The organism is Sphingomonas sp. CFBP 8760 (assembly GCF_014841615.1).
GTDB lineage: Bacteria > Pseudomonadota > Alphaproteobacteria > Sphingomonadales > Sphingomonadaceae > Sphingomonas.
In genome coordinates, this window is record NZ_JACYUG010000006.1 from 110463 (window position 1) to 168133 (window position 57671).

Sequence of the window (57671 nt, forward strand, 5' to 3'; positions counted from 1 at the left end):
TGACTTTCCACCGTGACTTTCCGGGCAGGGCTCCGGGCAAAGTCGTTGCGGCCACGAAACACCGGCCACGGTTGAAAAACCGTAAATGGGTGTAAAAAAACCAACCGATTTAAGTGTCGATTAACCTTTTGCGTTCACTGCTTGTGTGGTTAATATTCGGGTCTGCCGCTTCGACGACGAGCGGTCCCGCGGCTGGGGAATACCTGTATGCGCGTGCTGCTGATCGAAGACGAGCCGACGACCGCCAAGGCGATCGAACTGATGCTGAATACCGAGGGGTTCAACGTCTACACCACCGATCTCGGTGAGGAGGGCCTGGATCTCGGCAAGCTGTATGATTACGACATCATCCTGCTCGACCTGAACCTGCCCGACATGCACGGCTACGACGTGCTGAAGAAACTGCGCGTCGCCCGCGTGACGACGCCGGTGCTGATCCTGTCGGGCGTCAACGAGATGGACTCCAAGGTCCGCTCGTTCGGGTTCGGCGCGGACGATTACGTGACCAAGCCGTTCCACCGCGAGGAACTGATCGCGCGCATCCATGCCGTGGTCCGCCGGTCCAAGGGCCATTCGCAGTCGGTGATCCGCACCGGCAAGCTGGCGGTCAATCTGGATGCCAAGACCGTCGAGGTCGATGGCGCCCGCGTCCACCTGACCGGCAAGGAATATGCGATGCTGGAGCTGCTGTCGCTCCGCAAGGGCACCACGCTGACCAAGGAGATGTTCCTGAACCATCTCTATGGCGGCATGGACGAACCCGAACTCAAGATCATCGACGTCTTCATCTGCAAGCTGCGCAAGAAGCTGAGCATGGCGTGCGACGGCGACAACTACATCGAAACCGTCTGGGGCCGCGGCTACGTGCTGCGCGAAGCCGAAGAGGTCGCCGCGACGCAGGTGGCGTGAGGGGACCGGGCCGGCGCGAGATGATGCCGCCGCCCCTGCCCGTCCCGTCACCAAGCCCCGGTCGGTCACCAAGCCCGGTTCGTCACCAAGCCCCGCTCCGTCATTGCGAGCGTAGCGAAGCAATCCAGAGCCCCGCGCAGGGCGGCCTGGATTGCTTCGCTACGCTCGCAATGACGGCGGGGCTGCGCTGGCAACGACGACGGGATAGTGTTCGGTAAACGACAGCGGGAACCCTACCCCCGCGCCGCCACCGCATAGAGCGCGATCGCCGCCGCGTTGGACACGTTCAGGCTCTCCACCTTGGGCGAGATCGGCAGCTTCGCCAGCAGGTCGCAATGCGCCTCGGTGTTCTGGCGCATCCCCTCGCCCTCGGCGCCCAGCACGATGCAGATGCGCTGCGTGCCCATCGCCTCCGACAGCGTCTGGGTGGCGTGGCCGGTCAGGCCGATCCGCCAGAACCCGGCCTCCGCGATCTCCTCCAGCGCGCGCGCCAGATTGACGACGCGGATCCACGGCACCGTCTCCAGCGCGCCCGATGCGGCGCGCGCCACCGTGCCCGATTCGGGCGGCGCGTGCCGGTCCTGCGTCACGATGCCCAGCGCGTCGAACGCCGCCGCGGAGCGCAGGATCGCGCCGACATTGTGCGGGTCGGTCACCTGATCCAGCACCACCAGCGGCCGGCGATCGTCCTGCCCCAGATGCAGCAGGTCGCCCAGCCACATGTCCTCCAGCGGATCGACCTCCGCCACCACGCCCTGATGCGGCGCATCGGCGGGGACGAGGCGGCCGAGATCGGCGACATCGGCATAGGTCACCGGGATCACCGGCGGCACCTCCAGCAACGCCGCCGCCTCGCGCGTCAGCCACAGCTTGCGCACGGTGCGGTCGGGATTGGCGAGCGCCGCCGTCACCGCATGGCGACCCCACAGGCGGGGGCGGTTGGCGGTGCCGGTGGAAGGGCGGTGTCCGCGGCGGGCCATCAGTCGTTATCCTCAGGGTAGGCGAAGGGATCGGTGACCGCGGGCTGCGTGGGCAGCGGCGGCCGGGGTAGCGCCTTGTCGGCATCGGCGGCGGCGAGCAGCACGCCCGCCAGCACCGTCGATCCCTGTCGCATGTCCTGCGCCTTCAGGTGATCGAAGGTGTCGATCGCGCTATGATGGATACGGCTGCCATAGTCGAGCGGGTCCTGCACGAACTGGAACGCGGGCACGCCGATCGCCTGCATGAACACATGGTCGGTCCCGTCGGTCCGGCCCGCCACCACCGCATCCGCGCCCATCGACGCGAACGGCGCGAGCCACGACCGCAACGTCGATACCGTCGCCGGTCCGCCATTCTCGGCATACAGGCCGCGCAGCTTGCCCGATCCGTTGTCGATGTTGAAATAGGCGGTCAGGTCCCGGTACCCGGCCCGCGGCACGATCGGCCAGCGCTGACCATAGGTGTAATAGGCGGACAGCCCGGTCGGCATCGACTCGCCCGGCTTGCCGCGCGCGGCGAGGTGACGGTCGACATAGGCGATCGAGCCGAGCAGCCCCTGCTCCTCCCCCGCCCACAGCACGAAGCGGATCGTGCGACGCGGGCGCACCCCCGTCGCGGCCAGGATGCGCGCCGCCTCCATCACCATCGCGCTGCCCGCGCCATTGTCGGCGGCGCCATCGGCCGCCACCCAGCTGTCGAGATGCGCGCCAGCCATCACATAGCCCGCCTTGGGGTCGGTGCCCGGAATCTCGGCGATGACGTTGTACGCCTGCGCGTCGCCATCGTCGAAGCGCACGTCGCTGACGATCTCCAGCACGGGTGCGGGCCCCGTCTTGGCGAGGCGCGTCAGCCGGCGATAATCCTCGGCGGCGATCTGGACGGCGGGCAGTTTCGGCGTTTCGCCGGTGCCGAACAGATATCCCTCGCCGCTGACGAGCTTGCCGTCGCGATAGCTCATCGTCGCCTGCGCCACCGCGCCCTCGGCGGCGAGGAACGCGTCGCGCTTCGCCTCGAATTGCGCGTCGCGCAGTTCCTTCGCCTCGGCGGCGGGATCGTTGACGGGCTGTTCGTACCGGTCGAGCTTGGCGATGTCCTCCCCGCCCAGCCGGCGGAACGCGGGCGTCTCCGGATCGCGCGGCGGGGTCGGCTGGCTGACGAGCACGATCTTGCCGCGCAGCTTGCCGCGCCATGTCGCGAAGTCGCGCTCGGTCCGCAGGGGCGCGACGACGATCGGCGCGGTCAGTGGCGTCGGCCCGGTCGCGGGGGTCCAGGCGACCGGGATCGCGGTCAGCTGGATCGGGCGGGGCGACACCATCCGCACGCTCGACCGCTCGATCGACCAGCCGCGCCCGAACGGAAAGCCTTCCTTGTGGACGTTCTTCAGGCCCCAGGCGGCGAACCGGTCGCCGGTCCACGCCTCTGCCCGGCGCATGGCGGGTGAGTTGGTCAGGCGCGGGCCGATCTGGTCGGTCAGCACCTGCACGGTCGCCATGACCTCGCTGTGGTTCATCCCCTGGTCCACGATCCGCGCGATCGCGGCGTCGTGGCCGGCGGCGGCCTGCGCGGCGAGCGGCAGGGGAGCGAGCGGCCCGGCGACCATGACGGTCGCGGCAAACAGCGGATGACGACGCACTACCGGCTCCCTTTTGACGAATTTCCTGACTGGCCCGCCTGCTATGCGCCGCAAACCGTGCGTGCAAGCGTTGACACGGCCGATCAGCTTCGTCATGGAGCCGCCTCGCCGTTGGCGGCTCATCTGGACAGGTGGCCGAGTGGTTAAAGGCAGCAGACTGTAAATCTGCCCGTGCAAGCGTACGCTGGTTCGAATCCAGCCCTGTCCACCACCGCCCCGACCGGCGGTCATTTTCCAGGCACATCACCCGGCATCGGCGTTTCCCCGCGGGGCAAGACGCTGTATCGACAGCGATCGTCCTTCTCGATCGCAGGTGTCTTCCTATGTCCGTCCATTCCCGTGGAACCGCCTTCGACTGGGCCGACCCGCTTCGTCTCGATGCGCAACTGAGCGACGAGGAACGGATGATCCGCGATACCGCCGCCGCCTTCGCGCAAGACAAACTGCGCCCGCGCGTCGATCGCGCCTATCTCGACGAGCATACCGATCCGGCGATCTTCCGCGAGATGGGCGAGGCCGGGTTGCTCGGCGTCACGCTGCCCGCCGATTATGGCTGCGCGGATGCGGGCTATGTCGCCTACGGCCTCGTCGCGCGGGAGATCGAGCGGGTCGATTCCGGCTATCGTTCGATGATGTCGGTGCAGTCGAGCCTCGTAATGTTCCCGATCCACGCCTACGGCTCGGATGCGCAGCGCGACAAGTACCTGCCCGGTCTGGCGCGGGGCGAGCTGATCGGCTGTTTCGGCCTGACCGAGCCCGATGCCGGCTCCGACCCCGGCGGCATGCGGACGAAGGCGGTGAAGACCGCCGACGGCTATCGCCTGTCGGGCGCGAAGACGTGGATCTCCAACGCGCCGATCGCCGACGTGTTCGTCGTCTGGGCGAAGTCGGAGGCGCATGGCGGCAAGGTGCGCGGCTTCGTGCTGGAAAAGGGCATGGCGGGTCTGTCCGCGCCCAAGATCGACGGCAAACTGTCGCTGCGCGCCTCGGTGACGGGCGGGATCGTGATGGAGGATGTCGAGGTCGGCGAGGATGCGCTGCTGCCCGGCGTCGAGGGGATGAGCGGGCCGTTCGGCTGCCTCAACCGCGCGCGCTACGGCATCTCGTGGGGCGTGATGGGCGCGGCGGAGGATTGTTTCCACCGCGCGCGCCAATATGGCCTCGACCGGCATCAGTTCGGCCGGCCGCTGGCGGCGACGCAGCTGTTCCAGAAGAAGCTGGCGGATATGGAGACGGAGATCGCGCTGGGGTTGCAGGCGTCGCTGCGCGTCGGCCGGATGCTGGACGACGGCAGCTTCTCGCCCGACATGATCTCGCTCATCAAGCGCAACAATTGCGGCAAGGCGCTGGATATCGCCCGCACCTCGCGCGACATGCACGGCGGCAACGGCATCCAGATCGAATATGGCGTGATGCGGCATCTGGTGAATCTGGAGACGGTGAACACCTATGAAGGCACGCACGACGTTCATGCGCTGATCCTGGGTCGCGCGATCACGGGCCTGTCGGCCTTCGCATGACCGCGCCGCTTCGCGGGCTGCGGGTGATCGAGCTGGCCCGCATCCTCGCCGGCCCGTGGATCGGCCAGACGCTCGCCGATCTGGGCGCGGAGGTCATCAAGGTCGAGGCGCCGGAGGGTGACGATACGCGGCGATGGGGGCCGCCGTTCGTGACGCGCGATGCCCCCGGTCATGACGGCGATCACGATGGCGATGGCGGGCGGGAAACCGTCGCCGCCTATTTCCACGCCGCCAACCGGGGCAAGACATCGGTGACCTGCGACTTCGCCGATCCCGGCCAGCGCGACCGGTTGCTGGCGCTGATCGACACCGCCGACGTGCTGGTCGAAAATTTCCGGGTCGGCGCGCTGGCCCGGTTCGGGCTGGATTACGAAACGCTGGCGCGGCGCCACCCCCGCCTCGTCTATGCCTCGGTCACCGGCTTCGGGCAGACCGGGCCGCGCGCGCACCAGCCGGGCTATGATTTCCTGATCCAGGGCATGAGCGGGATCATGGACCTGACCGGCGATCCCGACGGCGAGCCGCAGAAAGTGGGGGTCGCGTGGATCGACATCATGACCGGGCTGTACGGCGTGATCGGCATCCAGGCGGCGCTGGCCGAGCGCGACCGGTCCGGGCGGGGGCAGCAGGTCGATCTGTCGCTGCTCGACACCGGGATCGGCGTGCTCGCCAATCAGGCGATGAACCATCTGGTCGGCGGCGCGACCCCGACCCGGCTGGGCAACGCGCACCCCAATATCGTGCCCTATCAGGTGTTCGCGGTGGCGGACGGCCATGTCATCATCGCCTGCGGCAACGACCGGCAGTTCATGGCGCTGTGCGCAGTGCTGGGGATGCCGTCGCTGGGGACCGATCCCGCCTATGCCGACAATGCCGGGCGCGTCGCGCATCGCGACACGCTGTGCGCCCGCCTCGGCACGGCCCTGCGTGGCTGGACGAAGGCGACGCTGATCGATGCGCTCGACCGGGCGGGGATACCCGGCGGCCCGATCAACTCGGTGGCGGAGGCGCTGGCCGATCCGCAGGTGGCAGCGCGGGCGATGATGATCGCGCCGGGCGGTGTTCCCGGCCTGCGCACCCCGATCGCCTTTTCGCGCAGCCGGCTCGATCTGGGTGATGGCGCACCCGATCTNCGCAGGCGGCGACGCGTCGCCGCGGTGGCGCCGACCCCGGCCGCACCGGCCCCGATCAGCAAGGCCAGCACCAGGACGAACGAGGTACCGGCCGCGGCACCGGCCGCCTTGTCGGTGGCGGACTTCGCGGTCGCGACCGTCTCGTTCTTGGTCTGGACGAAACGCTGCTTGGCGCGCGTCACCTGGGCCTGTGCCTCGGGACGGCTGATCTTGCGCTGGGCGGCGACGATGTCGACGATGCGGGCCTCGGCCTGCTGGCCATCGGTGCCGCCACGGGCGAGCGCGGGCAGTTCGGTCGCGATTTCCTTCTGCGCCTGTTCAGGCGTCATCTGCGCAGGATCGTTCGGCGCATCCGACAGATAGGCCGCGGCCTCGCTGCGCACGTCGGTTTCGTCGATCCCGGCGAGCGATGCCGCCTTGGGCGCCGCCGCGCCCACCGTGGTACCGGCCGCGCCGGCCACCGCGCCCACCGTGCGGAACGCGCCGCCGATGATACCGCCGACCGCCGAGGTCAGCAGGTACAGCGTCAGGATCAGCGTGACGCCCCACACGACCAGACCATGGACGAGCGCGTCGAACCGCTCATGCACCCCGGCGACGCGCGCGGCGGCATAACCGCCCGCCCCCAGCGCCACCACCGTGGTGATGAGCCAGTAGATGCCGGCGCCGATGCCGAACCCGGTGGCGCCGGGCGTCGTGCCCTCGACCGGATCGACCATGGTCAGGCCGATGCCGGCCCCCAGGATGCCCAGCACCAGCTGGACCGCGACGGCGATGACGACGCCGGCGAAGATCGCACCCCATGAGATGCGGGTCGCCGTCTTGCCGGGGTAAGCGGCATCGGCCGACGCAAGGCCGGTAGTAACGTGGGTCGTCATAATCACTCCTGTTGAAATCTGATGGTCGCCGCGGTCAGCGCCGCGGGGATTTCCCGGTCGTCGGGGCGTCATCCGCCCCGGACCCGTTCGATGGGGATTTCTGAACTCCGGCCCCCTCGACTCCAGCCTTGCGTTCGGCCGTGCCGCGATCGCGCGCGGCGTCGTCGCCGATCAGCTTGCCGATCGCCTCGTGGACCGAGCCTTTGGTCGCGCGGGTCGCCGCCGCCTTCGCCGCGGCATCGTCGCCTGTCCGTCGCGCCGTCATGCCACCGTCTCCTGAACCGGCTTCTCGATCGCGACGCCTTCGCCGTCGAAGCCGCGGGCGCGCGCCCACGCCACTGCGGCGATCCGGCGGTTGACGCCGATCTTGGCGTAGATGCGCGCGACGTGGTTGCGCACGGTATTGCCCGCGACATCCAGGGTGCGCGCGATCGTCTTGTCATCGCAGCCGCGGCAGATCAGCGCCAGCACGTCGCGTTCGCGCGCGGTCAGGTCGTCCAGCCCGGGGCCGTCGGGCGCCATCTGCGGCGCCCGCAGCCGGGCCAGCTTGTCCATGACGGTGCGGCTGAACCAGCTCGTATCCTTCATCACCGCCTCGATCGCCTCGACCAGCTCGACCTCGGTCGCCTTGCGCTGGGTGATGTCCTGAAACGCCCACAGCACGCAGGCATCGTCGCCCAGCCGGATCGCCTCGGTCGAGACGATGCAGTCGATCGCGGCGCCGTCCTTGCCGTGGATGCGCGCTTCGCGGCCGCGCAGATCGTGGCCGCCATCGATCGCCGCCTCGATCTGGCGACGCATCGCGTCGCTTTCCCACAACTCCACCTCGCCCAGCGGCCGGCCGATGATCTCGGTCGCGCTGTAGCCGGTCATCTGGGTGAAGCTGGCATTGACCTCGCACAGCAGGTGCCCGTCGCGCGCCCCGATCGCCATCGGCACCGGCGCCAGCTGGAACGTGCGGGTGAAGCGCTCCTCGCTATGGCGCAGCGCGCCCTCGGCCTTCCGGCGGGGTTCCAGATCGGCGAAGGTGAACAGCATGCAGGGCTGATCGTCCATGTCGATCGGCTGACCCGCGACGATCACCAGTCGGGTACCGCCGCCGGGCAGTTCCAGTTCCGCCTCCATCTGCGGGATCGTCCTGCCCTCGGCCAGGCGTGCCTTGGCCAGATCGCGGCGGTCCGCATCGCGCAGCACGTCGATGTCGTAGACGGTCTTGCACAACACCTGATCGCGCTGCCGCTCGGTCATGTCGAGGAAACCCTGATTGACCTTCACGAACCGGAGGTCGCTCAACCGGCAGATCACCGCGGGCGCGGGATTGGCGTTGAACGACTGTTCGAACCGGTCCTCCGCCTCGAACCGGGCGGACACGTCCTGAATGATCAGGACGAGGCACGCCGGCTCGCCATTGTCGGCATCGTTGAGGACGAGGCTGCGCACCTGATGGACCCAGCGTGGCGCATCCTCGCCCGCGACGGTCACCTCGACCACCACCTCGGAGAAGGAGTCCCCCGCGACGACGCGTTCGATCGGGTATTCGTCCGCCTCGACCCGGTGGTTGTTGCGGTAGCGCAACTGGAAGCGCGCCCGGTATTCGTCCACGGTCGCGCCCAGATCGGCGATGTCGCCGACGCCGTGCATGGCGAGCGCGGCATCGTTCGCCCAGAGCAAACTCTGGTCGGGATCGATCAGGATCACGCCCTCGTCCAGACCGGCGATGATCTGGCGCAGATGGCGCAGATCGGCGGTCTCGCGCAGGGATTTGAACAATGCCTCGGCCATGACGGATCAGTCGCGACGCCCGTGGACCAGCCAGGCGAGGCCGTATCCGACCAGCGCGGCGGCGGCGGCCCACAGCAGCGGCGTATCCTCCACGGTGCGCACGGCGGCCGTGCCACCCTTGCGGGCCGCATCGACGACCTTTTCGCCCGCCGCCGTCAGCCGCTCGCGCGCATCCTCGGCCAGGTACGGCGCGGTATCGATCGCGTCGTTCACGACCGAGCGGGCGCGGCCATAGCCATGTTGCGCGGCCCCGGCGACCTGATCGACGATGCCGTCGACCTTCCAGTCACGGCTGTCGACGGCGTCGCCGATCGACTTCTCGACCTTGCCGCCGACATAGCGGGCACCGCCCTGCAATTCGTCCTTGTTCATCGCTCTGTCCTTCATGTTGGGAATGGGAATGGGCCGCCGTTACGGCATGACACCGCAACCGGCCGCGGCCTTGCCGACCGCCAGCGGGATCGCCGGGTCCCTGAGTTCGCCGGCGACCCGCAGCAGATCGCCGACCGTCAGGACGCCGGGGCTGGTATCGTTCTTGCCGTAAGCCGCCGCGGCGCGCCCGAGCTGCCGGAGCTGGCCGAGCGAGAGATCGCCCTGCAAACGGGTGCCGACGCAATCGGCGCGCTGTTCGTCGAGGCCATAGCGCTGGAGACCGGTCGAAATCCGCGTCGCCGGTGCGGCACAGGCGACCAGCGTCAAGGCGCCGGCGATGGTGACGATGATGGTCTTCACGGCAATTCCTCTCGCGACCGCGTCCGCTGGTCGCGGCCGGTTCGGGCGTATCAACCACCCGGGAAGTTGCCCGTTCCTGGTATTTTAGCCGATCCGGCTAGTCTTGATGTACCACATCGATACGATCGGCCTGTGTCAGATAGAGTTTGCGCAGGCGCAGATGGATCGCACGGGCATCGGCATCCCGCGTCTGTCCGGCGAGCCGTTCGTGATCCCCCGCACGCTTGAGCAGATATTCATGCTCGTCCGGCCCGGTGCGGGGGGCGGGATCGGGATCATACTGGTCGGCCATGGCCGATCGCTACCATGCGGGCATGGCCAGCCATATCGTCCAGATGCACCAACGCCGTGGTACAAGCGCACCAGTGGCGGGGCAGCCATGTCGTGCCGCCGCGCCGGGGGCATCCACGCTCGACCGGGACGCGATTTTAGCAGACATTTAACCGTTCTTTGGCAGAGGCCGACGATAAAGGAGTGCCCAAGGTGCTGGTGGTGGAAACGGGGTTCGAGACGGTCGCGCTGCGCGATCTGGAGACGATGACCGTCGAGGAACGCGACGCCCTGCCGTTCGGGGTGGTCGGATTCGGCGCGGACACGATCGTCCAGACCTATAACGCGACGGAGGCACGGATGTCCGGGCTCGATCCGACGACGGTGGTCGGCGTCCCCTTCTTCGATGCCGTCGCGCAGTGCATGAACAACTTTCTGGTCGCGCAGCGGTTCGAGGACGAGGCGGATCTGGACGAGATCGTCCCCTATGTCCTGACCTTGCGGATGCGCCCGACCAAGGTGCGGCTGCGGCTGCTGGCGATCGCCGGCATGCCGCGCCGCTATATCCTGATCGAACGATGAGGCGGTCATGACCGACAAGTCGAGCGAGGAACAGCTACTCGAATTCCTCTATGCCTGTCCCGTCGGGCTGATCGAATGCGATGCCGCCGGCGATATCGGGATGATGAACCCCCATGCGATGCAGCACCTGCTGCCGCTGGCGGGGCCGCGCGATGCCGGCAACCTGTTCGCGGCGATGGAACGCCACGCCCCCGAACTGCGCAGCATCGTGGCCGCCCATGCCCCCGCCACCGGGCGCGTCTGCGATGGTCACCGCATCTTCGTCGACCTCGGCCCCGGTCGCAAGGCGGGGGCGCCCAAGGTGCTGGCGTGTACGATCGTGAAGCTGGGCGTCGATCGCCTGATGGTGACGCTGACGGATATCAGCCAGCAGGTGGTGCAGGAGGAACGGCTGCGTCAGGCGGATGCGTGGTTCGCGACCCTGCTCGACGGGATCAACGACTATGCCGCGCTGACGATCAGGACCGATGGCCGGATCGCCTCGGTCGATCCCTGCTTCACCCGGCAGACCGGCCACGACCATGCGGCGGTGATCGGTCGCGACCTCGCCGACATCCTGACCGCCGACACCGCCGGCGGCGACCTGCGGCTGGGCGAACAGCTGGAGATCGCCGCGCGCGACGGCTGGCACCTGCAGGAGGGGTGGCAGAGCCGCGCCGATGGCGGGCGCTACTGGTGCCAGCGGCTCGTCGTCGCGCGGTCGGAGGGGGACGATCCCGCCCCGTCCGGCTTCTCGGTGGTGCTGCGCGACGTTCCACGCCACGAAACCGCGGCGGCCGACCTGCGCCGCCTGCTGACCTGCGACCATCTGACCGGCGCGGCCAACCGTCGTCACTTCGCGCAGACGATGGAGCGCGAACAGGCGAACTGGCAGGAACTGCGGCAGTCGCTGTCGCTGATCGTCCTCGATCTCGATCACTTCAAGGCGGTGAACGACGTCCATGGCCACCCGGTCGGCGACGTGCTGCTCCGTCAGGTCGCCGAGACCTGTACCGCGCTGCTGCCGCCACGGGGCATCTTCGCCCGGCTGGGCGGCGAGGAATTCGGCGCGCTGCTGCCGCGCCACGACCATGCGCAGGCGATCGCGCTGGCCGAACAGATGCGCCAGGGGATCGCCGCGCTGGAGATCGCGACCCCGCACGGGCCGCTCAACGCCACCGCGAGCCTGGGCTGGGCCACGCTGGACGAGGCGGGCGGATCGATCGACGCACTGATCGCGCTGGCCGACAAGCGGCTCTACGCCGCCAAACATGCCGGCCGGAACCAGGTCTACCAGCCCGAGGCCCGCGCGGCGTGACGACTGCTGCCCCTTCCCGTACAGCGGTGCGCCGCATCGCCTGTGCCGTCGTCGCCGCCGAACTGCGCCGTCTGCGCGAGGATGGCGTCCTGCCGACACTGCCGGCGGACGGCTGGCCCGATGCGACACCGATCGGCGACGACGGGCTCGGCCTCGATTCGATGGAGCAACTGGGCGCGCTGGGGGCACTGGCGGAGGCGTTCGATCTCGACGACAGCCTGCTGGGTGGCGATCCGCCATGCCTGGTCGGCGGCTGGATCGACTGGATCATGCTGGGTCATGCCGCGGGCGACGGCCGGATGACGGTCCGCACGTCGGGATCGACCGGCAACCCGGCACCCTGCAACCACGCGATGGCCGACCTGCTGGACGAGGCGGCGTTCCTGGCGACGTGTTTCCCCGGCCGGCGACGCGTGGTGGCGCTGGTGCCCGCGCATCACCTGTACGGCATCATCTGGACGGCGCTGCTGCCGGCGGCGCTGGACGTGCCGGTCGTCGTGCGCACGGCCGGCACCTCGCGGGGCCTGACCGCCGGCGATCTGGTCGTCGCGGTGCCCGACCAGTGGCAGGCGATCCTGCGCCTGACCCGCCGGTTCCCGGACGATGTCGTCGGCGTCAGTTCGGCGGGGCCGCTTGGCGACGGACTGGCGGCGGCGTTGCCGGCGGCGGGGCTGGCCCGACTGCTCGACATCTACGGATCGTCGGAAACCAGCGGGATCGCACTGCGCGAACTGCCGACGACCGCCTATGATCTGCTGCCCCGCTGGCGGTTGCTGCCGCATGGCGACGAGGACTGGCGGCTCGGTGACCGTGACGGCGGGGTCCACGCCCTGCCCGACCAGATAGAACGCGTCGGCGACCGTGCCATCCGGCCGGTTCGCCGACGCGACGGCGCGGTGCAGGTCGCCGGTCACAATGTATGGCCCGACCGGGTCGCCGCGGTGCTGCGCGAGGTTGACGGCGTCGCCGACGCGGCGGTGCGACTGCACGGCAACGGCCGGTTGAAGGCGTTCGTCGTGCCGCACGACGATCACGATCCCGCCGGCCTGTCGTCGCGGATCGACCACGCCGTCGCCACCCGGCTGACCGAACCCGAACACCCCAAGAGCCTGCGCTTCGGCCCGGCCCTGCCGCGCAACGAGATGGGCAAGCTGAGAGACTGGGCATGATGCATTCCCCGATCACCGCGGCCGATGTCGCGCTCGCCAAACCCGTCACGATCGCGCCCGTCGGCATGGCGCCTTCCGGCATGGCGGAGGCGTGCCGGGGATGCCGCAGCGGTGCCCCGCTCAACATCGCGATCACGATGGCGTTCCAGCCGATCGTCGATATCGAAACCGGTGACGTCTTCGCCTACGAGGCGCTGGTGCGCGGGCTGGACGGTCGTTCCGCCGGCGAGGTGCTGGCCGGGGTCGCCCCGGACATGATCTACAAGTTCGATCAGGCGTGTCGGGTGAAGGCGATCGAGCTGGCCGGCGGCCTGTTCGATCCGGCGGGCGATACGAAGCTGTCGATCAACTTCATGCCGAATGCGGTGTACGAACCCAATGCCTGCATCCGCGCATCTCTGGCGGCGGCGCGGCGCGTGGGCTTCGATCCCGGCCGGCTGATGTTCGAATTCACCGAGAACGAACGGATGCGCGACGTGGCGCATGTCCAACGCATCCTGGCCGCCTATCGCACGCGCGGCTTCACCACCGCGATCGACGATGTCGGGGCGGGCTATGCCGGACTGGGGCTGCTCGCCGACCTGCAACCCGATATGCTGAAGCTCGACATGGCGCTGATCCGGGGGATCGATGCCTCCGCCGCGCGTCGCACCATCGTGTCCGGCATGGTCCGGATCGCGGAGGGACTGGGCATCCGGTGCATCGCCGAGGGGATCGAGACGGCGGCGGAATTGCGCACCCTGACGGCGATCGGCATCCGCCTGTGCCAGGGATATGCGCTGGCCCGCCCCGCGACCGCAGCGCTGCCGCCGATCACCCTGCCCCTGTCCGATGATCGCTGACGCGCGGGCTCAGCCGATCGCGGCGGCCAGCGTCGCGATCCACTGCGCGGTGAACGACCGCGAGGCGGGGGCCTGCGGCGCGACGCCATCGAACGCATGGAAGGCGGCGGGCACGACCCGCAGGTCCACCGCCACGCCCGCCGCCGTCAGCGCGGCGGCATAGGCAAGGTCCTCGTCCAGGAACAGGTCGAGCGTGCCGACGCCGATGAACGCGGGCGGCAGCCCCGCCAGATCGCGTCGACGCGCCGGCACCGCTGCGACCGGGACCCGCGCCCCACCCGCCGGCATCCCGAGCAGCGACGACCAGCCGAACCGGTTGGACGCGGCGGTCCAGATGAATTGCCCCGTGCCCGGCCGCGCCGATCGGCTGCTGCCCGTCCGGTCGTCCAGCATGGGATAGATCAGTATCTGGCACGCGGGCCTCACGGCGCTGCGGTCGCGCGCAGCGAAGGCCAGCATCGCGGCATGCCCGCCCCCCGCGCTCGCCCCGCCGATCGCGATCCGGGCGGGATCGACGCCCAGCGTGTCGGCATGGTCGTGGACCCAGCACAGCGCCGCCAGATTGTCGTCGAGCGCGGCCGGGAACACCGCCTCCGGTGCCAGCCGGTAATCGACCGACACGACCAGCCAGCCATGCTCGCGCGCGGCGACGCGCAGATCGACGGGAATGCCCGCCGCCCCTGCGATGTAGCCGCCGCCATGCATCCACACCACCGCCCCGCGCCCCTGCCGCCGCCGGCCGGGGTCGCCATCGAACTGGACGGTGCGCACCGCCGGCCGGCCGGGCAGGCCGGGGATCGTGCGCGGCACCGGCGCGGCGACGGGCACCGCCGGCGGCGCGGCGGGATGCGCATGACGCGCGGCGGGGCGATGGCGGAACCGGTCGAGATTGGCGGCGGATACCGTCATGTCGTCGACCAGCAACAGGTCGTCGATCATCGCCGGGTCGACACCCGCCAGGTCGACGCGCGACCATCCGCCCGCGCCCCATGCCGGCCCGGCCACCATGCCGATGGCGGCCCCCGCCAGAAAGACGCGGCGATCCAGCGCCGTACGGCCGCCGGGTCGATCATTGTCGGGCATGTCCATCCTCCGTCACGGCCGTCACCAAACCACACGCATCGCCCGCGCCGTCCGGCCTGTCCACCATCGCCGAACGACGATCGCGGTTGACGTTCGCGGCCGCAGCAATGATCGTATGCCCGCAGGGGGCCGGGGCCATTGCGAATCGTGATCATCGACGACAGCGGACTGCGCGCGACGGTGCTTGAAGAGGGACTGCGTGAGGCGGGGTATGACGATATCCAGATCGTCGCGCCGCAGGGGGCGTTCGTCGCCCGGCTGGAACGGATGGCGCCCGACGTGGTGCTGATGGACCTGGGCAATCCCAGCCGCGACACGCTGGAGGAGATGCTGGTGGTCAGCCGCGCGCTCGCCAAGCCGATCGCGATGTTCGTCGACCGGTCCGACGACGTGATGATCGGCGCGGCGATCGATGCCGGGGTGTCCGCCTATGTCGTCGACGGGCTGCGCAAGGAACGCGTGAAGCCGATCCTCGATCTTGCGATCCGGCGTTTCAACGCCTTCGCGCGGATGCAGGCGGAACTGGACGAGGCGAAGACCGCGCTGGCCGACCGGCGCACCATCGACAAGGCGAAGACGATCCTGATGAGCAGCCGCAACCTGTCGGAACCCGACGCCTATTCGCTGCTGCGCACGACCGCGATGAATCAGGGCCGCCGTATCGTCGACGTGGCGGAGGCGCTCATCACCGCCAGCAGCCTGCTGGGGCCGTCGTCGTGACGCCATTGTCGATCGCCTTCCTGCCGCTGACCGACAGCGCGGTGCTGGTCGCCGCGCGTGAAAAGGGCTTCGCAGCCGACCATGATATCGCGCTGGCGTTGGTGCGTGCGGAAAGCTGGGCCACGGTGCGGGACCGGCTGGTGTTCGGGCAGGTGCAGGCCGCGCAGATGCTGGCGCCGCTGGCGCTGGCGGTCACGCTGGGGCTGAGCCAGCATCCCGCCGCGATCGCCGCGCCGTTCAAGCTCAACGTCAACGGCAACGCGCTGGTCATGTCACCGACCTTCGCCGCCGCGCTCGACCCCGATGTCATGGCGCGGGCCGGCGATCCGGTGGCGACGGCGCATGATTTCGCGACCGCGATCGGGCTGTACCGGCGCAAACCGGTGATCGGCGTGGTCCACCGCTTCTCCAGCCATGCGCTGATGCTGCGCTACTGGCTCGACTTCGCCGGGGTCGATCCGGATCGCGACGTGACGCTGCGCGTCCTGTCGCCGTCGCTGATGGTCGCGGCGATGCGATCGGGCGAGATCGACGGCTTCATCGCGGGCGAACCATGGGGCAGCGCGGCGATCGCGGCGGGGCTGGCTGAACTGGTCACGCTCGGCTCGCGCATCTGGCAGCGCGGCGTGGAAAAGGTACTGGCCTTCCGCGAGGACTGGCTGGCGGCGAATCCCGACACCGTCGATCGCCTGATCCTCGCGCTGTCGCGGGCGGCGGCCTGGTGCGACGATCCCGCCCATCATGCCGAACTGGCCGATCTGCTGGCGCGCGACACGTATCTCGGCCAGCCGGCCGAGCTGATCCTGCCCGCGCTGGCCGGGCAGATGGTGCCGCGACAGGGTGATCCGGCGCTGCATGCGCCGGATGCGATGATCTTCCACCGCGAGGCGGCCGGTTTCCCGTGGCGCAGCCAGGCGCTGTGGATCTACTCGCAGTTCGTCCGGTGGGGCTGGATCGAGGCCGGCCCGGACACCGAACGCCGCGCCGCCGATGTCTTCCGCTCCGATATCTATCGGCGCGCGCTGGCGGGAACGGGCGAGCCGATGCCCGGCGCCAGCATGAAGGTGGAGGGATCGATCGGCGTATCGCTGCCGGTCGGCTCCTCGAAGGGCAGCCTGACGCTTGGCCCCGATCGTTTCTTCGATGGCGCGGTGTTCGATCCATCTGACATCGCGGGATATCTTGCCGCGACCGGCGAAAACTCCCCCGGACTCTGATTTTTCGCACTTGCGAAGAACGCCGAACTAGGTCAGCTTCGGTCCAACGCGCGAGGATGCGCGTCCAGCGGGGAACGCGCCAGCGTCGGCGTCGCACCCCTCCACACAGATCAGCAAAGCCGCTGTCCGCTCGCCCGCACCCGCTGGCGATGGACGGCGGCTTTTTGCTTGGGCTCACCCATATTTCATGGAGGATTCCGATGGCGACTGCCTATTGGAAAGACACGGACGACGCGGACAAGACGGTTGCCGCCGGCTTCTGGAACAGCGGCCACAAGCCGACCCTGATCGCCGCCTTCCTGTATTTCGATCTCGCCTTCATGGTGTGGGTCGTGCTCGGCCCGCTCGCGCCCGCGATCGCGACGTCGCTGGCGCTGACCCCGGCCGAAAAGGGCTTCATGGTCGCGACGCCCACCCTGGCGGGGGCGATCCTGCGCGTCGTCAACGGCCTGCTGGTTGACCGGATCGGGCCGAAGCGGTCGGGCGCGATCAGCCAGATCATCGTGATCGCCGGACTGCTGTCTGCCTATCTCCTGGGCGTCGACAGCTTCGGCGCCACGATCGCACTCGGCGTCATCCTGGGCTTCGCGGGCGCCAGTTTCGCGATCGCGTTGCCGCTGGCCAGCCGGTGGTATCCGCCCGAACATCAGGGCAAGGCGATGGGCGTCGCCGGCATGGGCAATTCCGGCACGGTGTTCGCCGCGCTGTTCGCGCCGGTGCTCGCCAAGATGTTCGGCTGGAACGCGGTGCTGGGCCTCGCCGGTATCCCGCTGTCGATCGTCTTCGTCCTCTACATGGTGATGGCGAAGGACGCACCCGGCCAGCCCGCGCCCAAGTCGTTCGGCGCCTATCTGGAACCGCTGCGCACCGCCGATGCGTGGTGGCTGATGGCCTTTTACAGCGTGACGTTCGGCGGGTTCGTCGGCCTCGCCGCCAGCCTGCCGATCTATTTCACCGACCGGTTCGGGCTGTCGCCGATCACCGCCGGCTATTGCACGGCGGCGTGCGTGTTCGCCGGGTCGCTGGTGCGGCCGATGGGCGGCGCGCTGGCGGATGCGATCGGCGGGTGCAAGGCGCTGGGCTTCGTGTTCGTCGCGGCGGCGGTGGCGCTGGCGGGCGTCAGCATGGCGACGACGGTGGCCGCCGCGCTGGCGCTGTTCGTGGCGGCGATGCTGGCCCTGGGCGTCGGCAACGGCGCGGTCTTCCAGCTGGTGCCGCAGCGTTTCGCGAAGGAGATCGGGGTGATGACCGGGCTGGTCGGGTTCGCGGGCGGCATCGGCGGCTTCTACCTCGCCTCGTCGCTGGGCATCGCCAAGCAGATGACCGGCAGCTTCTCGTCCGGGTTCCTGATCTTCGCCGCGCTGTCGGCGCTGGCCTTTGTCGGGCTGACGATGGTCAAGGGCAAATGGCGCGCTTCCTGGGGCGCGGCCGAGGGTGTGCGGATCTAGTTTTCGATCCCTCGCCGCAAGGCATCGCGAAGCCATCCGGAATGCCGCCCCTGCGGCATCCGGATGGCTTCGCCTCGCTGGTCGTGACCGATCGGGCGACGCGCGACCGCATTTGCCGCACCCGCGAAAAACATCTTGCCGGCCACCGGCACATCACGCATATTCATCGGGCTCGGGCGACGCTGCTCCGGGCTCTACAGCCGGACCCGCTCGATGATGAGGGGGAACGGCGCATCGCCCGATCGGGGATCATCCCGGATCGTTCACGATGATGGCAAGGCCGCCATGCAGGCGCTGGGTTTCCCCAGCGTCCGCATGGCGGCCTTTTTCGTTTCGGAGCGCGAAGAATGGACTTTCATGATCTCGGCAATATGGCGACCCCGGAGGCGGCCCCCGTCCCGTCCGCCGTGCGGAGCGACCGCCGGCTGGTGGTGATCGGCAACGGCATGGCCGGGTGCCGCGCGGTGGAGGAACTGCTGGCGCGCGAACCCGGCCGCTACCGGGTGACGATCTTCGGTGCCGAACCGCATGTGAACTACAACCGCATCATGCTGTCGCCGGTGCTGGCGGGCGAGAAGACGTTCGACGAGATCGTCATCAACGACGCCGCCTGGTACGCCGATCACGATATCGAACTGATCGCCGGCGACCCGGTCGACCATATCGATCGCGCCGCCCGCACCGTCACCGCGCGGTCGGGCCGCACGGTCGGCTACGACAAGCTGCTGATCGCCACCGGTTCCGATCCCGTCATCATCCCCGTGCCCGGCCACGACCTGCCCGGCGTCATCACCTTCCGCGACATGAAGGATGTCGATCACATGCTGGTCGCCGCCGGGCGTGGCGGCGATGCGGTGGTGATCGGCGGCGGCCTGCTGGGGCTGGAGGCGGCACACGGCCTCACCCTGCGCGGCATGAAGGTGACGGTGATCCACCTCGCCGCCACGCTGATGGAGCGCCAGCTGGACGAGGCCGCGGGCTGGCTGCTGAAATCCGCGCTGGAGGCACGCGGGCAGACGGTGCTGACCGGCGCGAACACCGCCGAGATCGTCGGCACCGACCGGGTCGAGGCGGTCAGGCTGGCCGACGGCACCGTGATCCCCGCCAGCCTGGTCGTCATGGCGGTCGGCATCCGCCCCGCGGTCGCCCTCGCCCGCGCGGCGGGACTGGCGGTCGGCCGGGGTATCCAGGTCGACGATCACATGGTCACCTCCGACGCGGACGTGCTGGCGGTGGGCGAATGCGTCGAGCATGACGGCATGGTCTACGGCCTCGTCGCACCGCTGTGGGACATGTGCCGCGCGCTGGCGGACGGGCTGGTGGAACGGCACACCGGCTATCGCGGCTCCGTCACTTCCACCAAGCTGAAGGTCGCCGGGCTGGACGTGTTCTCGGCGGGCGACTTCAGCGGCGGCGAGGGTGCGGAGGATATCGTGCTGCGCGATGCGGCGCGCGGCATCTACAAGCGCCTCGTCGTCCGCGACGACCGCATCGTCGGCGCGGTGCTGTACGGCGACACCGCCGATGGCGGCTGGTATTTCGACCTGCTGAAGAAGCGGGAGGACATCGCCGACATCCGCGAGATGCTGATCTTCGGTCAGGCCTATGCCTCCGGAGGGGGGCAGACGGACCCTAAGGCGGCCGTTGCGGCGCTCTCGGACGATGCCGAGATCTGCGGCTGCAACGGCGTGACCAAGGGCAAGGTCGTCTGCTCGATCGTGGACGGCGCGACCAGCCTCGATGCGGTGCGCTCCACCTGCAAGGCGTCGGCGTCATGCGGATCGTGCACCGGTCTGGTTGAACAGCTGCTGTCGCTCACGCTCGGCGCCGATTACGGCGGCGAGCGTACGGTGAAGACGATGTGCACATGCACCAGCTTCGGCCATGACGACGTCCGCCGCGAGATCGTGGCACAGGACATGCGCTCGATCCCGGAGGTGATGCAGAAACTCCACTGGTCGACCCCGGACGGCTGCTCGTCCTGCCGCCCCGCGCTCAACTATTACCTGCTGTGCGCGCTGCCCGGCGTCTATGTCGACGACCAGCAGAGCCGGTTCGTCAACGAACGGATGCACGCCAACATCCAGAAGGACGGCACCTATTCGGTGGTGCCGCGGATGTGGGGCGGGCTGACCAACCCGCGCGAGTTGCGCGCGATCGCCGATGTGGTCGACAAGTTCAACGCGCCGATGGTCAAGGTCACCGGCGGCCAGCGGCTCGACATCTTCGGCATCAAGAAGGAGGATCTGCCCGCCGTCTGGGCCGATCTGAACGCGGCCGGCATGGTTTCCGGCCACGCCTATGGCAAATCGCTGCGCACCGTGAAGACCTGTGTCGGATCGGACTGGTGCCGGTTCGGCACGCAGGATTCGACCGGCCTCGGCGTCCAGATCGAACAGATGACCTGGGGATCGTGGATGCCGCACAAGTTCAAGATCGCGGTATCGGGCTGCCCCCGCAACTGTGCGGAGGCGACGATCAAGGATTTCGGCGTGGTCTGCGTCGATTCGGGCTACGAACTGCATGTCGGCGGCAATGGCGGCATCAAGGTCCGCGCCACCGATTTCCTGTGCAAGGTCGCCACCGAGCAGGAGGCGAAGGATTACTGCGCCGCCTTCACCCAGCTTTATCGTGAGGAGGCACGCTATCTGGAACGCACCGCGCCGTGGGTCGAGCGGATCGGCCTCGATTACATCAAGTCACGGATCGTCGACGATCCCGCGGGCCGGCAGGCGCTGACCGAACGGTTCCTGTTCTCGCAGCAGTTCATGCAGGACGATCCCTGGGCGGCGCGGGCGGCGGGGGCCGACCGCGAACAGCATGCCCCCCTCGCCGCCTTCGGCCCCGCACCCGGTGCCGCCCCCGGTCCTGCCATGATGGAGAACGCATGATGCCCGCCGACTGGATCGATATCGGCGCGGTCGCCGACATTCCCCTGCGCGGCGCGCGCACCGTGACGATCGCGGGGGGCGACGACATCGGCGTCTTCCGCACCGGCGACGACCGGGTGTTCGCGCTGGTCAACCGCTGCCCGCACAAGCACGGCCCGCTCAGCCAGGGCATCGTCCACGGCCATGCGGTGTCCTGCCCCCTGCACAACTGGCGCATCTCGCTGGCGACGGGCGAGGCGCTGGGCGAGGACAAGGGCTGCGTGCCGACCGTGCCGGTCGAGGTGCGGGACGGCCGCGTGCTGATCCCGCGCGCCGCGACCGTCCCCGCCACCGCCACCGCCCCCGTGGCGCGGGCGGCCTGAGATGACGGGCATACGCACCACCTGCGCCTATTGCGGGGTCGGCTGCGGGATCGTCGCCACCCGGCAGGGCGAGCGGGGGGTGACGATCCGGGGCGATGCCGATCACCCCGCCAATGCCGGCCGGCTGTGTTCCAAGGGCACGCATCTGGGCGAGACGACGGGGCTGGAGGGCCGGTTGCTCCACCCGATGATCGGCGACCGGCGCGCGGGGTGGGACAAGGCGCTCGACCTCGTCGCCCGGCGCTTCCGCGAGACGATCGCGGCGCACGGGCCGAACAGCGTCGCCTTCTACGTCTCGGGCCAGTTGCTGACCGAGGATTACTACGTCGCCAACAAGCTGATGAAGGGCTTCATCGGCTCCGGCAACATCGACACCAATTCGCGCCTGTGCATGTCGAGCGCGGTGGCCGGGCATCTGCGCGCGTTCGGCGAGGACGTGGTGCCCGCCAGCTACGACGATCTCGACGCGGCGGACCTGATCGTGCTGGTCGGGTCGAACACGGCGTGGTGCCATCCCGTCGTCTATCAGCGCATCCAGGCGGCGCGCGCGGCGCGCGGCACGAAGCTGGTGGTGATCGACCCGCGCCGCACCGAGACGGCGGAGGAAGCGGACCTCCACCTCGCGATCCGGCCGGGCAGCGACGTGGCGCTGATGAACGGCCTGCTGGCCCACTGCCGGCGCGAGGGGCTGACCGACGACGCCACGCTGGACGTGCCCGACGGGTTCTGGACGGCGCTGGATGCGGACGGCGATCTGTGGACCACCGCGCGCACCTGCGACGTGGCGCCGGCCGACCTCCACCGCTTTTTCGAGCTGTTCGCCGCGACGCCGCGCACGGTCACGTTGTTCAGCCAGGGCATCAACCAGTCGATCCGCGGCACCGATCAGGTCAACGCGATCCTGAACCTGCACCTCGCGACCGGGCGGATCGGCAGGCCCGGCGCCGCGCCCTTCTCGATCACCGGCCAGCCCAATGCGATGGGCGGGCGCGAGGTCGGTGGCCTCGCCTCCACCCTTGCCGCGCACATGGATTTCGCGCCCGACAACGTGGCGCGCGTCGGCCGTTTCTGGGCCGCCCCCCGGATGGCGACGAAGCCGGGGCTGAAGGCGGTCGACCTGTTCCGCGGGGTCGAACAGGGCCGGATCAAGGCGCTGTGGATCATGGCGACCAACCCGGCGGTGTCGATGCCCGATGCCGGCCGCGTGCGCGCGGCGCTGGCCGATTGCCCGTTCGTGGTCGTGTCCGACGTGATGGAGACGACCGATACCGGCCTCCACGCCGATGTCCGCCTGCCCGCCGCCGCCTGGGGCGAGAAGGACGGCACCGTCACCAATTCCGATCGCACCATCTCCCGCCAGCGCGCCGTCCTGCCGCTGCCGGGGGAGGTGAAGCCGGACTGGTGGATCGTGGCGCAGGTCGCCGCCCGGATGGGCTGGGCGGATGCCTTCGCCTATCGCCACGCCGCCGATATCTGGCGCGAACATGCCCGCCTGACCGCCTACCAGAACGACGGTGCGCGCGTGCTGAACCTGAAGGCGCACGCCGCGATCGGCAACGAGGCCTATGACGCGTTGGCGCCGTTCCGCTGGGGGGGCCACCCCTTCGCCGATGGCAAGTTCTCGACGCCGGACGGCCGGGCACGACTGGTGCCGGTGCGCCAGATCGCGCTGGCCGAGCCGCTGCGCGGGTGGCCGATGACGCTCAACACCGGCCGCTACCGCGACCAGTGGCACACGATGACGCGCACCGGCCTCAGCCCCAAACTGGCCCGCCACCGCGAGGAACCGCTGGTCGAGGTCCATCCGGACGATGCCGCGACGCTGGGCCTGACCGATGGCGGCCTCGCCCGCGTCGCCACGCCGCAGGGGGACAGCCTGTTCCGCGTGGCGATCGCCACCGGGCAGCGGCCGGGCGAACTGTTCGTGCCGATCCACTGGACCGACCGGCAATCGACCGGCGGTCGCGCCGGCCTGCTGCCCCGCCCCCTCGCCGATCCGCATTCCGGCCAGCCCGGTTTCAAGAACACGCCCGCCCGGATCGAGCCGGTCGCGCCCGCCTGGCGCGGTTTCCTCGTCACCCGCGATGCGGCGGCGGCGCTGCCCGACTGCCTGTGGGCCACCCGCGTCACCGTACCGGGCGGCGCGCTGTTCGAACTGGCGGGGGACGGCGACCCGGCGACGCTGGAACGCACCCTGCCCAGGGGCGACCGGATCGAGGCGCAGGACCCCGCGAAGGGCACGCGCCGGGTCGCGATCCTGCGCGATGGGCGGGTGGCGGCGGTGCTGTTCGTCACCCGGTCCGGCCTGCTTCCCGCGCGCGACTGGCTGATCGCGCAACTGGATCACGCCACCCCCGGTCCGGCGCTGCTCGCCGGTCGCGCGCCGGGGGCGGTCGTCGACCATGGGCCGATCGTCTGCGCCTGTTTCGATGTCGGGCTGAAGACCATCGTCACCGCGATCGCCGGCCAGCGGCTCGTCAGCGTCGCCGCGATCGGCGAGGCGCTGGGCGCGGGCACCAATTGCGGATCGTGCCGTCCGGCGCTCGCCCGGCTGATCGCCACCACCACCCTGACGGAGACCGCCGATGCCGCATCGCGATAGGATCATGCCGGATATCGATCCCGGCACCGTCTGGCTGGTCGGCGCCGGCCCCGGCGATCCCGACCTGCTCACCCGCAAGGCGGAACGCCTGATCGGCGCGGCGGACATCGTGTTCCACGACGCGCTGGTCGGCCCCGGCATCCTCGATCTGGTGCCCGACCATGTCGAGCGCGTCAGCGTCGGCAAGCGATCGGGCCGGCATTCGAAGGATCAGGGATCGATCAATGACCTGCTGCTCGCCGCCGCGCTCGCCGGGCGGCGGGTGGTGCGGTTGAAGGGGGGCGACCCGTCGGTGTTCGGCCGCTCGACCGAGGAGATGGATCACCTCGCCGCGCACGGCGTGCCGGTCCGCGTCTGCCCCGGCATCACCGCCGCCAGCGCCGCCGCCGCCAGTGCCGCCGTATCGCTGACGCTGCGCGGTCTGGCCCGCAAGCTGACGCTGGTCACCGCCCATGCCCGCGCCGGCGCGCCGCTCGATCTGGACTGGGCGGGACTGGCCAACCCGGATGCCACGCTGGCGGTCTATATGGGCCGCGCCGCCGCGCCGGAGGTGGCACGGGAACTGATCGCGGCGGGCCGCTCACCCGACACGCCGGTGCTGATCGCGGTCAACGTATCGCTGCCGCAGGAACGGATGATCCGGGGCCGGCTGGCTTCGCTCGCCTTCCTCGTCCGCACGATCAGCGACGACGATCCGACCCTGCTGGTGATCGGCGAGGCGGTGGGCCGCGGCGACCGGGCGGAGGATCAGCGCGCGGGCACGGATGCCGCTGCCGGCGCGGACCAGCCGAGCCCCAGCGCCTTGTTGACCGCGATATAGCTCTGCGCCAGCTGCGCCCGCGCCTGCTCGACCGCGATCGCCGCCGACAGTTGCTGGCGCTCGATATCGAGCTGGTCGATCAACGAGGTGGTGCCCGCCCGTACCCGTTGGGCATTCAGCGCCGTCGATCGCCGCGCCGTCGCTTCCACCCGGATCAGCTGGCCCAGTTGCGCGCGCGTGTTGCCGAACCGCGACAACGCGGTTTCCGCATCCTGCAATGCCGCCAGCACCGTGCGGCGATAGGCGGCATCCGATGCGTCGCGATCCGCTTCCGACCCCCGCGTCACCGCGCGGTTGCGCCCGAAATCGAGCAGCGACCAGTTGAGCGACGGCGCCAGCAGCGTCGTCAGGTTGCCGGGATCGAATACGTCGCCGGGGCTGGTACCGCCCAGCCCCAATATGCCCAGGAAACGGATGCCGGGCAGTTCCTTCGCCTTGTTCACGCCCACCGCCGCGGTGTTCGCCGCCAGCGCACGCTCGGCCGCGCGGATGTCGGGCCGGTTGGCGATGATCGCCGCCGGATCGCCGATCGCGACCCGCGCCGGGGGCAACGGCACGGGCACGATCGTACCCAGCGTCGTGTCGAGCGCGCCGGGCACCCGCCCGGTCAGCACCGCCAGCTGGTTCAGATACTCGTCCGCCTGCGCGCCCAGCGGGATCGCATCCGCCTGCGTGCTTTCCAGCTGGTTACGCAGCCGCTCCACATCCAGCAGCGACGCGGTGCCGGCGGCATGACGCTGTCGCGCCAGCGCGACCTGCCGCTCCTGCAACGCCGTTGACGCGCGGTTCAGGCGGATACGCGCCTGCACGTCGCGCAACGCGACATAGGCCTGCGCCACCTGCGCCGACAGCGACACCTGCGCATCCGCCAGATCGGCGACGCGCGCCCCGATCGTGGCGCGCGACCGCTCCACCCCGCGCCGGCCGCCGCCGAACAGGTCGAGTTCCCACGACGCGTTGAAACCGAGATTGTAGAAGTCGAGGCCGCTCGCGCTACCCGAACCGCTTGTGCCACCCGCCCCGCCGTCAGCCGTTCCACCCTCCGCCGCCCCGCTGTCGCCGATGCCGACCCCGGGCAGCGTGGCATGGAGATAGGTGGCGTTGGCGCTGACGGCGGGCAGTTGTGCGGTACGCTGCTGCCTCAGTTGCGCCTGTGCGGCACGGATGCGCGCGGTCGCCTCGTCGATCGTCGGGCTGTGCGCCAGCGCATCGTCGACCAGCGCGGTCAGCGTCGGATCGGCCAGCGCTTCCCACCAGCGGGCAAGACCCGGCGTCGGCGCCAACGCGGCGTCGCGCGCGCGCACGAAAGTGCCGCGCGCCACCGCCTCGCTCGCGATCGCCGGCGGCGCCTTGTAATCGGGGCCGACCGTGCAACCGGCCAGCGCGGCGCAGCAGAGGAGCGGCAGCGCCCGCATCAATGCACCATCGCCGGCGCCGCGTCCTGCGGCAGCGGCCTCAGGAACAGCACCAGCGGCAGCACCGCCAGCGTGCCGGCGCCCATGATCCAGAAGATATCGTTGTACGTCATCACCAGCGCCTGCCCCTGTATCTGCTGGCCGACGACGCGCAGCGCGGTCGGCATCCCGCCGAACTGCTGCGATAGGCCGCCGACGAAGTCCTGCACCGCGACGCCGTTGGCGTTCAGCGACTCCTCGATCCGGCGCGAATGCAGCCACTGCCGCTGGTCCTGCAGGATCGAGATGCCCGCCAGCGCGAAGCTGCCGCCCAGATTGCGCATCGCGTTGAACAGCCCGGATGCGTCGCCGGCATCCTCGGGCGGCACCGATCGCACCACCGCCTGGCTGAGGAACAACATGCCCAGGATCTGCCCGACGCCGCGCATCAGCTGGCTGGCAGTGAAATCGCCGCCGGTCGACGCCATCGTCAGGTTCGCATCCATCATCGCCGACAGGCCCATGATGCCAAGCCCGACGGCGACCGCGATCCGGATGTCCACGCGCCGCAGCAGGAACGGCACGATCGCCATCATGAACAGGCTCGGCAATCCCGACAACAGCACCACCTTGCCCGACTGGAGCGCATTGTACCCCGCGATCGACGACAGGAATTGCGGGATGGCATAGGCGGTGCCGTATAGCACCACGCCCAGCACCACGCCCATCAGCGCCACCGATCCGAACTGGCGGTCGAGCAGCAGCTTCAGCTTGATGATCGGCCGCCGCGCGGTCGCCTGCCCCCAGAACAGCAGGACGAACCCGACCAGCATCACCCCGAACATCGTCCGGATCAGACTGGAATCGAACCATTGTTCGCGCTGGCCATCCTCCAGGAACACGGTCAGCCCGCCCAGCCCCAGCGCCAGCCCGGCAATCCCCTTCCAGTCCGCCTGGCCGAACAGGTGCAGCTTGGCCTTTTCATGTGGCAGGCCGAGCAGCAGCAGCGTGACGAGGATCCCGCAGATCGGCACGTTGATGAAGAAGGCATAATGCCAGCTGACATTCTCGGTCAGCCAGCCGCCGATCAGCGGCCCCAGCACCGGCCCCAGGATCGCGGTCGCGCCGAACGCGGCGATGCCGATCGGCTGTTGCGCGCGCGGCAGCCGCTGCGCGATGATAACCTGCGCGGTCGGGATCATCGCGCCGCCGGTGAAACCCTGTCCCACCCGCCCGAACACCATCATGCCCAGGCTGGTCGACAGGCCGCACATCACCGAAAAGGCGGTAAACAGCCCCGCCGCGATCAGCAGGAAGGTGCGCAGCCCCAGCATCCGCTCCAGCCACGCGGCCATCGGGATGATGATGATCTCCGACACCAGATAGGCGGTGGCGATCCACGTCCCCTCGGTACCGCTGGCGCCGATCTCGCCCTGGATCGTCGGCAGCGACGAATTGACGATCGAGATGTCGAGCGTCGCCATGAACGCGCCCAGCGTCCCGGCCGCCACCGCCAGCCATGCGGAGGCATCGGCACGCTCGGCCCCCTTTCGCGGCGGGGTAGCGGCGGCGGCGGTCGCCACCTCAGCGTTCCCCGCGATCGGCCTGCCGCTGCTGGTCGCGGATGCGGTCCAGTTCGCCCTTCGCCCCGATCGTGTCGACCGTGACCACCACCGACAGCCCCGGCACCAGCAGCCGCCGCGCCGCCGGCGTCGCCTCGATCGAGATGCGGACCGGTACGCGCTGCGTGATCTTGGTGAAGTTGCCGGTGGCGTTCTGCGGCGGCAGCAACGAGAATTGCGCCCCCGTGCCCGGCGACACGCTTTCCACCCGGCCCTTCAGCTCCACGCCGTCCAGCGCATCGACATCGATCGTCACCGGCTGGCCGGGACGCATCAGCGCCAGCTGCGTCTCCTTGAAATTGGCGGTGATGTAGAGCCGGTCGAGCGGCACGATCGACATCAGCCGCGTCCCCGCCTGGACATATTGACCGACTGTCACGGTCTTGTCGCCGATCCGCCCGGCGCTGGCGGCGCGGATCAACGTGGCGCCGACATCGACATTGGCGGATTCGAGTTGTGCCCGCGCCGCCCGCCCCTGCGCCGCGCCCTGTCGCTCCTGCGACCGGAACGAGGCGACGCGGCGTTCCTGCATGGTCACCGCCGCGGTCTGCGCCCGGACATTGTCGGCGGATTGCCGCGCGGTCGCCTCCAGTTGCGCCAGTTGCGCGCGCGGCTCCGCGCCGGAGGCGGCAAGCGGGCGATAGCGCGCCACCTCGCCCGCATCATAGGCGGCTTTCGCGCGGGCGGCGGCGAGTTGCGCGCGGGCCTGGTCGATCGTCGCATATTGCTCGGCGATCTGCGCCCGCGCATTATCCGCCTGCGCCGCCGCCACCGCGATCTGCGCCTCGGCCTGCGAGGCCTGCGCCCGCACATCGCGCGGATCGATCCGGACCAGCGGCTGGTTCGCCCGCACGTCCTGATTGTCCCCGACGAACACGTCGGCGACATAGCCCGCGACGCGCGGCGACACCGTCACCATGTCGGCCTCGACCTGTGCGTCGTTGGTTTCCTGCAAATATTTGCCGCGCGTCTCGTGACGGACGTACCAGACGATCCCCGCCGCGATCACGGCGAGCGCCAGCAGGATCAGGATGATCTTCGCGCGGGGACTCAGACCCTTCTTCGCCTTGCCGCCGGCGGCGTCGGGCGTATCGGCGGCATCGTCGCGCCCTGCGGTGTCTTCGTCCTGATCCACGATCCGCCTCGTCGTTCATCCGGCCGGGCCGGATGCAAGTGTCGACGGCCCGATAATCCAGACCGATGAAACGGACAAGCTGTCCGGTTAGATAGTTCAATGAGGGGCGGGACGTATGCCGTCGAGGACGATGTCCAGCGCCTCGTTCAATCGTCGCATCGCCGCCGCCTCAGTATGCGGGTCGTAGAACAGACCCCCGACCATCTGTAGCGCCAGCCCGAGCCGGGCACCGTCGACATCGTCACGCACCTCGCCGTTGGCACGGGCGCGGCGCGCCAGCGGATCGAGCGCACCGGCCAGCCGCGTGCCCAGTGCCTCCAGCGCGGCCATGTTCGCGGGATCGGCGACCAGTTCGGTCGCGATCCGGGCGAACAATGCCGTACCGCGCGCCCCGCCCAGCGCGAGATCGACCAACGTCTGGCGAAAAGGCCGATCGCCCGCCACGATCTCGTCGACCCGGTCGATCTCGCGCTCGAAGATCGCAATCGCCAGCGCCTCACGGTCCCTGAAGTTGCGGTACAGCGTGCCGCGCCCCACCCCGGCCCGGGCCGCCACCTCTTCCAGCGGTACGCTGTAACCGCGTTCGGCGAAGCTTGCCGCCGCCGCCGTAATCAACGCGTCGCGTCGTATCCGGGCATCACGCCGCATCCCCGCATCGCCCCTTTATGCGCCGGTCCGCCGTCCCGTCACACGCTCGCCTCGATCGCTTCCAGCGACCGCCGCTTGGTTTCGGGGAAGCAGAGGAAGACGACGACGAACTGCACCGCCATCATCACCGCGAACACGACGAACGGGCCACCCCGCGTCTGTGCCGCCACCAGCGGAAACGCCATCGCGATGATCGCATCCATGAACCAGTGAGTCGACGAACCCAGGCTCTGACCGCGTGCGCGCACGTCGGTGGGGAAAATCTCGCTGATATAGACCCAGATGACCGCGCCCTGGCTGAACGCGAAGAAGGCGATGAAGCCGATCAGCAGCCACAGCAGATATTGCTCGCCCTGCCCGCTCAGGAACACCGCCGCCGTCCCGCCCAGCGTCACGGTGAGGCCGACCGACCCGATCAGCAGCAGCGTCCGCCGCCCCAGCCGGTCGATCACCAGCAGCGCCAGCGCGGTGAACGCGAAGTTGCACAGGCCGATCACCACCGCCTGCCGGTCCGCGGATACGGCGTCGTATCCGGCGGCGGCGAAGATGTCGTTGAGGTAATAGAGGATCGCGTTGATCCCCGACAGCTGGTTGAACGCCGCGATGCCGAAGGCCAGCAGCATGGGCTTGCGATGGCGCGACCAGGACAGGCGCGGCGACGGCGCGGACCGGTCGGCACGGACATAGCCCGCCAGTTCCTTCTCGGGATCGGCGACGCCGAACCGGGCCAGGACACCCGCCGCCTCGGCCATGCGCCCCCTGGCGGCGAGCCAGCGCGGGCTGTCCGGAATGGTGAACATCATCGCCAGCAGCAGCAGCGCCGGCAGCGCGGTGACGCCCAGCTTCACCTGCCAGTCGATCGCCCCCAGCGCGAAGCCGGTGATGATCGCATTGCTGAGATAGGCGACCAGAATACCCGCGACGATGTTCAGCTGGAACGTGCCGACCATCAGGCCGCGGCGGTTGGCCGGCGCGATTTCCGCCAGATAGACCGGCGCCAGCACCGACGACGCGCCGACCGCCAGGCCGGCCATGACGCGAAAGGCGATGAGCGCGGGCCAGCTCCACGCGAACAGGCAGCCGATCCCCGACAGGCAATAGAGGATGGCGATCGCCTTCAGCGCGTTCCTCGCCCCGTAACGGTCACCGGGCTTGCCCGCGAGCAGCGCCCCCGCCAGCGTGCCCCACAGCGCCGCGGACACCGTGATGCCGACACCCGTGGCATCGAGGTCGAACGCGGTACGGATACCCTCGGTGGTGCCGGCGATGACGGCGGTGTCGAACCCGAACAGCAGACCGGACAGGCCACCGACCAGCACCCCCCTCAGCAACGTCGTCGTCAATGGCCGATCCTCGATAGATGAAGCGCACGCCCACCCGGAACAGGCGGCCGACCGATTCGACGTCCGCGACCCCGGTCAGGCCATTCGACTGATAGGGAGCAATCGGCGTGTTGAACACGGTCGCGACCGCCACGATGCCGTCTTGCCGGGCCCGTGGCGATGGCCCTAGTCTCGGCACGACAACGGCGGGGATGGTGACGAATGAGATATGCGGCATCCTTCGTCCTCTCGCTGCTCGTGGCCGGTCCCGTCGTCGCGCAGGAACCGGTCGCCAATCCCAGCCTGACCGCCACCGCCGGTGGTATCCGCGACGCCGCGCATGGCCGCGACATCGCGCTCCACCGTTTCGACGTGGCGATGCGCCTCCACGGGGCGGTGGCCGAGGGCACCGTCACTGCGGAATTCGCCAACGACGGCCACGAGGTGCTGGAAGGCGATTTCCGGTTCACGCTGCCGCAGGACGCGATCGTCACCGGCTATGCGCTCGATGTCGGCGACCAGCTGGTCGATGGCGTGCTGGTCGATCAGCCCCGGGCAAAGGCGGTGTATGAGGCGCAGGTCCGCCGCGGTGTCGATCCCGGACTGGCCGAGGTGGCGGCCGATGGCGGGTTCCGGACGCGCGTGTTCCCGATCCTGCCGGGCGGGCGGCGGACGATCCGGTTGCGCTTCACGGTGCCGATCGGGGTGGAAGGACTCCGCCTGCCGCTACGGCTCGCCGCGCCGCGCGCCGGCTGGGGGATGACGGTGACGGCCGACGGGATGGCGACCGCACCGACGCTGCTGATGCCGGACGGGCAGACCGGGCGTTGGCAGGATGACGGCCAGAACAACGGGCAGCGTGACGGGCAGAGCGCCACCGCGAGCGGCAAGGCCGCACTGAACGGCGCGATCGTGATCGGTCCGGTCACCACACCCGACACGATCGCCAGCCGCCATCGCAGCGGTGAGCGGTTCGTCCAGCTGACCGGGGCGTTGCCCCCCGCGATGACGGCACCGGACGCCGCGCAGGGCGGCACGCTGCGTATCTATTGGGACCGGTCGCGTTCGCGGCTGGCCGACCGCCACGAAGCCGAATTCGCCCTCCTGCGTCGCACGGTCGCGGCGATCCGGCCGCAGCGGATCGAGATCGTCACCTTCGCCAGCGACGGCGCCACCCGCCAGACCGCGGCGACGCCGGAAGCGGCGATCGAGCTGCTCCGCGGCGTCCGCTATCGCGGGGCGACCAGCTTCGCCGCGGTTGCCGGCGACGGGGCGGCGGATCGCTGCCTGTTATTCTCCAATGGGCGGGTCACGATCGATCGGGCCAGCACTTTCGCGCCGCGATGCCGGGTGGATGCGATCACCACCTCACCCGCAGCGGATATGGGCTGGTTGCGGCATCTGGCCGCCGGGCTGGGCGGACAGGCCCATGCGCTGGGCGAGGATGGCGACCGGGTCGCCGCCGCGCTCGCCACCGCTGTCCCCGGCATCGTCGCGGTGATGGACGGGGACGGACGCCGCTTGCCCTTCGCGACGATCCCGGCGGCGGCCGGGCGCTGGCGCGTCGTCGCCCAGGCCCCGGCCCTGGGACGCGTCACGGTGCGCGTCGGCGGCATCGATATCACCCGTACCGTGGAAGAGGCCACACCGTTCGATGGCGACGCGGCGCTGGTCGCGACCGATCTGCTCGCCACGCTGGGCGCCAACGACCAGCGCGCCGAATTCGTCGCGACCAGCCGCCGTTACGGCGTGGCAAGCCCCAGCCTGTCGTTCATCGTGCTGGAGACGCCGAACGATTATCTGACCGCCGATATCGCACCGCCCGCCAACTATCCCGCCGAACGGCTGGCCGTTTATCTGGATGGTCGCAAGGCGATGGACGGTGCGCGGGCCGATGCCCAGCGTGAACGCCTGCGCGAGGTGACGGCGGCGTGGACCACGCAGGTGGCATGGTGGCGCCAGCGCTTCGATCCGGCGGCGGCGGCAAAGACGGCACGCCGGCGCGGGGGGCCAGTACCTCCCACCGTCGCGGTGCCGGTGGCCGCGCCCGCTCCCGCCGCGCCGCCCGCGCCACCGCCGCCGCCGCCGCCGCCACCGCCCGCCCCATTGCCGGCGGGGGCCGCAGCCGAAGGGCGCGACATCGTCGTCAGCGGCGCGCGTGTCTCCTCGTGGGGATCGGCGCCGGCGGTGACGATCGGGGCGTGGCAGCCCGACCGCGATTATCTGCGCGCCTTCGACGCCGCACCCGCCCGGTTCGACGAACGCTTCGCGGAGGCGGAGCGGCAGGCGGGTGGTGTGCCCGCCTTCTATCTCGACACCGCCGAATGGCTGCGGCGCCACGACCGGACGGCGGATGCGGTGCAGACGGTGCTGTCCGCGCTCGACCTGCCATCGGCGAACGCGACGACGCTGGGGATCGTGGCCGACCGGCTGGAGCGTTATGGCGCGATCGACCGCGCGATCGAGCTGCGCGAACGGCAGGCGACGCTGGAACCGGACCGGCCGCAGCCGCGCCGGCTGCTCGCCCTGGCACTGGCTGCACGCGCGGCGCTGCGCCCGGTCAACGCCCGCGGCGATCTGACCCGCGCGGTGGCGCTGCTGCGCGAGGTCGCGGTCGGTCCGCTCGATCAGCGCTGGGCCGGGATCGACCTGATCGCGCTGATGGAGGCGAACGCGCTGGTGCCGCGGCTGAAACGGCTGGGCGGCACCAGCCCGCTCGATCCCGCGCTCACCGCGTTGCTGGATACCGACGTGCGCGTCGTGGTCGACTGGACCACCGATGCCACCGATCTCGACCTGTGGGTCGACGAGCCGGGCGGCGAGCGCGCGATCTACAGCCATCCCCGCACCGCGATCGGCGGTCACCTGTCGAACGACATGACCGCCGGCTATGGCCCGGAGGAGTATTTCGTGCGGCGGGCCCCCATGGGCGACTATGTGGTGCGCGCCAATGTCTATGCCGCCGACCGGCTCGACCCCAACGGCCTGTCGCTGCTGACCGCGCACCTGTTCCGCGACTTCGGCCGTCCGACCCAGCGCGTCGAGGCGGTCGACATCGAACTGCGGCGCGACGAGCGGGGCGAGAAGTTGATCGGCCGCATCGCCATGCCGCGCCCGAAATAGGGGCATGCCGGACGGGCGGCGGGATCAGCCATAGGCGTCCACGTCCAGACGGCCCGCCGCCCGCAGCATCCGCGCCTGCGCGACGAGCACGTCGGCACGCGCGGATGCGACCGCCAGCTGCGCGCCCCGGAAACTCTGGTCGGCGACGAGGATGTCGATCGTCGACCGCAGCCCGAACCCATATTCGGCGCGCACGCCCTTCAGCGCCACGTCGGCCGCGGCAAGGCCGGTGGCGGTCGCGTCCAGACGCGCACGGGCGGCGCCCAGGACGGCCCAGGCGGCGTCTACCGCGCGCACCGCCTCACGCATCGCGGCATCGACCTGGAACCGTTCGGCGCGATTGACCGCCTCCGCCTGGCGGACGCGCGAGGGCACCAGACCGCCGGTCAGCAGCGGCAGGCGCAGCGACAGGCCGACCGATGCCGCGCTGTCGTAAGTCCGCATGTCGCCGGCCGACAGGCGGGCACCGCGCCCATAGCTGCCAGCCATATCGACCGACGGCGCACGCTCGGCGCGGGCCTGATCGATCCGGGCGACCGACCCGGCCACCGCACGGCGTTGCCGGAGCAGCAGCGGATTGGCCGCCTCCGCCGCGCGCCGCGCCTGTTCGCGATCGGCCGGCAAGGCGGCGGGCATGATCGCCTCCGCCGACAGCGCGCCCGCATCCTGCCCCACCGCGGCACGATAGGCCGCCGCCGCGGTCGCCAGCGCCCCTTCGGCATCGGCGAGATTGGCGACGACCGTCGCGCGCTGCGCCTCCAGCTGCGCCACGTCGGTGCGCGTCGCCTGCCCCAGCGTGAATCGGGACCGCGCCTCCGCCACCTGCGCATCCAATCGCTCGATGCCGACGCGCGCCACCTCCACCGCCTGCTGGTTGTAGAGGAGGTCGGCATAGGCGGTGACGACCCCCTCCAGGATCGCGGCCTCGACATCGCGCAGTTCCTCCGCCCCGGCCGCGACATCCTCCCCGGCGGCGCGCACCGCGGCGGGGACGCGCCCACCGGTCCAGATCGGCAGCGCCGCACTGACCGAGGCGGACCCCGCGCGGCCATAGCCGAGTCGATCATAGCCCGCGCCCGCGTCGGCGGACAGGGTCGGACGCCCCAGCGCGCGGGCCTGTTCGGGCGTCTCCGCCAACGCCTCCTGCCGGGCGCGTGCCGCCGCCAGCTGCGGATTGGTGGCATAGGCGGCCATGATCGCCTCGCGCAGGGTTTCCGCCGGGGCGGGCATCGCGAGGCACAGCCCCGCGGCGGCGGCGATCCACCTATTCATGCCGCAGCGCCCAGGCGGGTGCGGCGCGGCTGGCGCGCAGCGACTGGCCGAGCACGGTCAGCACCGCGATCACGGTGGCGAGCAGGCTGGCGCCGATGAAGTAGAGCGGCGACAGCGCGATCCGGTCGTCGAACCCCGCCAGCCATGTCCGCATCGCCACGAACGCCAGCGGCCAGGCGACGAGGTTGGCGATCAGCACCGGGCGCAGGAACTGCCCGACCAGCAGTTTCACGATATCCGCCGACGAAGCGCCCAGCGTCTTGCGGATGCCGATCTCCTTGATCCGCCGCGCGGTGTTGAACGAGGCGAGCCCCCACAGACCCACACAGCCGATCATCACGGCAAGACCGGCGCCGATCCCGAACAGCCGCGTCGCACGTTCGTCCGCCTCGTAGAACGTCGCCAGCGCCTGGACGCCGGTTTTGGCGTTGAACGGGATCAGGGGCCCCATCCGCTGCCACAGCGTCTTGGCCGCCGCCACGACCGTCTGCGTTTCGCCGGTGAAGCGCAGCGTGATGATCGGATAGGGCGCAACGTCGCCATGATAGACATAGTAGGTGGGGTCGTCCGGCAGGCGCGGCGAATAGAAACGCAGCTGGTCGACGACCCCGATGATCGTGCGCTTGGTTCCCCCGCCGACCGTCTTGCCCACCGCATCCTGTGGCGAGGCATAGCCGAGCTTGGCGACCGCGAGGCGGTTGATGACGATGTTGCGGGTACCTCCCTTCGAAAGCATACTCGTATCGTCGGCCGGATGCGCGTCATCGAAGAGGCGACCGGCGATCAGTCGCGCGCCATAGGTCCGGAAGAAGTCTCGACCGACCTCAATCGAGCGCAGCGACGGCCCTGGCTTTGGCTTGCCCGGCACGTCGACGTTATCGAAATTGTTGGAGCCGTTGTTCCCGACCGCGCTGTTCGCGGTGGTTACGGCCCCGACCCCCGGCAGCCGCCGCAACGCGTCGAGCATCGCCCGGCGACGCCCGGTATCGAGGCTGTCGTCGCTCAAACCGTTCAGCACCAGCAAACCGTCGCGCCGGAAACCGAGATCGGTGCTGCGCACGTGCCGGGTCTGCGCGACGAGCACCAGCGTGCCGACGATGAAGGCGATCGCCAGGGCGAACTGAAAGACGACCAGCGCCTTGCGCACCCGCGCCCCCGCCTGCCCGCCGCCCGGCGAACGCGCCGACGACAGCACCTGGCTTGCCGGCGACCGGGCGAGCAACAGCGCCGGATAGAAGCCGGCAAGCATCCCGACGACGACCGTCAGCACCACCAGCAGCGGCACGACCAGCCGGTAGGGGATATCCAGCGCCAGCCCGCCGGCCGCGTTGATCAGCGGCAATCCCAGTTCGGTCAGGGCAAGCCCCGCGACGGCCGCGATCGCCACCGTCACCATCGCCTCGCCGAGGAACTGGCGCACCAGCATGCCCCAATCGGCGCCCAGCACCTTGCGCATCGCCACCTCCCGCGCGCGGAGGCCAGCCCGGGCGGTAGCCAGATTGACGTAATTGACGATGGCGATGAGCAGCGTCAGCATCCCGACCGTGCCGAGCGTGACGATGGTCAGCTTCTTGGCAGCACTGGCCTTGCCTTCCGGTTCCAGATGCGCCCGCACGATCGGCAGCAAGGCCAGACCGATCTGGTTGGCGACATCGGGACCCATATCGGTAGCACCGCGCCGCCGGACGAAGGCGGGCATCCGCTGCTCGAAGGCCCTGGCGTCCGCGGGATTATCGAACCGCAGATAGGTGAACAGCGACGTCGAGCCCCAACGATACCACCAGTCGCTGGCATCCCGCCCCTGCCGCGCCACGATCGAGAATTTCAGATCGGTGTTGCGCGGCAGATCCTCGAAGACGCCGGTCACCCGGTACCGGCCGGGTTTTTCGAACGCGAGCGTCATGGTCCGGCCGATCGGGTTCCCCTCGCCAAAATAGCGGCGCGCCGCCGAACGGCTGATGATGATCGATGCCGGATCGGCCAACGCGGTCGCCTTGTCGCCGGCGATCATCGGCAGGTCGAACACCTTGAAGAAATCCGCATCGACGCGGGCCACGTCCTCCGTCGTCGCGCTGCTATCGCGGATCACCGTGCCGCTCGCCTCACCACCGTTGATGCGCGTGCCGACCAGGCTTGGAAAGTCTTCCTTCAACTGCTCCAGCAGGCCACCCATCGTGTTCGGATACTTGCCGACAAAGGGACTATCGATGGCCTTCCAGTCCGTCTGCACCAGATAGATGCCGTCGTGGCGCAGCAGCCATTTTTCGAAACTCGTCTCGAAGCGGACATAGAGGCCGAGGATGAGGAACACCGCGATCCCCACCGCCAATCCGCCGATGTTGAGCGCGGCGTAGAGCTTGTGGCGGGTCAGCGAGCGGTAGAGCGACAGGAAGGCGAAGTGGTTCATCGCGGATGGTCCGTACCGGAGGAAAGTGGTCGTCAGCCGCAGCGGACGATGGCGGAGCCGCTCTTGTGGACATCGCACCGCGCGCCGCCGGTCACGCGCACGGTGCCCGAACCGCCCGCCTCGATCGTGGCCGCCCGCGATGCCGCGGCGACGATCGATCCCGATCCGCCCATGTCGATGGCGACCATCGGCGTCGCCAGCGCCTGCGCATCGACCCGGCCCGACCCGCCGAGATCGATGTCGACCGCATCGGTCCGGCCGTCCGCGACGATCGACCCCGATCCGCCCAGATCCAGCCGTACCGACGCCGCCGTCAGCCCGGTCAGCGTCATGCTGCCCGATCCGGCGAGTTCACCGACGAAGCCGGGGCCGGTGACGCCATCGGCCCGCAGGCTGCCCGAACCGGACAGCGAGGCCGCGCGCAGCACCGGCATTGTCACGGTGACGGTGGCACCCCGGTCGCGATACCGCCCCGGGATGCGGTCCACGCGCAGCATGCCGTCGCGGACCGTGATCGCCAGCGCGGCGACGGCACGCGGGTCGCCGGCCGCGGTCACGGCGAAGCGGTCGGCGACCACGATCACCACCCGGTCGGACGAGGCGAGATCGACCTTTTCGAAACCGGCGACATCGAAACGCCGTTGCGCCTCGCCCGCCGCCGGTGTGGCCGGTCCGGCGATGGCGGCACGTTCCACCGCGATGACGCAGCCGGAAAGGGCGATGCAGGTCGCGGCGATGGCGGCGATGGCGAAAGGACGGGTCATGTCGGTTTTTCCTTTGTCGGGAGGATCAGATCGCGCGCATCGCGCTGGCGACGATGCGGCCGTCGAGCATGTCGATCCGGCGCTTCGCCATGTCGGCGTGGCTGGGGGAGTGGGTGACCATGACGATCGTCGCCCCTTCGTCGTTCAGGCCGGTCAGGATGCTCATCACCTGCTCGCCATTCGCGGTATCGAGGTTGCCGGTCGGCTCGTCCGCGAGGATCAGTTTCGGATCGCCGACGATCGCGCGGGCGATGGCGGCGCGCTGTTGCTGGCCGCCCGACAGCTGATGGGGGTAGTGGCGCGCGCGGTGGGCGATGCCCACCTTGTCCATCGCCGCAGCCACCCGGTTTCGTCGCCCCCCGGCATCCTTGCGATAGGCGAGGCCGAGCGCGACATTCTCCTCGATCGTCAGTTCGTCGATCAGGTTGAAGCTCTGGAACACGAAGCCCAGCGTCGCGCCCCGGAACTTCGCCAGCGCCTTTTCCTCCAGCGCGGCGAGATCCAGGTCGCCGAACAGGTATCGCCCCCCGGTCGGCCGGTCGACCGTTCCCAGCATGTTGAGCAGCGTCGATTTGCCGCAGCCCGACGGCCCCATGATGGCGAGGAACTCACCCGCCGCCACGGTGAGGTCGATGTCGTGAAGCGCGGTCGTCTCCACCTCGTCGGAGACATAGCGGCGCTGGATATTCTCAAGACGGATCATGGTGATGCCCTTCAGCGGAGGTTGAGGATGTCGCCCTTCACGGACGCGGTGCTGCTGGTGACGATGCGGTCGCCGGGTTTCAGGCCCGACAGGATCTCGACCTGTTCGGGGTTGCGCCGACCGGTCTTCACCGCGTGCCGCCGGGCATGGGCGCCATCGGCGTCGAGGACGAAGACCGACGTACCGCTCCCCGCCTCCAGCCAGCCGCCGACCGGCGCGACCAGCGCGGGCGCGGTGCTGCCCAGCGTGATACGGATGTCCAGGGTCTGCCCCCGGTTCAGGCCGGCGGGGGCGGCCCGGCCGAAGGTCAGTTCAACGCGGAAACGCCCGTCCTTCACCGCCGGCAATACCCTGGATACGACAAGGCGCGCGTCACCGGCGCTCGCCGGCTGCCCGACACGGACGCGGCCGAGGAAATACTCGTCGACATCCGCCTCCAGCTTCCACGATCCTTCGCTGTCGACCTGACCGGCGGGATCGCCCGGCTTCAGCGTCTGGCCGGGCTGGATGATGAAGTTGGTCAGCCGGCCACCGGCCGGGGCGCGGATCACCAGTGCGTCGAGGCCGGAGCGGACCGCCGACAGGTTGCTCTCCAGCCGCTCGCGCGTGTCGTTCAGCCGCGACCCTTGCGTCGCGGTGATCCGCGCCTCCGCCGCACCACCCGACCGCAGCTGGGCGAGGCGCTTCTCCTGATAGGCGGTCTCCTCGGCAAAGCTTTTGACGCCGGCATCGGAGACGAAGCCACGGTCGTGCAGCTGCTGGCGGATGTCCAGTTCGCGCCGCGCCTTGATGAGATCGTAATTCGCCTGCGCGATCTGTGCGGATCGGTCTAGCCGGTTGCGTTCGATCCCCAGGCTTTCCCCCGCGACGCCGCCCAGTTGGCTGGCGATCTGCGCCTCGCGGGTCAGCACCTCCAGTTTCAGCGTCGGGTTGGCCAGCGTGGCGAGCGGCTGGCCCGCCGTCACCATCGCGCCGTCCTGCACCAGCAATCGTTCGACCTGCCCGCCCGACAGCACCCCCACCAGCGTCGTCACCCCCGGTGCCACCGTCGCGCGGACCGGCAGGTAATCGGCGAACGCCGCCCGTTCGACGATGCCGGTTTCCAGATCGGCGGCGGCGACATCGGTCGATCCGCTGGCCGGCAGCAGCCGCCAGGCCAGCACCGCCGCGATGACCGCCAGCGCCACCAGCACCGTGGTCCGGCGGCGCCACCACGGCGTCGGCGGGCGCTCGATCCGGCGATCCATCGTGGCCCCGGGAGAAGCGGTTGCGTGTACGGGCTGTTCGGTCATCATGCGGACAGTGTCGCCCGGAACAATCGAAAAGCCTAAACCAGCATGAACGAACGATTTTTACCCAATGGCCGGTCGAACGACCGTCCGCCGATGGACACAGTGTCCACGAATGGACACCCCGTGGTGCCGTCAAGCCGGGCGATTCTGCTGGTCGACGACAACCCGGCGGTGTCGCGGGCGATGGAGATCGCATTCCGCATGGCCGGCCACCGCCTCGACACCGCGAACGGCCCCGAGGAGGCATATTCCTGCCTCGCACGGCGGCGGTACGACGCGATCCTGCTCGACATGAATTTCAGCACGGGCGAATCGAGCGGCAGAGAGGGGCTGGCCTGTCTTGCCCGGATCGTCGCGGACGACCCCGCCGCCTGCGTGGTCGTCATCACCGCGCACAGCGGCATCCGCATCGCGGTGGCGGCGATGCAGGCCGGTGCGCGCGACTTCGCGATGAAGCCGTGGCGCAACGCCGAACTGGTCGCCAAGGTGGAGGCCGCGATCGCCCGCGGCGCACCCGCCCCGCCGGGAATGCAGGCCGCCCCGTCTGCCGACCTCATGGCGGAGCCACCGCGACTGCTGGGCGACAGCGCGGCGATGCAGGCCCTGCGCACGTTGGTCCACCGGATCGGACCGACCCCGGCCAGCGTCACGATCACCGGTCCGTCCGGCAGCGGCCGGACGCTGGCCGCGCTGGCGATCCATGCCGCCTCCCCGCACGCCGACACCGCTCCGGCCCGGATCGACCTGCGGGACGAAGCGGCGTGGCAGCGGCTGGACGACGCCGGCGGCACCGCGATCCTGCGTCATCCGGACCGGCTGGATGGCGTTGCACAGGCGCGGTTGCTCGATCGTATCCCCACCGCGCTTCGCTGCATCGCGATCGCCGACGCCATCGCGCCGATCGTGCCGGCGCTGTACCGCCGGCTGGCGACGGTGGAGGTCGCGATGCCCCCGCTCGCCGATCGGCAGGACGATGCCGTGCTGCTCGCCCGCCACTTCGCCCGCATCGCCGCGGCCCGGTTCGGGAAGCCGCAGGGGCGGTTGACCGGGGCGGCCGAGGCGGCGATCCACACAGCCCGCTGGCCGGACGAGGTACGCGGGCTGGCACTGGCGATCGAACGGGCGGTACTGCTGTCGGGCGACGGCACCGTCGATGCCGCCGCCCTTGCCCTGCCCGCCATGCCCACGGCCGTTCAAACCGCCGGCGCCGCCATCGGCACCGGCACCCCCGATGCGAACTTCGACCTGACCGACGCCGAAAAGACGATGATCGAGGCCGCGTTGCGCGAACACCGCCATAATGTCAGCCATGCCGCGGCGGCGCTGGGCCTCAGCCGGGGCGCGCTCTACCGGCGAATGGCACGCTATGGACTATAGGCGCGGCGTGCCGGCCATGGTGGGCGCGCTGGGTCTCGTCGGCTGCGGCGTGGCCGGCGCGATCGCATGGGCGGACGGATTGTGGGGACTGCTGACGGCGGCGATGCTCGTCACGATCTGGCTCTGCGTGCTCAACTGGTGGGCCGTGGTGCATCCGCGCATCGCCCCGCCACCCGCCGCCACCCCTGCGGATGCCGACGCGATGGCCCTGCGCGTCCTGCTCGATGCGGCGCCGACACCGCTGCTCGCGATCGAGGGGGCGGCGGCGCGCGCGCTAAACCGTGCCGCACGGCGCCTGTTCGCGACCGACGACCGCATCCTGCCCGTGCCCGCCGCGCTGACCGACCCCGCCGTCACCCATTTCCGCCACGAGGCCCGGCACTGGCGGATCGATCGCGTCGCGCTGCCCGACGGGCGCGGTGTCGCCGCGCTGATCGACATCGAGCAGGAGGAACGGACCGCGGAGGCGCGGGCGACCGCCGACCTGATCGAGGTGCTGGGCCACGAACTGCTGAACGGCCTCGCGCCCATCGTATCCTTGGCCGAAAGCGGCGTGGCAGTGCTGGCACGGGCCGATGTCGACGCGGTGCTGCTGCGCGAGATCGTCGGCACGCTGGCCCGCCGGGCGGACGGGCTGCAACGCTTCACCGAAGCCTATCGTACGCTGGCCCGCCTGCCCGCGCCGGTGCGGCGGCCGGTGCGCCTGACCGACATGGCGGACGATCTTGCCCGGCTGTTCGCGGGGCGCTGGCCGATGGTGGCGCTGTCGGTTGCGGCGGACGAAGCGGAATGGCCGCTCGATCGCGATCAACTGAATCAGGCGCTGTGGGCGCTGCTCCAGAACGCGGCCGAGGCCGCGGTCGCGGCGACCCCCGCGCAGGTCGCGCTACGCCTGCACACGGAGGACGCCGGGCTGACGATCGAGGTGGAGGACAACGGAACCGGCGTCCCCCGCGACAAGGCGACCCACATCTTTCGTCCGTTCCACACCACCAAGCCCGACGGAACCGGTGTCGGTCTGACCCTCGCCAGACAGATCGCGCTGGCCCATGGCGGCACGCTGGCATTGCTGCCGACGTCGGGGACCATATTCCGGCTCGTGCTTCCGGATATCCGTCAGGGAGCCGGCAAACCCGCGATCGCTGCCCGGCTTGTTCCCCCTGTCGCGAACCGCTAGCCTCCGGTCGATAAGGGAGAGCGGTGGCCGATGAAGAAAACGATGTTGGCGCTGATACTTGCCATGTCGCCGACGGCGGCCCTCGCCGAATGGCATGAGGCCCGCAGCCCCCATTTCACGATCTATTCGGAGGACGATCCCAAGGCGCTGGCGGCCTATGCCGACAAGCTGGAGCGGTTCGACCACGCGCTGCGCCGTCTCCGCAAGGTCGACGATCCGCCCGTATCGCCCGCCAACCGCGTCACCATCTTCGTGGTGCGCGGCACGTCGGCCGTCCGCAAGCTGCTGGGCGGTGACAATAGCTGGGCCGCCGGTTTCTACCGGCCACGCGCGGCGCACTCGCTGATCGTCACCCCCAGCCTTGATTTCGCGGGTAACGATGGCCGTGGCGCGCTCGATCCCATGACGGTGCTGCTGCACGAGTACACCCATCATTTCCTGCTGGAGAACTTCGCCGCCGCCTATCCCGTATGGTTCGTCGAGGGTTTCGCGGAATTCGCGTCGGCTGCGCAATTCGATGCGGACGGCGCGATCGGGATCGGATTGCCTGCCCAGCACCGTGCCCGCACGCTGGCCCGGCCGGATGCCCTGCCGCTTTCGACGATGCTGGCCGACGACAAGCGCAAGCTGAACGATCGCGAGAAGGCATCGCTCTATGCGACGGGGTGGCTGCTGACCCATTATCTCTTCTTCGCCGATGCGCGGAAAGGGCAGCTTGCCCGCTATCTCAATGCCATCAACAACGGCACCTCGCGGCAGGAGGCGGCACAGGCGGCGTTCGGCGATCCGGATGTCCTCGGTCGCGAACTGAACGCCTATGAACGCCGCAAGCTGGATTATATCCGCATCCCGCCCGCCACGGTGGCGAGCGGCAGGATCGAGGTGGTCGGCCTGTCGCCGGGCGCCGCGGCCGTCCTGCCGCTCCGGATGCGGCTGAAGCGCGGCGTGCTGCGGCCGGACGCCGCGGCGTTCGTGAAGCTGGCGCGCAGCGCCGCGGCGCCATTCCCCAACGACCCCGATGCGCAACTGGTGCTGGCCGATGCCGAGGCGATGGCGGGGGAACTCGACGCATGCGATGCCGCCATCGCCCGGGCCTTGGCGACACGGCCGGACTCCCCGGCCGGATTGCTGGCGCGGGCGCATAGCGTGATGCGCCGCCGCGACGATCATGGCGCACGCGCCGATTGGCCGGCGATCCGTACCGCGATCAGCCGCGCCAACAAGGCGGAGCCGGACAACCCCCTGCCGCTGATGCTTTACTATGACAGCTTCATCGCCGGACAGCAGTCACCGACCAGGCTGGCGGTCGACGGCCTGGAACGCGCGTTCGAGATCGCCCCGCAGGACCCGGGCCTGCGCCTGCGCCTCGCAACCCAATTGGTGACCGACAAGCGCTTCGAGGAAGCGCGGATGGTGCTGGCGCCCCTCGCCTATTCGCCCCATGCCGGATCGCAGGTGGAGACGGCGCGGGATATGCTCGATCGCCTGCCGGTCGAAACCGCGAGCCGATGACGACCGGTCGCCTGCCCGCTCGATCAGGACATCCATGCCACGGGGTCGCGCCAGCCGCATCGTGACGTGCCCGGCCGCGACAGGCTGTCATCCATATCGACCAGCCCCCCTCATGAACCGGGAGACTCCATGACCGATCTGAACAGGCGCGACGCGTTCGCACTGGCGGCGTTGACCGGCGGCGCGGCATTGGTCTCCGGGACGCCGGCGGCGGCAGGTCCCGCCGGGCCGACCTGGCGCGGGGGATATGAAGGCCAGCGTATCGCCGACCTCGGCGACGGCCGCTTCCTCAATCCGTTGATCGGCGGCGACCGGCCCGATCCCGCCATCCTGAAGGACGGCGCGGACTATTACATGACCTTCTCCAGCTTCGACAGCTATCCGGGGCTGACGATCTGGCACAGCCGCGATCTCGTCAACTGGCGCCCGCGCACCGCCGCGCTCACCCGCAACATCGGCTCGGTCTGGGCGGTCAGCCTGGAAAAGCACGATGGCCGCTACTTCCTCTACATTCCGGTCAAGGCGAGCCCGCGGAACGACGTCTTCGTCATCCACGCCGACCATATCGACGGGCCGTGGTCCGATCCGGTGAGCCTCGGACTCCACAGCCATATCGATCCCTGCCATGCGGTGGGCGAGGATGGCTCGCGGTGGCTGTTCCTGTCGGGCGGCGACCGTATCCGGCTGTCCGCCGATGGCCTGTCGACGGTCGGCAAGGTGGAGCATGTCTACGATCCGTGGCGCTATCCCGACGACTGGGATGTCGAGGGGTTCAGCCCCGAAGGACCCAAGATCCACCGCCACGGCGGCTGGTTCTACATGATAACGGCGGTCGGCGGCACCGCCGGGCCGCCGACCGGGCATATGGTGATCGTCGCCCGCGCGCGCTCGATCCACGGACCCTGGTCGAACGATCCCGGCAACCCGATCGTGCGCACCGTCTCGATGGACGAGAAATGGTGGTCGCGCGGTCATGCCAGCCTCGTCGAGGCGCCCGATGGCAGCTGGTGGTCGGTCTATCACGGTTACGAGAACGGCTTCTGGACGCTGGGGCGGCAGGTGCTGCTCGATCCCGTTCGCTGGACGGCAGACGGCTGGTTCCGGATGACCGGCGGTGACCTGTCGAAACCGCTGCCCAAACCCGGCGGCGGGCAGGCCGGCCCCCATGGCCAGCCGCTCTCCGACGATTTCACCGCGCCGCTGAAACTGGGGGCCAAGTGGAATTTCTTCCGCCCCGGCCCCGCCGAAGCCGATCGTGTCCGTATCGATCAGGGTGCGCTGGTGCTGAAGGCGAGCGGCACGGCGCCGGTCGATTCCTCGCCGCTGATGCTGATCGCGGGCGATCAATCCTACGAATTCCAGTGCGATGTCGAGATCGCGCCGGGCGGCACAGCCGGCCTCGTCCTGTTCTACGACGACAAACTCTATTGCGGTCTGGGTTTCGACGAGCAGCGCTTCGTTACCCATCAATACGGTATCGAGCGCGGGCGCCCGCCCAACCTGCATGGCCGCCGCATGACGATCCGCATCGCTAACAAGCGGCACATCGTCGCGATCCACACCTCGGGCGACGGTGGCCGCACATGGCGGCGGTTCGACCGCGGCATGGAGGTATCGGGCTATCACCACAATGTCCGCGGCGGTTTCCTGATGCTGCGGCCCGGCCTCTATTCGGCCGGTGCGGGGGAAGCACGCTTCCGGGATTTCCGGTTCCGCGCCTTGCGATAGCGGGTCCCTCATGGAGGTTCGGTCCGGGCATGGCATCCGGCCTTCTCGACACTCGCGGGACATGATGGTAGCGCCATCATTCTAACGACGGACACGGGCTGGCGGTGGTGGCGGACCATCGACGACGCGTCCGCAACGGACTTGGGAGCAGGGATGATGGGCATGATGACCAGCCGGGGAAAACGGGCTCTTGTCGCGGCGCTGGCCTGCGCCGCATCGGTGATGCCCGCCATCGCCGCGCCGGCCACATCGTCTGTGCCGCGCATCGTATCGCGCGACGGGCGCCATGCGCTGATGGTCGATGGCGCGCCGTTCCTGATGCTGGGCGTGCAGGCGAACAACAGCAGCAACTATCCGGAGATGCTGCCGAAGGTCTGGCCGATGGTCGAGCGGCTGCACGCCAACACGCTCGAAATCCCGGTCGCCTGGGAACAGGTCGAACCGGTCGAGGGCCGGTTCGATTTCACCTATGTCGATGCCCTGCTCGCCGGGGCCCGCGCGCGGAACCTGCGGCTGGTGCTGCTGTGGTTCGGGACGTGGAAGAACACCAGCCCCGGCTATGTCCCCGCCTGGGTGAAGACCGATGGCCGACGCTTCCCACGGATGCGCAAGGCGGACGGCAGCACGCATTACGCGCTGTCGCCGCATTCCCGCACCACGCTGGAGGCGGACAAGCGTGCGTTCGTCGCGCTGATGCGCCACCTGCGCGATGCCGATCCCGATCACCGCGTCATCATGGTGCAGGTCGAGAACGAGAGCGGCGTCTATGGTCAGAACCGTGACATGGCGCCCGCCGCACAGGCGCTGTTCCGGGGGCCGGTGCCGGCCGCGCTGCGCAAGCGGGGCAGCTGGACCGAAGCCTATGGCAAGCTGGCCGAGGCGGCGTTCAACAGCTGGCATGTCGGCCGCTATATCGACGAGATCGCCGCCGCCGGCCGGGCCGTGCATGATGTGCCGATGTACACCAACGCCGCGGTCGGCAGTCCGTTCGCGACCCCGGGCGAGGATGGCGGCGCCAGCGGCGGCCCCAACTGGCCGGTAATCGACGCGTGGAAGGCCGCGGCCCCGCATCTCGATCTGGTCGCCCCGGACATCTACAACCGCGATGCCCGCGCCTATGCCGAATATCTGCGGCTGTACGACCGGCCGGACAATGCGCTGATGGTGCCCGAAACCGGCAACGCCGCCGATTACGCCCGCTTCCTGTGGACGGTGCTGGGCCGGGGCGGGATCGGTTTCGCGCCGTTCGGCTTCGACGATACCGGCTATGTCAACTATCCGCTGGGTACGAAGGTCGTCGACGCCGCGACGGTAGAGGCGTTCGCGGAGAAATACGCGCTGATCGCGCCGATCGCCTCGACATGGGCCGGGCTGGCATTGGCGCATCCGACCTGGGGCAGCGCCAAGCCCGCCGACGGCGGCGACCAGACCATGGTGATGGGCCGTTGGCGCGTCACGACCCAATATGGCCTGTGGCAGTTCGGCGAGAAGGACTCGCCCTGGCTGAAGACCGATCCCCACCCCACGAAGGATCAACCGGTCGGCGGCGCCGCCGTCATCCAGCTTGCACCCGACGAGTTCCTGATCGCAGGTTCCGACGTGCGCGTCCGTCTCGACCTCGCCACGCCGGTCAAGGGAGACTCATCGCAACTGCTGCGTGTCGAGGAGGGCAGCTATGACGCCGCCGGTACCTGGCGCCGCCTGCGCGTCCTGAACGGCGACCAGACCGATTACGGTCTCAACTTCACCCGGCCGATGCTGATCCGGGTGACGATGGGGACCTACCGATAGCGTTCGATCCCGGCTCTGCGCCGGGTCGGCAGGGGCAGGCGACGCGATCTCGGCCGCGTCGCCTGCCACCGGACTATTTGACGCCGCACGTCACCGGTCCGGCCGGCGCACTGCCGATCCGGACGGCCGATACGTCGATGCCGAGCGTACCCGCCGTGGTCAGGACGAACGGTTTCACGATGGTGCCCATCTTCAGCCCCTGATCGGCGAAACAACGCAGCGGCACCGCGATGGTGGTCCAGTCGCCCTTCGCCAGGGCGCCGTTCAGCGGCACGGTCGCGGTCTTCGCGGTATCCGCCATGCCCAGCGTCACCGGTGCGGTCGGGGCGGCGGTGACGCGGTAATCCACGATCAGGCTGAGTTGGCCGTTCGATTCGCGCGTCACGTCGATCGGCATCGCCTGTTCGATCGCCGCCTCACCCGATCCCTTGCCGTTCCAGACGAGGCGGAGACTGTCTTCCTGCGCATTGCGGTCGGTCCGCGTCTGCGCCAGCGGGCCGCCGCTGTTGAAGCGCGCGCCGGCCGCGATCCGGCCGCGCACGAACAGCGCGTTCTGGTCGCCTGCGGTCACCTTCGGCTTCGTCTCGTCAAGCTGGGCGAGCGGGGTGTTCGCCGCATAGGTCAGGCCATAGCCGATCGGAAACAGCGGATCGTAACCGGGATCGCGCCGGTTGAGGACGTACTGGTCCAGCCGCTTCGGCCACGAGAAGCTGAGCTTGCCGCGGAAATCATGCGCCGGGCGTCCGTCCCTGCCCGCGACCAGCACGTCGGCGACGCCGCCGCCCTCCGTACCCGGCAGGAACGCCGCGACGAAGGCATCGGCGGCGTTGAGTTCGGGGTTCACCCATAACGGCCGCCCCGACAGGAACACCGCGACCGTGGGCACCCCTGCCGCCTTCAGCCGCTTGAGCATCGCCAGATCGCCCTTGTCTTCCGGGCTGTATTCCAGCGTCGGACGGTCGCCGGTGAATTCGGCATAGGGTGTCTCGCCGAACACGACGATCGCGACATCGGGCTTTTTGGTGAAGCGGCCGTCCGGCGCCAGCGTCGCGGTGCCGCCGCCCGCGGTCGCCGCCTTCCGGATGCCCGACCAGATCGATTCGCCGTTGGGAAAGTCCTTGTTGGTGACGTCGGTGCCCTGCCACGTGATCGACCAGCCGCCGGACTGGACGCCGATATCGTCCGCCGCCCGCCCGGCGACCAGGATGTTCGCCCCCGCCTTCACCGGCAGCACGCTGCCGTTGTTCTTCAGCAGCACCATCGATTCACGCACCGCGGCCCGCGCGATGGCGCGATGCTCCGGCGCGCCCAGCAGGTCGAACTTGCCCGACAGCGGCCGTGACGACGGGCGTCCCGCCTCGAACGTGCCGGCCAGCACCTTCACGCGCAGGATGCGGCGCACCGCATCGTCCAGCCGCGCGGCCGGGATCGTGCCGTCCTTCGCCTCGCGCAGCGTGTTGGCGTAAAGCTGCTTCCAGCCGGGGCCGGAATACATGAACATGTCCAGCCCGGCGTTGATCGCGGGCGCGCAATCCTCGTTGGTGCAGCCCGTCACCTGTCCGTGCGCGTTCCAGTCGCCGATGGTGAAGCCCTGAAAGCCCCACCGTTCCTTCAGCACGCCGGTCAACAGGCTCTTGTTCCCGGTCATCTTCTCGCCGTTCCAGCTGGAAAAGCTGGGCATCACGGTCAGCGCCCCGGCGGGCAGCGCGGTCATGTAGCCCGCCGCATGGACGTCGCGCAGCACCGCTTCGGGCACGCGTGCATCGCCCTGGTCGCGGCCGCCGGTGCCCCCGTCGCCCAGGAAATGCTTCACCGACGAGATGACGTGGCCGGGCTTCATGAAGTCCTTGCCGATCGTTCCCTGAATGCCCTCGACCATCTCGGCGGCATAGGAGGCGACGATCGCCGGATCCTCGGAATAGCTTTCGTAGGTGCGGCCCCAGCGATCGTCCTGCACCACCGCGACGGTGGGCGCGAAGCTCCAGTCGATGCCCGTCGCCGCCGTCTCCGCGGCGGTGGCCGCGCCGATCCGGCGGATCAGTGCGGGATCGCGCATCGCGCCCAGCCCGATATTGTGCGGGAAAAGCGTCGCGCCGACGATGTTGTTGGCACCGTGGACCGCGTCCGTCCCCCAGATTACCGGCACCACCGGGCGCCCGTCGGTGCGCTTGACCGACGCGTCGTAGAACGCGTCGAACAGCTTGAGCCATTCGGGCGCGGGCGCGCGCTCGTCGTTGTTCGGCGCGGAATTGCCGCCATTCAGGATCGAGCCGAGCTTGTACGTCTCCAGATCGCGTGGCTCGATGCTGGCGATGTCGACCTGCAACAACTGCCCGACCTTGTCCTCGATCGACATCTTCGCCAGCAGTGCGTCGACGCGCGCCTCCACCTTGGGATCGCGCTGGAGCCTCATGCGAAGCGCCGGCCACTGCGCGGGATTGGCGACGGCCGAGCCCGCCGGCGTCTGTGCCAGTGCGGGGACCGTTCCCGCCATCAGCGCCATCACCGCGCCCGCCGTACCAAAGCCCATCCGCATTCCACTCTCCCTCGCCGTCTCGAACAGCGGCGGCCGGACCAAGCCGTGCAGCACGCGTCGTGTCAATAATACATATTTCAATTTGGCTTTTTCTGCCCGCTGTGCTTCCTGCCGCATCCAGACGATCGCTTGCCGGCAGATCGCCGTCGAGAGGATATCATGGCAATATACGGGAAACCGATGTTATTTTCCGTCGCGCTGCTGGCCGCCGCCCCCGCTGCGGCACAGTCGGTGGCCTCCCCCGACGGGCGGATCACGGTGATGTTGGGGACGAACGAAGCCGATCAGCCGACCTATACCGTCGCGGTGGCGGGGCGACCGGTGATCGCTCCGTCCACGCTGGGCCTGGAGTTCGAGCGCTACGCCAAGCTGGCGAACGGACTGCGCCCCACCGCGACCAGCCGCAGCCAGGGCACCGATCGCTACACGCTGTCCGCCGGCAAGGTCGCTACGGTCGTCGACCGCTACAACCAGATCGTCGTCCGCTTCGCCGAACGGGACGGCCAGCGCCGACGCCTTGATCTGGTCGTGCGCGCCTACGACACCGGTGTCGCGTTGCGCTATGCCGTGCCGCGCCAGCCGAACCTGACCAGCCTGCGCCTGGCCAACGAACTGACCCAATTCGCCTTCGCCGACGACTATGCCTGCACCGGCCTCAATCTCGGGCGGTTCGATACCGGTCATGAGGGCGAATACGATCCGGTTCGGGCCTCCGCGATCCGGCCGCACCACCTCTACGATCTGCCGCTGGTCTGCGAGACGGGCAAGGGCGGCCCGACGATCGCCATCGCGGAAGCCGCGGTGGAGAACTGGCCGGCGATGTACCTGACCGGGACCGAGACGGGCGCGACCGGCGTCGCCGCCCGCCTGTCGCCACGGCCCGACGATCCCGCCATCGCGGTGAAGCTGGATGTCGGCGACGGCGTCGTCTCGCCCTGGCGGGTCGTGATGATCGCGCCGGTCGCGGGCAAGCTGATCGAGAACACGCTGCTGACCAGCCTGAACCCCGCCCCCAAAGGCGACTTCAGTTGGGTGAAGCCGGGCAAGACCGCATGGGACTGGTGGTCGGGGCCGATGCTGGCGGGGGTGCCGAAGGCCGGTTCCAACGCGGCGACGCAGCGCGGCTTCATCGATTTCGCCGCCTCGCTCGGCCTGCCCTACATGATGGTGGACGAGGGCTGGTACATCAACAGCGGCGGTGGCGGCACGCTGTATCCCGGTGCAGACCCGACCGTGCCGGTGGCGGAGATCGATCTGCCGGGGCTGGTATCCTATGCCCGTGGCAAGGGGGTCGGCCTGATCCTGTGGATGCACTGGCAGCTGCTCGACCGCGACATGGAAAAGATCCTGTCGTTCGTCGCGGCGGCGGGGGTGAAGGGGATCAAGGTCGATTTCATGAACCGCGACGATCAGGCGATGATCGGCTTCTACCACCGGCTGGCCGCCGCCACCGCGCGGCATCGCCTGCTGCTCGACCTGCACGGTGCGACGCATCCCTGGGGCATGACGCGGACGTGGCCGAACTACCTGACACAGGAAGGCGTGCTGGGCGCGGAATACAACAAGTGGACGAAGCGGATCACCCCCCGCCACAACATCACGCTGGCCTATACGCGGATGCTGGCGGGGCCGATGGACTATACGCCCGGCGGCTATCGCAACCACACGCCCGCCACCTTCGCGATCGCCGCCACCGGCCCGCAGACGCAGACGACGCGGGCGGCCGAACTGGCCAAATACGTCGTCTATGAAAGCCCGCTGCAATCGGTCGCGGATACGCCCGATGCCTATCGCGGCCAGCCGGGGCTCGATTTCCTCGCGGCGGTGCCGGCGACGTGGGACGAGACGCGCTTCCTGACCGGCAGCATCGGTGAATCGATCGCCGTCGCCCGCCGCCGCGGCGATCGCTGGTATATCGGCGCGATGACCGATACCGCGCGGCGGATGACGATCCCGCTGTCATTCCTGAAACCGGGCCGCCATGGCGTGCGGCTGTGGAGCGACGGCGCCGTGCCGACCGATCTGGCCGCCTCGTCGTCCACCGTGCAGGCGGGCGACACGCTGACGCTGAACCTTGCCGCCGCCGGTGGGGCGGCCGCGATCATCGCCCCCCTTCGTTGATGCCCGGAGCCGCCGTCATGACCAAGACCATCGCCCTGTTGCTGATCGCCGCCCTTGCCGGTTCCGCCCTGGCCGGCTCCGCCCTAGCGCAGACGCTGCCGACCGCCGAACAGAAGGCGCAATGGGCGCGCGAGGCGGAGGAGCGGCTGCGCACCGACTGGCCGTGGCTCGATCGTTATCGCACCGCCAATGCCGCGGTGACGGGGCCGGTGACGGTGGTCTTCATCGGCGATTCGATCACGCAGGGCTGGTTCGACATGATGCCCGGTTTCTTCACGCCCGGCCGACAGGGACGCGGCATCGGCGGCCAGACGACGCCGCAGATGCTGCTGCGTTTCCGGCAGGACGTGATCGACCTGAAACCGCAGGTCGTGCAGATTATGGCTGGCACCAACGACATCGCCGGCAATACCGGCCCGATGACGGCGGAGCAGACCAAGGCCAATCTGATGTCGATGGCCGAACTGGCCCGCGCGCACGGCATCCGCGTGATCCTCGCCTCGATCCCGCCCGCAGACGGGTTTCCGTGGCGGCCGGGTCTGGACACCGCGACGCCGATCGCGGCCATGAACGGCTGGATCAGGGATTATGCGGCGCGGACGGGTGCGACCTATGCGGATTATTGGAGCGCCCTGCACGATGGCCGGGCGCTGCGCGCGAGCATGACCTATGACGGGGTCCATCCCAACAAGGCGGGCTATGCGGCGATGGCACCGGTGGCCGAAGCGGCGATCCGGGCGGCGATGGCCCGGCCCGCGCCGAAAGCGATCGCGCGTTGATGCTGGCGATCGCGCTGGCGATGGCCGCTGCCGCCGGCCCCGTGGTGCGGACCGACGACGGACCGGTCCGGGGCGAGGCGCTGGCCGGTGGCGGCGCGGTGTTCCGGGGCATTCCCTATGCGGCGCCACCGGTCGGCCCGCTGCGCTGGCGTGCGCCGCAACGGCCGCGTCGATGGACGGCACCGCGGACCACCATCGCGCCCCATGCCGCCTGTCCGCAGGTGGCGTCGGGCGAATGGAACCGCGCCGCGGCGGCGGGCGGGGCGGAGGATTGCCTGTTCGTCGATGTCCGCACGCCCGGCACGGCCCCGACCGCCAAGCTGCCGGTGCTGGTGTGGATTCACGGGGGCAGCAACCGCGCCGGGGCGGGCGGCGGCACGGTGGAATCGCGGATCACCGATCACGGGCTGGTACTGGTCAGCATCCAGTATCGGCTCGGCACGCTCGGGTTCATGTCGCATCCCGCGCTTAGCCGCGAACAGGGCGGGCGCAGCGGCAATTACGGATTGATGGACCAGCAGGCGGCGCTCGACTGGGTCCGGCGCAACATCGCCCGGTTCGGCGGCGATCCCGCCCGCGTGACGATCGCCGGGGAATCCGCGGGGGCGATGGATGTCGGCCTGCACCTGCTCAGTCCGGGATCGCGCGGCCTGTTCCATCAGGCGATCGCCGAAAGCGGCACTGCGGGTTTCGGCACCGCGCCGCGCAGCCTGACGGACAACGAAGCCCTCGGCGCCGCCATCGCCCGCGCCGCCGGCTCGCCCGAAGACGCCACTACCGCTCAGTTGCGCCGCCTGCCCGTCGATGCGATCCTGCGGGCGGACAGCGGCATCGATGCGCCGGGCCTGGACGATGACAGCTTCGTCTGGCTGCAGGCGATCGTGGACGGCCGCGTGCTGCCCGAAACCCCCGCCCGGTTGCTGGCGAACGGCCGGATCAACCCCGTGCCGCTGGTCATCGGCGTCAACGCCCGCGAACTGCCGCTGCATGGGGGGCTGGCTGATGCCGCGACGACGGTGCGGCAGGCGTTCGGCGCCCATGCGGAACAGGCGCTGCGCCTGTACGGCCTGCAACCGGGCGGCGTGCCGGTATCCGATCCGCGGCTGGGCGACGTGACGATGCAACTGGCGACCGACCTCACCTTCCGCTGCCCGACGATCGCGGTGTCGAACGCGTTGACCGCGCGCGGCGGGTCGGTGTGGCAATATCAATTCGACTATGCGCCGCCCGGCGGCACCGTCAGCCATGCCAGCGAACTCGGCTACCTGTTCAACACGCCGCAGCCGGGGCAGCCACCGCTTCAGGCCTATTGGGTCAATTTCGTCAGGACCGGCGATCCCAATGGCGGTGCATTGATTGGCTGGCCGGCTTACGATCGCGGCGGCCGGGCGTATATGGCGTTCGACCAGAACGGCCCGGTGGCCAAAGCCGGACTGCGCCGAACGATCTGCGACCTGCGGACCGTACCATAATCGCCATGGCCGCCCATCGCCGGCCCGCGACCACGACGAAGAAGGCAAGACAGGGCATGGAGATCAGGTTCGGCACGAAACAGGGGATAGCGGCCGATCCCGCCGCCCCGGAGGAACGCGACGCCCGGTTGTCGGGCAGCCTGTCGGGCACCAATCTGGAACGCGCCGGCCAGTATAATCTGCGCACCGTGCTGCAGGCGATACGGGTGGATCAGGATACCACCCGCGTTGCCATCGCCCGCAAGACCGGGCTGACCGCGGCGACGATCGCCAACATCACCGGTCGCCTGATCGAGATGGGGCTGCTGCGCAACGCCGGCCGCCGGCAGGGTGGGCGCGGCCAGCCCGCGCTGCGGTTGCAGATCAACCCCGATGGCGCCTTCAGCATCGGGCTGAACGTGGATCGCGATCATCTGACGCTGGTGACGCTCGATCTGGCCGGGCAGGTCCGCAGCCGGGTGACGCGCGAGATCGCCTTCGCGATGCCCGACGATGTCGTCGCCTTCGTCCTGGACGAGATGGATCGCCTGATCGCCGATGGCGGCGTCGACCGCGACCGGATGCTGGGGGTCGGCGTCGCGATCCCCGACGATCTTGGCCGTATCACCCTGCCCCATCAACCGGCGGGCTATCACGTCTGGAACGAGATCGACCTGACGCGGCTGCTGGCGCCGGTGCCATGGCCGATCCACCGCGACAACGATGCCGCCGCCGCCGCATTGGGGGAGGCGGAATACGGCACCGGTTTCGACAATCCGAACTTCTTCTACCTGCTCATCAGCGCGGGGCTGGGCGGCGCGCCGGTGATCGACCGTTCCTATCGTCGCGGCGCGACCGGGCGCAGCGGCGAGATCGGCCTAATGCCCGACCCGACCACCGACGTCGCAGGCGCGATCGTGCAGGACACCGTATCGCTGTCGGCCCTGTTCAACCGGCTGGAAGCGGCGGGGTTCGCGGACATGAGCGTCGCCGATCTGGACCGCGACGACCCGGCGGTCGTCCATGTGGTGGACGGCTGGCTGGCCGATGCGGTGCGCAGCCTGACCGCGCCGTTGGTCGCGATCGACTGCCTGCTTGATCCCGATGCGATCCTGATCGGCGGGCGGCTGCCGGCGCCGCTGATCGATCGGCTCGCCACGGGGCTGAACACCGCGTTGGGCACCCTGGCGCTGCCATCGCACGCGGCGATCATGCCGGCGATGATGGCGCAGGATGCGCCTGCGGTCGGCGCCGCGATCCTGCCGTTCCTCGATCATATCCTGCCGTCCGATTCGATCCTGATCCAGAGCGGCCGCAACCAAGGTTGACGTGAACATCATGCTTGTCCCCATCCTCGCCGCGGCGCTCGCCACGGCTTCGGCGGAACCGGCCGCCAGCCCCGTCCGTGTCGACCAGATCGGTTACGAGGTCACCGGGCCGAAAGTGGCGGTCGTCGCGGACGACCGGACCACGCCCCTGCGCTGGCGGCTGCTCGACGCGGCGGGGCGGCAGGTGGCGCAGGGCATGACGATCCCGTTCGGCGCGGAACCCGCCTCCGGCGAAACGGTGCAACGGATCGATTTCGGCGCCTATCGTACGATCGGCCAGGGGTATCGGCTGGCGGTGGGCGATGCCGTCAGCCAGCCCTTCGCGATCGCGGCACGTCCGTTCCGGCAGCTGGCGACCGATGCGCTCGGCTTCTTCTATCAGCAGCGCAGTGCCGTGCCGATCCTGGCGCGCCACGTGCAACGCCCCGATCTGGCGCGGGCGGCGGGCCACCCGCACGAGGTGCTGACGTGCTTCGCCGGTACCGACCAGCGCGGGGTCCTCTGGCCCGGCTGCGATTACCGGCTCGACGTGACGGGTGGCTGGTACGATGCCGGCGACCATGGGAAATATGTCGTCAACGGCGGTATCTCGGCCTGGACGCTGCTCGATCTTCACCAGCGGCTGGGCGCATGGGGCGACGCGGGCGCCTTTGCCGACGGTCGGCTGGCGATCCCCGAAAACGCGAACGGACAGGACGATCTGCTCGACGAGGCGCGGGTGGAGGTGGAGTTCCTGCTGGCGATGCAGGTGCCCGATGGCCGCCGCCTGACCGTCGCGATGCGCACCGATCAGGGCGGCCCCGCCGGCGATTTCCGCACGATCGACGCCGGCGGGCTGGTCCATACCAAGGTGGGGGACGAAGCGTGGACCGGCCTGCCGCTCGCCCCTGCCGACGACCGGATGCGGCGCTTCCTGTATCCGCCCTCGACTGCGGCGACGCTGAACATGGTGGCGGTCGCGGCGCAGGCGGCGCGGATCTGGCGGACGCGCGATCCCGCCTTCGCCGCTCGCGCCCTTGCCGGCGCCCGGCGCGGCTGGGCGGCGGCCGAACGTCATCCCGCCATCCTCGCCAGTTCGGATTTCGCGGGCAGCGGCGGATACGGCGACCCCCGGATCGCCGACGAACGCTTCTGGGCGGCGGCGGAATTGTTCGCGACGACCGGCGATCCCGCCCTTGCGACCGTGATCGAGGGATCGCCGCTGCTGAAGGAGGGTGGCATCGACCTGAGCTGGGGCGACACCGGCCTTGCCGGGCTGATGACGCTGGCGACGGTGCCCAATCGCCTGCCATCGCCGACGGTCGCCGCGATCCGCCAC

The 57671-nt window shown here is 69.6% G+C and carries 45 protein-coding genes and 1 tRNA gene (1 of these 46 only partly in view); 27 read left to right on the plus strand and 19 right to left on the minus strand.

From position 1 onward, the window contains the following. The first annotated feature begins 207 nt into the window (after positions 1-207). A complete protein-coding gene (gene ctrA / locus IFT82_RS09985; RefSeq protein ID WP_192126254.1) occupies positions 208-909 on the plus strand; it encodes a response regulator transcription factor CtrA in 702 nt (233 codons plus the stop codon). A gap of 233 nt (positions 910-1142) precedes the next feature. Here the strand turns inward: ctrA and rlmB are convergent, their stop codons facing one another. Together rlmB and IFT82_RS09995 are read right to left on the minus strand one after the other, a co-directional pair. Next, on the minus strand, positions 1143-1889 hold the full coding sequence (gene rlmB, locus IFT82_RS09990) for a 23S rRNA (guanosine(2251)-2'-O)-methyltransferase RlmB (protein ID WP_192126256.1): 747 nt from the start codon (positions 1887-1889) through the stop codon (positions 1143-1145). Further along, positions 1889-3490 (minus strand): M20/M25/M40 family metallo-hydrolase, encoded by a 1602-nt coding sequence (locus IFT82_RS09995; protein WP_192126395.1) that lies wholly within the window; start codon positions 3488-3490, stop codon positions 1889-1891. Before IFT82_RS09995 ends, rlmB begins: the two co-directional genes overlap by 1 nt. A gap of 158 nt (positions 3491-3648) precedes the next feature. Between IFT82_RS09995 and IFT82_RS10000 the strand changes: the two genes are divergently transcribed. The 3 genes from IFT82_RS10000 to IFT82_RS10010 all read left to right on the plus strand — a co-directional run. Continuing rightward, positions 3649-3734 (plus strand) — tRNA-Tyr (locus IFT82_RS10000). A 112-nt stretch (positions 3735-3846) separates the two neighbouring features. Next, positions 3847-5043 (plus strand): acyl-CoA dehydrogenase, encoded by a 1197-nt coding sequence (locus IFT82_RS10005; protein ID WP_192126258.1) that lies wholly within the window; start codon positions 3847-3849, stop codon positions 5041-5043. After that, positions 5040-6175: CaiB/BaiF CoA transferase family protein (locus IFT82_RS10010; RefSeq protein WP_207105774.1), on the plus strand; the 1136-nt coding region annotated here is incomplete at its 3' end. The genes IFT82_RS10005 and IFT82_RS10010, both read left to right, overlap by 4 nt. 913 nt (positions 6176-7088) lie before the next feature. Here IFT82_RS10010 and IFT82_RS10020 read toward each other — a convergent pair. The 5 genes from IFT82_RS10020 to IFT82_RS10040 all read right to left on the minus strand — a co-directional run bounded on the left by IFT82_RS10020 (position 7089) and on the right by IFT82_RS10040 (position 9860). Beyond that, positions 7089-7319, minus strand: a complete 231-nt coding sequence (locus IFT82_RS10020) for a CsbD family protein (RefSeq protein WP_192126436.1) — start codon at positions 7317-7319, stop codon at positions 7089-7091. Then, positions 7316-8836 (minus strand): helix-turn-helix transcriptional regulator, encoded by a 1521-nt coding sequence (locus IFT82_RS10025; RefSeq protein ID WP_192126264.1) that lies wholly within the window; start codon positions 8834-8836, stop codon positions 7316-7318. The genes IFT82_RS10020 and IFT82_RS10025 overlap by 4 nt, the downstream gene beginning before the upstream one ends. Before the next feature lie 6 nt (positions 8837-8842). Continuing rightward, positions 8843-9208, minus strand: coding sequence for a CsbD family protein (locus IFT82_RS10030; RefSeq protein WP_192126265.1), 366 nt, complete (start codon positions 9206-9208; stop codon positions 8843-8845). 39 nt (positions 9209-9247) lie between these two features. Further along, complete coding sequence (locus IFT82_RS10035) at positions 9248-9568, minus strand: hypothetical protein (RefSeq protein ID WP_342355087.1); 321 nt, start codon at positions 9566-9568, stop codon at positions 9248-9250. A 97-nt stretch (positions 9569-9665) separates the two neighbouring features. Next, positions 9666-9860: a hypothetical protein gene (locus IFT82_RS10040; protein WP_192126267.1), complete on the minus strand. Its 195-nt coding sequence runs from the start codon at positions 9858-9860 to the stop codon at positions 9666-9668. 191 nt (positions 9861-10051) lie between these two features. Between IFT82_RS10040 and IFT82_RS10045 the strand changes: the two genes are divergently transcribed. From IFT82_RS10045 to IFT82_RS10060, 4 genes are read left to right on the plus strand one after another with little or no spacing between them, the layout of a single operon-like run. After that, positions 10052-10420 carry a phosphonate transporter gene (locus IFT82_RS10045; RefSeq protein ID WP_342355088.1) on the plus strand — a complete coding sequence of 123 codons (369 nt, stop codon included), beginning with the start codon at positions 10052-10054 and terminating at the stop codon, positions 10418-10420. Between the two features lie 7 nt (positions 10421-10427). Further along, positions 10428-11717 carry a sensor domain-containing diguanylate cyclase gene (locus IFT82_RS10050; RefSeq protein ID WP_192126269.1) on the plus strand — a complete coding sequence of 430 codons (1290 nt, stop codon included), beginning with the start codon at positions 10428-10430 and terminating at the stop codon, positions 11715-11717. After that, the gene (locus IFT82_RS10055) at positions 11714-12886 is read left to right on the plus strand and encodes an AMP-binding protein (protein WP_192126271.1); all 1173 of its coding nucleotides are present in this window, start codon (positions 11714-11716) and stop codon (positions 12884-12886) included. The genes IFT82_RS10050 and IFT82_RS10055 overlap by 4 nt, the downstream gene beginning before the upstream one ends. After that, positions 12883-13728 carry an EAL domain-containing protein gene (locus tag IFT82_RS10060; RefSeq protein ID WP_446740957.1) on the plus strand — a complete coding sequence of 282 codons (846 nt, stop codon included), beginning with the start codon at positions 12883-12885 and terminating at the stop codon, positions 13726-13728. Before IFT82_RS10055 ends, IFT82_RS10060 begins: the two co-directional genes overlap by 4 nt. A 9-nt stretch (positions 13729-13737) precedes the next feature. Here the strand turns inward: IFT82_RS10060 and IFT82_RS10065 are convergent, their stop codons facing one another. Beyond that, on the minus strand, positions 13738-14811 hold the full coding sequence (locus IFT82_RS10065) for an alpha/beta hydrolase fold domain-containing protein (protein WP_199860423.1): 1074 nt from the start codon (positions 14809-14811) through the stop codon (positions 13738-13740). Positions 14812-14949: 138 nt separating this feature from the next. Here IFT82_RS10065 and IFT82_RS10070 point away from each other — a divergent pair, with 138 nt between their 5' ends. The 8 genes from IFT82_RS10070 to cobA all read left to right on the plus strand — a co-directional run bounded on the left by IFT82_RS10070 (position 14950) and on the right by cobA (position 24871). Then, positions 14950-15531, plus strand: a complete 582-nt coding sequence (locus tag IFT82_RS10070; RefSeq protein WP_192126273.1) for an ANTAR domain-containing response regulator — start codon at positions 14950-14952, stop codon at positions 15529-15531. Continuing rightward, positions 15528-16748 (plus strand): ABC transporter substrate-binding protein, encoded by a 1221-nt coding sequence (locus IFT82_RS10075; RefSeq protein ID WP_192126275.1) that lies wholly within the window; start codon positions 15528-15530, stop codon positions 16746-16748. Before IFT82_RS10070 ends, IFT82_RS10075 begins: the two co-directional genes overlap by 4 nt. Before the next feature lie 200 nt (positions 16749-16948). Further along, the gene (locus IFT82_RS10080; protein WP_192126277.1) at positions 16949-18196 is read left to right on the plus strand and encodes a nitrate/nitrite transporter; all 1248 of its coding nucleotides are present in this window, start codon (positions 16949-16951) and stop codon (positions 18194-18196) included. A gap of 41 nt (positions 18197-18237) precedes the next feature. Beyond that, positions 18238-18468 carry a hypothetical protein gene (locus tag IFT82_RS10085; protein WP_207105775.1) on the plus strand — a complete coding sequence of 77 codons (231 nt, stop codon included), beginning with the start codon at positions 18238-18240 and terminating at the stop codon, positions 18466-18468. 99 nt (positions 18469-18567) lie between these two features. After that, the gene (nirB, locus tag IFT82_RS10090; protein WP_244646665.1) at positions 18568-21087 is read left to right on the plus strand and encodes a nitrite reductase large subunit NirB; all 2520 of its coding nucleotides are present in this window, start codon (positions 18568-18570) and stop codon (positions 21085-21087) included. Next, on the plus strand, positions 21087-21449 hold the full coding sequence (gene nirD, locus IFT82_RS10095; protein ID WP_192126405.1) for a nitrite reductase small subunit NirD: 363 nt from the start codon (positions 21087-21089) through the stop codon (positions 21447-21449). Before nirB ends, nirD begins: the two co-directional genes overlap by 1 nt. Before the next feature lies 1 nt (position 21450). Continuing rightward, on the plus strand, positions 21451-24051 hold the full coding sequence (locus tag IFT82_RS10100) for a nitrate reductase (RefSeq protein WP_192126283.1): 2601 nt from the start codon (positions 21451-21453) through the stop codon (positions 24049-24051). Then, positions 24035-24871 (plus strand): uroporphyrinogen-III C-methyltransferase, encoded by an 837-nt coding sequence (gene cobA, locus IFT82_RS10105; protein WP_192126285.1) that lies wholly within the window; start codon positions 24035-24037, stop codon positions 24869-24871. Before IFT82_RS10100 ends, cobA begins: the two co-directional genes overlap by 17 nt. Here the strand turns inward: cobA and IFT82_RS10110 are convergent. The 5 genes from IFT82_RS10110 to IFT82_RS10130 form a co-directional block, all read right to left on the minus strand. Beyond that, positions 24799-26286, minus strand: coding sequence for an efflux transporter outer membrane subunit (locus IFT82_RS10110; RefSeq protein WP_192126287.1), 1488 nt, complete (start codon positions 26284-26286; stop codon positions 24799-24801). The two genes, cobA and IFT82_RS10110, sit on opposite strands and share 73 nt — an antisense overlap. Then, positions 26286-27848, minus strand: coding sequence for a DHA2 family efflux MFS transporter permease subunit (locus IFT82_RS10115; protein ID WP_192126289.1), 1563 nt, complete (start codon positions 27846-27848; stop codon positions 26286-26288). The genes IFT82_RS10110 and IFT82_RS10115 overlap by 1 nt, the downstream gene beginning before the upstream one ends. Before the next feature lies 1 nt (position 27849). After that, positions 27850-29025, minus strand: a complete 1176-nt coding sequence (locus IFT82_RS10120) for an HlyD family secretion protein (RefSeq protein ID WP_446740959.1) — start codon at positions 29023-29025, stop codon at positions 27850-27852. A 93-nt stretch (positions 29026-29118) separates the two neighbouring features. After that, a complete protein-coding gene (locus tag IFT82_RS10125) occupies positions 29119-29670 on the minus strand; it encodes a TetR/AcrR family transcriptional regulator (protein WP_192126294.1) in 552 nt (183 codons plus the stop codon). 38 nt (positions 29671-29708) lie between these two features. Continuing rightward, positions 29709-31013 (minus strand): sugar porter family MFS transporter, encoded by a 1305-nt coding sequence (locus IFT82_RS10130; protein WP_199860424.1) that lies wholly within the window; start codon positions 31011-31013, stop codon positions 29709-29711. 201 nt (positions 31014-31214) lie between these two features. On the opposite strand from IFT82_RS10130, the gene IFT82_RS10135 reads away from it, so the two are divergent. Continuing rightward, positions 31215-34115 (plus strand): VIT domain-containing protein, encoded by a 2901-nt coding sequence (locus IFT82_RS10135; RefSeq protein ID WP_192126296.1) that lies wholly within the window; start codon positions 31215-31217, stop codon positions 34113-34115. A gap of 24 nt (positions 34116-34139) precedes the next feature. Here IFT82_RS10135 and IFT82_RS10140 read toward each other — a convergent pair whose 3' ends face one another. Genes IFT82_RS10140 through IFT82_RS10160 form a run of 5 tightly spaced genes read right to left on the minus strand, consistent with a single transcriptional unit; the run spans position 34140 to position 40508 of the window. Continuing rightward, positions 34140-35387 (minus strand): TolC family outer membrane protein, encoded by a 1248-nt coding sequence (locus IFT82_RS10140; protein WP_192126297.1) that lies wholly within the window; start codon positions 35385-35387, stop codon positions 34140-34142. After that, positions 35380-37794, minus strand: a complete 2415-nt coding sequence (locus IFT82_RS10145; protein WP_192126299.1) for an ABC transporter permease — start codon at positions 37792-37794, stop codon at positions 35380-35382. The genes IFT82_RS10140 and IFT82_RS10145 overlap by 8 nt, the downstream gene beginning before the upstream one ends. A gap of 32 nt (positions 37795-37826) precedes the next feature. After that, on the minus strand, positions 37827-38558 hold the full coding sequence (locus tag IFT82_RS10150) for a head GIN domain-containing protein (RefSeq protein ID WP_192126301.1): 732 nt from the start codon (positions 38556-38558) through the stop codon (positions 37827-37829). Between the two features lie 25 nt (positions 38559-38583). Continuing rightward, positions 38584-39261, minus strand: coding sequence for an ABC transporter ATP-binding protein (locus IFT82_RS10155; RefSeq protein WP_192126303.1), 678 nt, complete (start codon positions 39259-39261; stop codon positions 38584-38586). 11 nt (positions 39262-39272) lie between these two features. Next, on the minus strand, positions 39273-40508 hold the full coding sequence (locus IFT82_RS10160; protein WP_192126305.1) for an efflux RND transporter periplasmic adaptor subunit: 1236 nt from the start codon (positions 40506-40508) through the stop codon (positions 39273-39275). Between the two features lie 168 nt (positions 40509-40676). Here IFT82_RS10160 and IFT82_RS10165 point away from each other — a divergent pair, with 168 nt between their 5' ends. The 5 genes from IFT82_RS10165 to IFT82_RS10185 all read left to right on the plus strand — a co-directional run bounded on the left by IFT82_RS10165 (position 40677) and on the right by IFT82_RS10185 (position 48138). Further along, on the plus strand, positions 40677-41930 hold the full coding sequence (locus tag IFT82_RS10165; RefSeq protein ID WP_342355089.1) for a sigma-54-dependent transcriptional regulator: 1254 nt from the start codon (positions 40677-40679) through the stop codon (positions 41928-41930). A gap of 16 nt (positions 41931-41946) precedes the next feature. Continuing rightward, on the plus strand, positions 41947-43107 hold the full coding sequence (locus tag IFT82_RS10170) for a sensor histidine kinase (protein WP_244646667.1): 1161 nt from the start codon (positions 41947-41949) through the stop codon (positions 43105-43107). 30 nt (positions 43108-43137) lie between these two features. Continuing rightward, the gene (locus tag IFT82_RS10175; protein ID WP_192126309.1) at positions 43138-44619 is read left to right on the plus strand and encodes a hypothetical protein; all 1482 of its coding nucleotides are present in this window, start codon (positions 43138-43140) and stop codon (positions 44617-44619) included. Between the two features lie 129 nt (positions 44620-44748). Beyond that, positions 44749-46347 carry a family 43 glycosylhydrolase gene (locus IFT82_RS10180; protein ID WP_192126311.1) on the plus strand — a complete coding sequence of 533 codons (1599 nt, stop codon included), beginning with the start codon at positions 44749-44751 and terminating at the stop codon, positions 46345-46347. A 162-nt stretch (positions 46348-46509) separates the two neighbouring features. Continuing rightward, positions 46510-48138 (plus strand): DUF5597 domain-containing protein, encoded by a 1629-nt coding sequence (locus tag IFT82_RS10185; RefSeq protein WP_244646652.1) that lies wholly within the window; start codon positions 46510-46512, stop codon positions 48136-48138. 73 nt (positions 48139-48211) lie between these two features. Here the strand turns inward: IFT82_RS10185 and IFT82_RS10190 are convergent, their stop codons facing one another. Then, on the minus strand, positions 48212-50674 hold the full coding sequence (locus IFT82_RS10190) for a glycoside hydrolase family 3 protein (RefSeq protein ID WP_192126315.1): 2463 nt from the start codon (positions 50672-50674) through the stop codon (positions 48212-48214). Positions 50675-50854: 180 nt separating this feature from the next. Between IFT82_RS10190 and IFT82_RS10195 the strand changes: the two genes are divergently transcribed. The 5 genes in view from IFT82_RS10195 to IFT82_RS10215 are tightly spaced (at most 56 nt apart) and all read left to right on the plus strand, a layout consistent with a single transcriptional unit that may run on beyond the window. Continuing rightward, positions 50855-52795 carry a glycoside hydrolase family 97 protein gene (locus IFT82_RS10195; RefSeq protein WP_244646653.1) on the plus strand — a complete coding sequence of 647 codons (1941 nt, stop codon included), beginning with the start codon at positions 50855-50857 and terminating at the stop codon, positions 52793-52795. 17 nt (positions 52796-52812) lie between these two features. Further along, entirely contained in the window at positions 52813-53574 is a 762-nt protein-coding gene (locus IFT82_RS10200) for a GDSL-type esterase/lipase family protein (protein WP_192126319.1), read from the plus strand. Continuing rightward, on the plus strand, positions 53574-55046 hold the full coding sequence (locus IFT82_RS10205; RefSeq protein ID WP_244646654.1) for a carboxylesterase/lipase family protein: 1473 nt from the start codon (positions 53574-53576) through the stop codon (positions 55044-55046). The genes IFT82_RS10200 and IFT82_RS10205 overlap by 1 nt, the downstream gene beginning before the upstream one ends. A gap of 56 nt (positions 55047-55102) precedes the next feature. Next, positions 55103-56353 carry an ROK family transcriptional regulator gene (locus tag IFT82_RS10210; RefSeq protein WP_192126414.1) on the plus strand — a complete coding sequence of 417 codons (1251 nt, stop codon included), beginning with the start codon at positions 55103-55105 and terminating at the stop codon, positions 56351-56353. 10 nt (positions 56354-56363) lie between these two features. Beyond that, on the plus strand, positions 56364-57671 hold the 5' portion of the coding sequence (locus tag IFT82_RS10215; protein WP_192126416.1) for a glycoside hydrolase family 9 protein. It continues 516 nt past the right edge of the window; the window shows 1308 of its 1824 coding nt (coding positions 1-1308); it begins with the start codon at positions 56364-56366; its stop codon lies off the right edge, out of view.

What these genes read in the sequence shown, in the direction of transcription:
- ctrA (WP_192126254.1), top strand. Translation starts at nt 208, where the DNA reads ATGCGCGTGCTGCTGATCGAAGACGAGCCGACGACCGCCAAGGCGATC.
- rlmB (WP_192126256.1), bottom strand. Translation starts at nt 1,889, where the DNA reads ATGGCCCGCCGCGGACACCGCCCTTCCACCGGCACCGCCAACCGCCCC.
- IFT82_RS09995 (WP_192126395.1), bottom strand. Translation starts at nt 3,490, where the DNA reads ATGGTCGCCGGGCCGCTCGCTCCCCTGCCGCTCGCCGCGCAGGCCGCC.
- IFT82_RS10005 (WP_192126258.1), top strand. Translation starts at nt 3,847, where the DNA reads ATGTCCGTCCATTCCCGTGGAACCGCCTTCGACTGGGCCGACCCGCTT.
- IFT82_RS10020 (WP_192126436.1), bottom strand. Translation starts at nt 7,319, where the DNA reads ATGACGGCGCGACGGACAGGCGACGATGCCGCGGCGAAGGCGGCGGCG.
- IFT82_RS10025 (WP_192126264.1), bottom strand. Translation starts at nt 8,836, where the DNA reads ATGGCCGAGGCATTGTTCAAATCCCTGCGCGAGACCGCCGATCTGCGC.
- IFT82_RS10030 (WP_192126265.1), bottom strand. Translation starts at nt 9,208, where the DNA reads ATGAACAAGGACGAATTGCAGGGCGGTGCCCGCTATGTCGGCGGCAAG.
- IFT82_RS10040 (WP_192126267.1), bottom strand. Translation starts at nt 9,860, where the DNA reads ATGGCCGACCAGTATGATCCCGATCCCGCCCCCCGCACCGGGCCGGAC.
- IFT82_RS10050 (WP_192126269.1), top strand. Translation starts at nt 10,428, where the DNA reads ATGACCGACAAGTCGAGCGAGGAACAGCTACTCGAATTCCTCTATGCC.
- IFT82_RS10060 (WP_446740957.1), top strand. Translation starts at nt 12,883, where the DNA reads ATGATGCATTCCCCGATCACCGCGGCCGATGTCGCGCTCGCCAAACCC.
- IFT82_RS10065 (WP_199860423.1), bottom strand. Translation starts at nt 14,811, where the DNA reads ATGCCCGACAATGATCGACCCGGCGGCCGTACGGCGCTGGATCGCCGC.
- IFT82_RS10080 (WP_192126277.1), top strand. Translation starts at nt 16,949, where the DNA reads ATGGCGACTGCCTATTGGAAAGACACGGACGACGCGGACAAGACGGTT.
- IFT82_RS10085 (WP_207105775.1), top strand. Translation starts at nt 18,238, where the DNA reads ATGCCGCCCCTGCGGCATCCGGATGGCTTCGCCTCGCTGGTCGTGACC.
- nirB (WP_244646665.1), top strand. Translation starts at nt 18,568, where the DNA reads ATGGCGACCCCGGAGGCGGCCCCCGTCCCGTCCGCCGTGCGGAGCGAC.
- nirD (WP_192126405.1), top strand. Translation starts at nt 21,087, where the DNA reads ATGCCCGCCGACTGGATCGATATCGGCGCGGTCGCCGACATTCCCCTG.
- IFT82_RS10100 (WP_192126283.1), top strand. Translation starts at nt 21,451, where the DNA reads ATGACGGGCATACGCACCACCTGCGCCTATTGCGGGGTCGGCTGCGGG.
- cobA (WP_192126285.1), top strand. Translation starts at nt 24,035, where the DNA reads ATGCCGCATCGCGATAGGATCATGCCGGATATCGATCCCGGCACCGTC.
- IFT82_RS10110 (WP_192126287.1), bottom strand. Translation starts at nt 26,286, where the DNA reads ATGCGGGCGCTGCCGCTCCTCTGCTGCGCCGCGCTGGCCGGTTGCACG.
- IFT82_RS10125 (WP_192126294.1), bottom strand. Translation starts at nt 29,670, where the DNA reads ATGCGGCGTGATGCCCGGATACGACGCGACGCGTTGATTACGGCGGCG.
- IFT82_RS10135 (WP_192126296.1), top strand. Translation starts at nt 31,215, where the DNA reads ATGAGATATGCGGCATCCTTCGTCCTCTCGCTGCTCGTGGCCGGTCCC.
- IFT82_RS10140 (WP_192126297.1), bottom strand. Translation starts at nt 35,387, where the DNA reads ATGAATAGGTGGATCGCCGCCGCCGCGGGGCTGTGCCTCGCGATGCCC.
- IFT82_RS10145 (WP_192126299.1), bottom strand. Translation starts at nt 37,794, where the DNA reads ATGAACCACTTCGCCTTCCTGTCGCTCTACCGCTCGCTGACCCGCCAC.
- IFT82_RS10150 (WP_192126301.1), bottom strand. Translation starts at nt 38,558, where the DNA reads ATGACCCGTCCTTTCGCCATCGCCGCCATCGCCGCGACCTGCATCGCC.
- IFT82_RS10155 (WP_192126303.1), bottom strand. Translation starts at nt 39,261, where the DNA reads ATGATCCGTCTTGAGAATATCCAGCGCCGCTATGTCTCCGACGAGGTG.
- IFT82_RS10160 (WP_192126305.1), bottom strand. Translation starts at nt 40,508, where the DNA reads ATGGATCGCCGGATCGAGCGCCCGCCGACGCCGTGGTGGCGCCGCCGG.
- IFT82_RS10170 (WP_244646667.1), top strand. Translation starts at nt 41,947, where the DNA reads ATGGTGGGCGCGCTGGGTCTCGTCGGCTGCGGCGTGGCCGGCGCGATC.
- IFT82_RS10175 (WP_192126309.1), top strand. Translation starts at nt 43,138, where the DNA reads ATGAAGAAAACGATGTTGGCGCTGATACTTGCCATGTCGCCGACGGCG.
- IFT82_RS10180 (WP_192126311.1), top strand. Translation starts at nt 44,749, where the DNA reads ATGACCGATCTGAACAGGCGCGACGCGTTCGCACTGGCGGCGTTGACC.
- IFT82_RS10185 (WP_244646652.1), top strand. Translation starts at nt 46,510, where the DNA reads ATGATGACCAGCCGGGGAAAACGGGCTCTTGTCGCGGCGCTGGCCTGC.
- IFT82_RS10190 (WP_192126315.1), bottom strand. Translation starts at nt 50,674, where the DNA reads ATGCGGATGGGCTTTGGTACGGCGGGCGCGGTGATGGCGCTGATGGCG.
- IFT82_RS10195 (WP_244646653.1), top strand. Translation starts at nt 50,855, where the DNA reads ATGTTATTTTCCGTCGCGCTGCTGGCCGCCGCCCCCGCTGCGGCACAG.
- IFT82_RS10200 (WP_192126319.1), top strand. Translation starts at nt 52,813, where the DNA reads ATGACCAAGACCATCGCCCTGTTGCTGATCGCCGCCCTTGCCGGTTCC.
- IFT82_RS10205 (WP_244646654.1), top strand. Translation starts at nt 53,574, where the DNA reads ATGCTGGCGATCGCGCTGGCGATGGCCGCTGCCGCCGGCCCCGTGGTG.
- IFT82_RS10210 (WP_192126414.1), top strand. Translation starts at nt 55,103, where the DNA reads ATGGAGATCAGGTTCGGCACGAAACAGGGGATAGCGGCCGATCCCGCC.